This is a genomic window from Halospina sp. K52047b (genome assembly GCF_008709855.1).
Taxonomy (GTDB): domain Bacteria; phylum Pseudomonadota; class Gammaproteobacteria; order Pseudomonadales; family Oleiphilaceae; genus Halospina; species Halospina utahensis_B.
The window spans coordinates 57,275-113,651 of the sequence record NZ_VYJH01000002.1 but is presented as its reverse complement, the minus strand read 5'-3'; the positions used below and the strand labels follow the sequence as shown (position 1 = coordinate 113,651).

55 protein-coding genes and 2 tRNA genes (2 of these 57 cut by a window edge) are annotated in these 56,377 nt (G+C 63.1%); 26 read left to right on the top strand and 31 right to left on the bottom strand.

Features of this window, described 5'->3' with window-relative positions:
* Together F3089_RS02980 and F3089_RS02975 are read left to right on the top strand one after the other, a co-directional pair.
* Positions 1-223, top strand: partial view of a response regulator gene (locus F3089_RS02980; protein ID WP_151439377.1) — the final stretch only. Its footprint begins 863 nt before the window's first position; only the last 223 of its 1,086 coding nucleotides appear in the window; its start codon lies off the left edge, out of view; its stop codon occupies positions 221-223.
* Between the two features lie 68 nt (positions 224-291).
* Positions 292-1,143 carry a 6-carboxytetrahydropterin synthase gene (locus F3089_RS02975; RefSeq protein ID WP_151439376.1) on the top strand — a complete coding sequence of 284 codons (852 nt, stop codon included), beginning with the start codon at positions 292-294 and terminating at the stop codon, positions 1,141-1,143.
* A 52-nt stretch (positions 1,144-1,195) separates the two neighbouring features.
* On the opposite strand, the gene F3089_RS02970 is transcribed toward F3089_RS02975, so the two are convergent.
* The 3 genes from F3089_RS02970 to gltX all read right to left on the bottom strand — a co-directional run bounded on the left by F3089_RS02970 (position 1,196) and on the right by gltX (position 2,908).
* Positions 1,196-1,271 (bottom strand) — tRNA-Glu (locus F3089_RS02970).
* Positions 1,272-1,279: 8 nt separating this feature from the next.
* Positions 1,280-1,355 (bottom strand) — tRNA-Ala (locus tag F3089_RS02965).
* Between the two features lie 65 nt (positions 1,356-1,420).
* Positions 1,421-2,908, bottom strand: coding sequence for a glutamate--tRNA ligase (gene gltX / locus F3089_RS02960; protein ID WP_151439375.1), 1,488 nt, complete (start codon positions 2,906-2,908; stop codon positions 1,421-1,423).
* 163 nt (positions 2,909-3,071) lie between these two features.
* On the opposite strand from gltX, the gene F3089_RS02955 reads away from it, so the two are divergent.
* The 5 genes from F3089_RS02955 (at position 3,072) to F3089_RS02935 (ending at position 8,006) form a co-directional block, all read left to right on the top strand.
* Positions 3,072-3,977, top strand: coding sequence for a metal ABC transporter substrate-binding protein (locus F3089_RS02955; RefSeq protein ID WP_151439374.1), 906 nt, complete (start codon positions 3,072-3,074; stop codon positions 3,975-3,977).
* A gap of 6 nt (positions 3,978-3,983) precedes the next feature.
* Entirely contained in the window at positions 3,984-4,976 is a 993-nt protein-coding gene (gene dusA / locus F3089_RS02950) for a tRNA dihydrouridine(20/20a) synthase DusA (protein WP_151439373.1), read from the top strand.
* A 104-nt stretch (positions 4,977-5,080) separates the two neighbouring features.
* A complete protein-coding gene (gene tal / locus F3089_RS02945) occupies positions 5,081-6,046 on the top strand; it encodes a transaldolase (protein ID WP_151439372.1) in 966 nt (321 codons plus the stop codon).
* 26 nt (positions 6,047-6,072) lie between these two features.
* Positions 6,073-7,185: a 3-deoxy-7-phosphoheptulonate synthase gene (locus tag F3089_RS02940; protein ID WP_151439371.1), complete on the top strand. Its 1,113-nt coding sequence runs from the start codon at positions 6,073-6,075 to the stop codon at positions 7,183-7,185.
* Positions 7,182-8,006, top strand: coding sequence for a glycerophosphodiester phosphodiesterase (locus F3089_RS02935; RefSeq protein WP_225741654.1), 825 nt, complete (start codon positions 7,182-7,184; stop codon positions 8,004-8,006). The genes F3089_RS02940 and F3089_RS02935 overlap by 4 nt, the downstream gene beginning before the upstream one ends.
* Here F3089_RS02935 and sthA read toward each other — a convergent pair.
* From sthA to F3089_RS02890, 9 genes are all read right to left on the bottom strand, one after another.
* Entirely contained in the window at positions 7,990-9,384 is a 1,395-nt protein-coding gene (gene sthA, locus F3089_RS02930) for a Si-specific NAD(P)(+) transhydrogenase (protein ID WP_095617050.1), read from the bottom strand. The genes F3089_RS02935 and sthA overlap by 17 nt on opposite strands.
* Before the next feature lie 47 nt (positions 9,385-9,431).
* Positions 9,432-9,680, bottom strand: a complete 249-nt coding sequence (nqrM, locus tag F3089_RS02925) for a (Na+)-NQR maturation NqrM (protein WP_095617051.1) — start codon at positions 9,678-9,680, stop codon at positions 9,432-9,434.
* A gap of 98 nt (positions 9,681-9,778) precedes the next feature.
* A complete protein-coding gene (nqrF, locus tag F3089_RS02920; protein ID WP_151439370.1) occupies positions 9,779-11,005 on the bottom strand; it encodes an NADH:ubiquinone reductase (Na(+)-transporting) subunit F in 1,227 nt (408 codons plus the stop codon).
* Positions 11,006-11,041: 36 nt separating this feature from the next.
* Positions 11,042-11,650 (bottom strand): NADH:ubiquinone reductase (Na(+)-transporting) subunit E, encoded by a 609-nt coding sequence (gene nqrE, locus F3089_RS02915; protein WP_151439369.1) that lies wholly within the window; start codon positions 11,648-11,650, stop codon positions 11,042-11,044.
* Positions 11,650-12,315 carry an NADH:ubiquinone reductase (Na(+)-transporting) subunit D gene (locus tag F3089_RS02910; RefSeq protein ID WP_151439368.1) on the bottom strand — a complete coding sequence of 222 codons (666 nt, stop codon included), beginning with the start codon at positions 12,313-12,315 and terminating at the stop codon, positions 11,650-11,652. Before F3089_RS02910 ends, nqrE begins: the two co-directional genes overlap by 1 nt.
* Before the next feature lie 3 nt (positions 12,316-12,318).
* Complete coding sequence (locus F3089_RS02905; protein WP_151439367.1) at positions 12,319-13,119, bottom strand: Na(+)-translocating NADH-quinone reductase subunit C; 801 nt, start codon at positions 13,117-13,119, stop codon at positions 12,319-12,321.
* A complete protein-coding gene (locus tag F3089_RS02900) occupies positions 13,106-14,314 on the bottom strand; it encodes an NADH:ubiquinone reductase (Na(+)-transporting) subunit B (RefSeq protein ID WP_151439366.1) in 1,209 nt (402 codons plus the stop codon). Before F3089_RS02900 ends, F3089_RS02905 begins: the two co-directional genes overlap by 14 nt.
* A gap of 3 nt (positions 14,315-14,317) precedes the next feature.
* Complete coding sequence (locus F3089_RS02895) at positions 14,318-15,673, bottom strand: Na(+)-translocating NADH-quinone reductase subunit A (protein WP_151439365.1); 1,356 nt, start codon at positions 15,671-15,673, stop codon at positions 14,318-14,320.
* Positions 15,674-15,817: 144 nt separating this feature from the next.
* Positions 15,818-17,236: a glyceraldehyde-3-phosphate dehydrogenase gene (locus tag F3089_RS02890; protein ID WP_237416553.1), complete on the bottom strand. Its 1,419-nt coding sequence runs from the start codon at positions 17,234-17,236 to the stop codon at positions 15,818-15,820.
* Between the two features lie 239 nt (positions 17,237-17,475).
* On the opposite strand from F3089_RS02890, the gene mfd reads away from it, so the two are divergent.
* On the top strand, positions 17,476-20,973 hold the full coding sequence (mfd, locus tag F3089_RS02885; RefSeq protein ID WP_151439363.1) for a transcription-repair coupling factor: 3,498 nt from the start codon (positions 17,476-17,478) through the stop codon (positions 20,971-20,973).
* 11 nt (positions 20,974-20,984) lie between these two features.
* A complete protein-coding gene (locus tag F3089_RS02880; protein WP_151439362.1) occupies positions 20,985-21,746 on the top strand; it encodes a CsiV family protein in 762 nt (253 codons plus the stop codon).
* Positions 21,747-21,763: 17 nt separating this feature from the next.
* Here the strand turns inward: F3089_RS02880 and F3089_RS02875 are convergent, their stop codons facing one another.
* The 6 genes from F3089_RS02875 to F3089_RS02850 form a co-directional block, all read right to left on the bottom strand.
* The gene (locus F3089_RS02875) at positions 21,764-22,516 is read right to left on the bottom strand and encodes an S-methyl-5'-thioinosine phosphorylase (RefSeq protein WP_151439361.1); all 753 of its coding nucleotides are present in this window, start codon (positions 22,514-22,516) and stop codon (positions 21,764-21,766) included.
* Complete coding sequence (locus F3089_RS02870) at positions 22,503-23,666, bottom strand: mechanosensitive ion channel family protein (RefSeq protein ID WP_151439360.1); 1,164 nt, start codon at positions 23,664-23,666, stop codon at positions 22,503-22,505. The genes F3089_RS02875 and F3089_RS02870 overlap by 14 nt, the downstream gene beginning before the upstream one ends.
* The gene (nagZ, locus tag F3089_RS02865) at positions 23,663-24,688 is read right to left on the bottom strand and encodes a beta-N-acetylhexosaminidase (RefSeq protein WP_225741653.1); all 1,026 of its coding nucleotides are present in this window, start codon (positions 24,686-24,688) and stop codon (positions 23,663-23,665) included. The genes F3089_RS02870 and nagZ overlap by 4 nt, the downstream gene beginning before the upstream one ends.
* 40 nt (positions 24,689-24,728) lie before the next feature.
* Entirely contained in the window at positions 24,729-25,253 is a 525-nt protein-coding gene (locus F3089_RS02860; protein WP_151439359.1) for a L,D-transpeptidase, read from the bottom strand.
* Positions 25,219-25,893 (bottom strand): TetR/AcrR family transcriptional regulator, encoded by a 675-nt coding sequence (locus F3089_RS02855; RefSeq protein WP_151439358.1) that lies wholly within the window; start codon positions 25,891-25,893, stop codon positions 25,219-25,221. The genes F3089_RS02860 and F3089_RS02855 overlap by 35 nt, the downstream gene beginning before the upstream one ends.
* 63 nt (positions 25,894-25,956) lie before the next feature.
* Positions 25,957-26,913 (bottom strand): hypothetical protein, encoded by a 957-nt coding sequence (locus F3089_RS02850; protein WP_151439357.1) that lies wholly within the window; start codon positions 26,911-26,913, stop codon positions 25,957-25,959.
* Between the two features lie 153 nt (positions 26,914-27,066).
* Here F3089_RS02850 and F3089_RS02845 point away from each other — a divergent pair, with 153 nt between their 5' ends.
* Positions 27,067-27,489, top strand: a complete 423-nt coding sequence (locus F3089_RS02845; protein ID WP_151439356.1) for a CBS domain-containing protein — start codon at positions 27,067-27,069, stop codon at positions 27,487-27,489.
* An 11-nt stretch (positions 27,490-27,500) separates the two neighbouring features.
* The gene (locus F3089_RS02840; protein ID WP_151439355.1) at positions 27,501-28,124 is read left to right on the top strand and encodes a riboflavin synthase subunit alpha; all 624 of its coding nucleotides are present in this window, start codon (positions 27,501-27,503) and stop codon (positions 28,122-28,124) included.
* 28 nt (positions 28,125-28,152) lie between these two features.
* Here F3089_RS02840 and gcvT read toward each other — a convergent pair whose 3' ends face one another.
* The gene (gene gcvT, locus F3089_RS02835; protein ID WP_151439354.1) at positions 28,153-29,277 is read right to left on the bottom strand and encodes a glycine cleavage system aminomethyltransferase GcvT; all 1,125 of its coding nucleotides are present in this window, start codon (positions 29,275-29,277) and stop codon (positions 28,153-28,155) included.
* Between the two features lie 107 nt (positions 29,278-29,384).
* On the bottom strand, positions 29,385-30,020 hold the full coding sequence (locus F3089_RS02830; protein WP_151439353.1) for a helix-turn-helix domain-containing protein: 636 nt from the start codon (positions 30,018-30,020) through the stop codon (positions 29,385-29,387).
* Between the two features lie 109 nt (positions 30,021-30,129).
* On the opposite strand from F3089_RS02830, the gene gcvH reads away from it, so the two are divergent.
* The 3 genes from gcvH (at position 30,130) to F3089_RS02815 (ending at position 33,945) form a co-directional block, all read left to right on the top strand.
* Positions 30,130-30,522, top strand: coding sequence for a glycine cleavage system protein GcvH (gene gcvH, locus F3089_RS02825; RefSeq protein WP_095617070.1), 393 nt, complete (start codon positions 30,130-30,132; stop codon positions 30,520-30,522).
* Between the two features lie 15 nt (positions 30,523-30,537).
* Positions 30,538-33,414: an aminomethyl-transferring glycine dehydrogenase gene (gcvP, locus tag F3089_RS02820; RefSeq protein WP_151439352.1), complete on the top strand. Its 2,877-nt coding sequence runs from the start codon at positions 30,538-30,540 to the stop codon at positions 33,412-33,414.
* 120 nt (positions 33,415-33,534) lie between these two features.
* On the top strand, positions 33,535-33,945 hold the full coding sequence (locus F3089_RS02815; RefSeq protein ID WP_151439351.1) for a hypothetical protein: 411 nt from the start codon (positions 33,535-33,537) through the stop codon (positions 33,943-33,945).
* A gap of 59 nt (positions 33,946-34,004) precedes the next feature.
* Here the strand turns inward: F3089_RS02815 and msrA are convergent, their stop codons facing one another.
* The 4 genes from msrA to F3089_RS02795 form a co-directional block, all read right to left on the bottom strand.
* Entirely contained in the window at positions 34,005-34,643 is a 639-nt protein-coding gene (gene msrA, locus F3089_RS02810) for a peptide-methionine (S)-S-oxide reductase MsrA (protein ID WP_151439350.1), read from the bottom strand.
* A gap of 132 nt (positions 34,644-34,775) precedes the next feature.
* Positions 34,776-36,371 (bottom strand): isocitrate lyase, encoded by a 1,596-nt coding sequence (locus F3089_RS02805; protein ID WP_151439349.1) that lies wholly within the window; start codon positions 36,369-36,371, stop codon positions 34,776-34,778.
* A 123-nt stretch (positions 36,372-36,494) separates the two neighbouring features.
* On the bottom strand, positions 36,495-37,535 hold the full coding sequence (locus tag F3089_RS02800; RefSeq protein ID WP_151439348.1) for a class I SAM-dependent methyltransferase: 1,041 nt from the start codon (positions 37,533-37,535) through the stop codon (positions 36,495-36,497).
* A complete protein-coding gene (locus F3089_RS02795; RefSeq protein WP_151439347.1) occupies positions 37,525-38,517 on the bottom strand; it encodes a TonB family protein in 993 nt (330 codons plus the stop codon). Before F3089_RS02795 ends, F3089_RS02800 begins: the two co-directional genes overlap by 11 nt.
* Positions 38,518-38,727: 210 nt before the next feature.
* Here F3089_RS02795 and F3089_RS02790 point away from each other — a divergent pair, with 210 nt between their 5' ends.
* On the top strand, positions 38,728-39,519 hold the full coding sequence (locus tag F3089_RS02790) for a pseudouridine synthase (RefSeq protein ID WP_151439346.1): 792 nt from the start codon (positions 38,728-38,730) through the stop codon (positions 39,517-39,519).
* Here the strand turns inward: F3089_RS02790 and F3089_RS02785 are convergent.
* Genes F3089_RS02785 through F3089_RS02770 form a run of 4 tightly spaced genes read right to left on the bottom strand, consistent with a single transcriptional unit; the run spans position 39,502 to position 43,457 of the window.
* Positions 39,502-40,602 (bottom strand): tRNA-queuosine alpha-mannosyltransferase domain-containing protein, encoded by a 1,101-nt coding sequence (locus F3089_RS02785; protein ID WP_151439345.1) that lies wholly within the window; start codon positions 40,600-40,602, stop codon positions 39,502-39,504. The genes F3089_RS02790 and F3089_RS02785 overlap by 18 nt on opposite strands.
* Positions 40,592-41,845, bottom strand: a complete 1,254-nt coding sequence (locus tag F3089_RS02780; protein ID WP_151439344.1) for a D-amino acid dehydrogenase — start codon at positions 41,843-41,845, stop codon at positions 40,592-40,594. The genes F3089_RS02785 and F3089_RS02780 overlap by 11 nt, the downstream gene beginning before the upstream one ends.
* A 6-nt stretch (positions 41,846-41,851) precedes the next feature.
* The gene (locus F3089_RS02775) at positions 41,852-42,550 is read right to left on the bottom strand and encodes a hypothetical protein (RefSeq protein WP_151439343.1); all 699 of its coding nucleotides are present in this window, start codon (positions 42,548-42,550) and stop codon (positions 41,852-41,854) included.
* On the bottom strand, positions 42,540-43,457 hold the full coding sequence (locus F3089_RS02770; RefSeq protein WP_151439342.1) for a LysR family transcriptional regulator: 918 nt from the start codon (positions 43,455-43,457) through the stop codon (positions 42,540-42,542). The genes F3089_RS02775 and F3089_RS02770 overlap by 11 nt, the downstream gene beginning before the upstream one ends.
* A gap of 126 nt (positions 43,458-43,583) precedes the next feature.
* Between F3089_RS02770 and F3089_RS02765 the strand changes: the two genes are divergently transcribed.
* Positions 43,584-44,360 carry a ferredoxin--NADP reductase gene (locus F3089_RS02765; RefSeq protein ID WP_151439341.1) on the top strand — a complete coding sequence of 259 codons (777 nt, stop codon included), beginning with the start codon at positions 43,584-43,586 and terminating at the stop codon, positions 44,358-44,360.
* 72 nt (positions 44,361-44,432) lie between these two features.
* Complete coding sequence (locus F3089_RS02760) at positions 44,433-44,744, top strand: hypothetical protein (RefSeq protein ID WP_151439340.1); 312 nt, start codon at positions 44,433-44,435, stop codon at positions 44,742-44,744.
* On the opposite strand, the gene F3089_RS02755 is transcribed toward F3089_RS02760, so the two are convergent.
* Complete coding sequence (locus tag F3089_RS02755; protein ID WP_151439339.1) at positions 44,738-46,270, bottom strand: methyl-accepting chemotaxis protein; 1,533 nt, start codon at positions 46,268-46,270, stop codon at positions 44,738-44,740. The genes F3089_RS02760 and F3089_RS02755 overlap by 7 nt on opposite strands.
* Positions 46,271-46,563: 293 nt before the next feature.
* Between F3089_RS02755 and F3089_RS02750 the strand changes: the two genes are divergently transcribed.
* The 8 genes from F3089_RS02750 to F3089_RS02715 all read left to right on the top strand — a co-directional run bounded on the left by F3089_RS02750 (position 46,564) and on the right by F3089_RS02715 (position 54,820).
* The gene (locus tag F3089_RS02750; RefSeq protein ID WP_160898870.1) at positions 46,564-47,634 is read left to right on the top strand and encodes a DUF2156 domain-containing protein; all 1,071 of its coding nucleotides are present in this window, start codon (positions 46,564-46,566) and stop codon (positions 47,632-47,634) included.
* Between the two features lie 69 nt (positions 47,635-47,703).
* The gene (gene imuA / locus F3089_RS02745) at positions 47,704-48,351 is read left to right on the top strand and encodes a translesion DNA synthesis-associated protein ImuA (protein WP_151439337.1); all 648 of its coding nucleotides are present in this window, start codon (positions 47,704-47,706) and stop codon (positions 48,349-48,351) included.
* A gap of 4 nt (positions 48,352-48,355) precedes the next feature.
* Complete coding sequence (locus F3089_RS02740) at positions 48,356-49,759, top strand: Y-family DNA polymerase (protein WP_151439336.1); 1,404 nt, start codon at positions 48,356-48,358, stop codon at positions 49,757-49,759.
* A complete protein-coding gene (locus F3089_RS02735) occupies positions 49,756-52,833 on the top strand; it encodes an error-prone DNA polymerase (RefSeq protein ID WP_151439335.1) in 3,078 nt (1,025 codons plus the stop codon). Before F3089_RS02740 ends, F3089_RS02735 begins: the two co-directional genes overlap by 4 nt.
* 22 nt (positions 52,834-52,855) lie before the next feature.
* Positions 52,856-53,350, top strand: coding sequence for a DUF6231 family protein (locus F3089_RS02730; RefSeq protein ID WP_151439334.1), 495 nt, complete (start codon positions 52,856-52,858; stop codon positions 53,348-53,350).
* A 12-nt stretch (positions 53,351-53,362) separates the two neighbouring features.
* Positions 53,363-53,635, top strand: coding sequence for an acylphosphatase (gene yccX, locus F3089_RS02725; protein WP_151439333.1), 273 nt, complete (start codon positions 53,363-53,365; stop codon positions 53,633-53,635).
* 70 nt (positions 53,636-53,705) lie between these two features.
* Positions 53,706-54,314 (top strand): transcriptional repressor LexA, encoded by a 609-nt coding sequence (gene lexA / locus F3089_RS02720; protein WP_095617090.1) that lies wholly within the window; start codon positions 53,706-53,708, stop codon positions 54,312-54,314.
* 32 nt (positions 54,315-54,346) lie between these two features.
* Entirely contained in the window at positions 54,347-54,820 is a 474-nt protein-coding gene (locus F3089_RS02715) for a cell division inhibitor SulA (RefSeq protein ID WP_151439332.1), read from the top strand.
* On the opposite strand, the gene F3089_RS02710 is transcribed toward F3089_RS02715, so the two are convergent.
* Positions 54,814-55,077, bottom strand: coding sequence for a hypothetical protein (locus tag F3089_RS02710; protein WP_095617092.1), 264 nt, complete (start codon positions 55,075-55,077; stop codon positions 54,814-54,816). The genes F3089_RS02715 and F3089_RS02710 overlap by 7 nt on opposite strands.
* 12 nt (positions 55,078-55,089) lie before the next feature.
* Positions 55,090-55,575, bottom strand: coding sequence for a DUF6586 family protein (locus tag F3089_RS02705; protein ID WP_151439331.1), 486 nt, complete (start codon positions 55,573-55,575; stop codon positions 55,090-55,092).
* A 164-nt stretch (positions 55,576-55,739) separates the two neighbouring features.
* On the opposite strand from F3089_RS02705, the gene F3089_RS02700 reads away from it, so the two are divergent.
* On the top strand, positions 55,740-56,377 hold the 5' portion of the coding sequence (locus tag F3089_RS02700; protein WP_151439330.1) for a response regulator. 397 nt of this gene lie beyond the right edge of the window; only the first 638 of its 1,035 coding nucleotides appear in the window; its start codon is at positions 55,740-55,742; the stop codon falls past the right edge of the window.

The window sequence follows — 56,377 nt, the reverse complement described above, 5'->3', positions numbered from 1 at the left end:
ACAGACGGTGGATACGGAGTTCTGGCAGTCCCTGCAGTCGGAAGCGGTCCAGCAGGCCCATGACATCGCGCGGGACACTTCCGAGGAGGTCGCCCAGCGTACCCTGGACCTCTACCGGCGCGAGCAGAAAACCACGGCAGCGCGGATCTACACCATGGCACTGGCCGTCAGCCTGGGTATCTTCAGTCTCGGCATTGCCTGGCTCGGCGGGCTTATAGGTTGAGCCGCTGCCCGCCGCATGGCGTGATCTGCTACCATGCGGCCTTTCACAGCGCAGGCAGCCACCGGATCATGAACCGTCTTTTCGTTGATAACCTGACCGTCATTGACTTTGCCTACCTGGACCGTCACCGCGGCCTGGTCGGCGAAAGCTGGATTGTGGACATTGAACTCGCCGGCGAGCTGAACGATGCCGGTATGGTGTTCGACTTCGGCCATGTCAAAAGCACCATCAAGGCGCACATTGACGACCAGGTGGATCACCGGCTGCTGATCCCCGCGGATTACCCCCAACTGCAATGGCTGGACCCGGACTCCCCCGGGCATTTCCGCTGGCACCTGGAGGACGGTACCTGGATCGAGCACCGCTCGCCGGAACAGGCCGTTACCACCGTCCCCGGAGAAGCCGTTGAGCGCCAGGCCATAGCCACCCGGCTGTCAGAAAGCCTTCAGCGGGTCCTCCCGGACAATGTCCACGACGTACGCATCAATCTGCGCCTGGAGCAGATCGACGGTGCCTGGTACCACTACGCCCACGGGCTCAAGAAACACGACGGCAACTGCCAGCGCATCGCCCACGGCCACCGCTCCCGCATCCAGATCCTGCGCAACGGTGAGCGGGCCCCGGACCTGGAGCACTACTGGGGCGGGCGCTGGCGTGATATCTACCTGGCAACAGCGGACGACCGGAGCGCAACCTTCGAGGACGCGGGCATCTCCTATCACCGGTTCAGCTACGAGTCGGACCAGGGCCATTTCGAAATCACCCTGCCAGCGGCCCGTACGGAGATCATGGGGCCGGATACCACAGTGGAATGGATTGCCTGCTACCTGCGGGATGAAACCCGGAAGCTGGAACCGGAAAGCCGGATTGAAGTTTATGCCTTTGAAGGGGTGAACAAGGGAGCCATCGCGGAGGGCTGAACCGGAATCCGGACATAAAAAAAGCCGGCCAAGTGGCCGGCTTTTCTGCATCTGGCGTCCCGTAGGGGACTCGAACCCCTGTTACTGCCGTGAAAGGGCAGTGTCCTAGGCCTCTAGACGAACGGGACTGAAAAAGTGGTGGAGCCAGGGAGGCTCGAACTCCCGACCTCGGCGCTGCCAGCGCCGCGCTCTCCCAGCTGAGCTATGGCCCCACTGCGTCCAACGGGTGCGTATATTAGTGGCGACCCAGGGGCGCGTCAACCCCTGATTGCCGCCTTTATTCGCCGGTCTCCAGTGCCGCGTATTCCTTCTCGACCTTCTTAGCCTGTTTCTTCGAAAAACCGCCCAGCACATTCAGCGCGTGGCGCAGGCGCGCCCGACTCACGTCCGGGCCCAGAAGCCCCATGGAGTCCACCACTGACCAGGAGTTGGGTGTCCCTGCCACAGCCACGAAAATCGGGAACATGAATTCCCCCAGCTTCAGACCCATGGCACCCGCAAGCGCCTTGAGATCGGCAAAGACCGTATCCCGGCTCCAGTGGCGTTCCGCCTCTAGCCGCCACAGGGCGAACTGGAGAATCCGCCGCACGGTCTCCTCCTCCAGCTTGCGGTGCTGGAAATCCTCGGGGCGCACATCCAGCATCCCGGAGAACATGAACGACGCCATCGGTGCAATATCCGAAAAGGTCTCAACACGGCTCTTGAGGTGCGGCACCAGTGGCGCCAGCTGGTCACGGCTGAACCACCAGTCCCCCACCCGGTCCATGAAGGCCTCGTCGGTCAGTGTCTCGCGGATCCACAGGCCGTTGAGCCAGCGCAGCTTGGCCTGGTCGAACACGGGCCCACCAAGCGAGACCCGATGGATATCGAATTCCGCCTGCATCTCATCAAGCGTGAACCGCTCCCGCTCATCCGGCATGGACCAGCCCATGCGCCCCAGGAAGTTCAGCACCGCCTCAGGCATGAAACCGAGCCGCTCATACAGGTCGATGCTGGTGGGGTTCTTGCGCTTGCTGAGCTTGGTTCCGTCCTCATTGCGCAGCAGCGGCATGTGGCACAGCGTCGGCATGTCCCAGCCGAAGTAGTCATAGAGCAGCCTGTGCTTGGGCGCGGAGTTGATCCACTCCTCGCCCCGGATCACATGGGTAATGCCCATCCGGTGGTCGTCGACGACGTTCGCAAGGTGATACGTGGGCATGCCATCGGACTTGAGCAGGATCTGACAGTCGATCTGGGTCCAGTCGATGGTGACCGTGCCCCGCAGCATGTCCTCAATCTCGCACACGCCCTCTTCCGGCACCTTCATCCGGATCACGTAGGGCTCACCGGCGTCCATACGACGCCTCACCTCATCCGCCGGCAGCTCCAGATCCCCCTTGATGCCCGGGTTGAGGCCCTGCTCCCGGCGGGCATCACGGATGGCATCCAGCTCCTCGGGACTGCGGAAGCAGTAGAACGCATGACCGCTCTCGACCAGCTGTTCGGCATAGGCACGATACTCGTCGCGCCGCTCGGACTGACGGTAGGGACCGTATTCGCCGCCCACATCCGGCCCCTCGTCCCATTCCAGCCCCAGCCAGCGCAGGGAATCCAGGATCGCCTGCTCGGATTCCGGGGTGCTTCTGGCCTGGTCGGTATCCTCAATCCTCAGGATGAACTGCCCGCCGTGCTGGCGTGCAAAACACTGGTTGAACAGCGCGATATAGGCCGTACCCACATGCGGGTCGCCGGTGGGCGAAGGGGCGATTCGGGTTCTGACGGTCATGTCGGTTCCTGGCTCCTCGAATAGGTCGGCATCGGCTCGATGAAAGCGCGTATTATAACGCCTCCATCGGGCCGGGTCGTCCTTCCGTATCCTCCCCTATGGTCGATCCCGCCATGATTGGATAGAATAGCTCCTCCACCAACATGTTATGTTATAACGATCTATGATAAGACGACGCCTGCTGTGCCTGTTGCTACTCCTTCTGGGCTTCACTTCGTCCGCGGCCTGGGCGGAACGCCCGCTCATTGTCACCAGCACCCACCCCCTGGCACTGATCGTCAAGGAAGTGGCTGGCGAGCAGGCGGATGTCCGGGCGCTGGTGCCCGCGGATGTCAGCCCCCATCACTACAGCATGCGGCCCTCCGAACGCCGCAGCCTCGCGGAGGCGGACCGCATCTACTGGCTGGGGGCCGGGCTGGAACCCTACCTGCAGGGGACCATGAGTGACAGCACCCTGGTCGGCAAGACCCGGACGCTGGTCGGGGCGCCACAGAATCCCCCGGAAAATGATGATCATGGGCACCACCACGCCACCGGCGAGGATCCCCATGTCTGGCTGTCCCCTGAGAGGGCCCTTGCCATGGCCCGGCGTGCCCGGGAAACCCTGGGCGCACTGGACGGGGTGGACGACCAGGCCATTGAACGCAATTACCAAGGTTTTGAGCAGAGGCTTGTTGAAACCACCGAGCGCATCCGTGCACAGCTTGAGCCTCTGCAGGTGATTACGCTGTTCACCTATCACGATGCGTTCCACTATTTCGCGGATCACTTCGGGCTGACCATCGCCGGGACGCTCACGAACAACCCGGAGCGCAGCCCCAGCGCACGGCATATCGCCGGCCTCCAGCAGTCCCTTGAAGCGGCACGATTCCCCTGTATCATGACGGAGACCCAACTCGGCGGTGACTGGTGGCGAGGTCTGGATGTACCCCAACCCCTCGCCGTGAGCCGCTGGGACCCAGTCGGGGGTGACATCCCTATCAGCGTGGGCGGCTACACAGCGTTCCTGGAGTCCCTTGCGGACGCGGTGAGCCGCTGTCGCCCCGAACAACAGCCCGAGGAAAAGTAGACCGGCATGCAACGCCCCGAACCGGATCGCCAATTCAGCATCGCACCAATGATGGACTACACCACCCGGGACTACCGCTGGTTCGTCCGGGGCCTGACCCGTCATGCCCTGCTCTACACCGAAATGGTAACCACTGGCGCCCTCATCCATGGCGACCGGGCACGCTTCCTGGACTATGACGCGGAGGAGCATCCCGTTGCGCTGCAGCTGGGGGGCGCAGACCCTGCGGAACTCGCCCAGTGCGCGGCCATGGCCGAGGCCTGGGGCTATGATGAGGTCAACCTGAACGTGGGGTGCCCCAGCGACCGGGTCCAGAACAACCGTATCGGCGCCTGCCTGATGGCGGAGCCGGACACTGTTGCCCGCGCGGTGGCCGCCATGAAGGCGAGCACTGCCCTGCCCGTCACCGTCAAACACCGCATCGGCATCGACGGCCACGAGCAGTGGGAGGACCTGGTCCACTTCATCGAGCGGGTCGCGGAGGCCGGATGCCGCACCTTCATCGTACACGCGCGCATCGCCATCCTTCAGGGGCTCAGCCCCAAGGAGAACCGGGAAGTGCCGCCACTGAAGTACGACTGGGTCCATGCCCTGCGGGAACGGTTCCCCCAGCTGGAAATCATCATCAATGGCGGCTTCTGGCAGATGGACGCCATTCGCGAACAGCTCCGGCACGTGGACGGCGTCATGATCGGCCGCGCCGCCTACCAGCAGCCCTGGCTGCTGAGCCGCGTGGACCCGGAGATCCACGGCACACCAGAGCCCTGCATCACGCGTACAGAGGCCATTGAGCGGTTCATTCCCTATCTGGAACAGCGCCTGGCCGAGGGCGTCCCCCTGCAGGCGATGAGCCGCCACATCATGAACCTTTTCCACGGCTGTGCGGGCGGCCGCCAGTTCCGCCGCCATCTCAGCGAGAACGCCCATCGCGCCGGGGCCGGCACCGGGGTTGTCCGGGATGCGCTGGCGCTGGTCCAGGAAAAGGCCGATGCCGCCTGACAGGCGGATTCCGCGCTTGTGACACCGGCGACAGCGCGCTATCGTGACTCGGGTTACCCTTCAGGGTTCCAGACACCCGGATGCACAATGGACGCAACCAGCCGATGACTTCCAAACTTGATCAGCTCCGCCAAATGACCACTGTGGTCGCCGACACCGGTGACCTGGACGCCATCCGTCAGTGGCAGCCGAGGGACGCCACAACCAACCCGTCGCTGCTGCTCAAGGCCGTGTCCTCCGACGCCTATCGCAACCTGGTGGAACAGGCACTGGCCTGGGCCCGGGAACAGGACCGGAGCGCCTCTCCGGACCCGGTTCTGGCCGGGGACTGCCTGGCCGTACTGGCGGGAGAACAGATCCTCGAGAGCGTGCCCGGCATGGTCTCCACGGAGGTCGATGCGCGCCTGTCGTTCGACCGTGATGCCACCATTGCCCGTGCCCGCGAGCTTACACAACTCTACCGCCAACGGGGCGTGGACACCGACAGGGTCATGATCAAGATCGCCGCCACCTGGGAAGGCATCCAGGCAGCCCGGGTTCTGGAGCGTGAAGGCATTGCGTGCAACCTGACACTGCTGTTCTCATTCACCCAGGCGATGGCCTGCGCCGATGCCGGCGCCACACTGATTTCGCCATTTGTGGGGCGTATCCTCGACTGGCATCTGGCGCAGGCGGGCCTGGATGCCATTGATCCGGCTGAGGATCCCGGTGTGCGCTCGGTACAGCGCATCTACGACTATTACAAGGCACACAACTACCGCACCATCATCATGGGGGCGAGTTTCCGCAACCAGGGCGAGATCGAGCACCTGGCCGGCTGCGACCGGCTGACAATCAGCCCGCAGCTGCTGGAATCGCTGTCACAGGATACCGGCACTCTGGAACGTTGCCTGGATCCCGGGAACGCCAGCCAAACGGAAACATACCCCCCGCTGGATGAGAGCGGCTTCCGCTGGCACCTCAATGAGGATGCCATGGCCACCGATAAGCTTGCTGATGGCATCCGGCGCTTTGCCGCCGACCAGCGTCAGCTGGAGAAGAATCTGGGAGACTGGATCCAGGCCGCCTGAACGCCATACAGAGACCCGGAGGGCCCATGCTACTGATACTTCACCCGGATACGGCTCGCGACAGCGAAGCGTACCGCGAGACCATGAACTTCCTCGATCAGCTCAGCAATGTCGAGGTTCGTGTCCATGACGTGCTCGGGAGCCAGCAGACACTGACCGAGGTCTACCTGATCGGCGATACCAAGGCCCTCGACGCCGGAGAGATTGAAGCACTGCCCGCCGTCGAGCGGGTCATCCGCATTTCCGACGATTTCCGTGTTCTGGGCAGGCACAGTGACGCCGAACGCCAGACCGGCTTCGACTACAACGGCATCCACTTTGACCAGGACAACCTCAATGTCTTTGCCGGCCTGTGCGCGGTGGACAACCCCACTCACGTGGAGGAGATGCTCCGCGCCCTGAAGGACAATGGCCAGCAGTGCACCCGCATGGGCGCCTACAAGCCCCGCACCAACCCCTACTCCTTCCAGGGCCATGGCGCCGACTGCCTGCCCTGGGTGTTCGAACTCGCGGGCCGGTACGACATCCGGGTAGTCGCCATGGAGGTGACCCATGAGAATCATGTGTGGGAGATCGAACAGGCCCTTGAGCAGACCGGGCATCCGACCGGCGTGATGCTCCAGGTCGGGACCCGTAACACCCAGAACTTCGAGCTGCTCAAGGCTCTGGGTCGCCAGAGCACCTTCCCGGTGCTGCTCAAGCGTGGATTCGGCATCACCCTGAACGAATCCCTCAACGCGGCCGAATACCTGGCCACCGAGGGCAACACCAATGTGATCTTCTGCCTTCGGGGCATGAAAACCGAGGCCGGCAACCCGCACCGCAACCTTGTTGATTTCGCCCATATTCCGGTGGTCAAGCGCCTGACCCGTATGCCGGTCTGCATTGACCCGTCACACTCGGTGGGTGTCCGTGACCGGGCACCGGATGGGATGTCCGATATCGTCCATGCCACAGCGCAGGGCGTGATCGCCGGGGCCAACATGATCCTGGCGGACTTCCATCCGAACCCTGAAAAAGCCCTGGTGGACGGCCCCCAGGCACTGCTGCCCCGGGATCTGCCCCGGTTCCTGAAAGACGTTGAACTCTGCCACGAAACGTACCGCAAACGGCGCGCGCTCTACGCCGATAACGGATGAAGGAGGCATCCGCGCCCATGCTGATCTACGGCCATCGCGGCGCCAAAGGCGAAGCGCCCGAGAACACCCTTGCCGGCTTCATGCACGCCTACCGCCATGGCATCCGCCGCTTTGAAATGGACATTATCCTGTCCCAGGACGGAGTCCCCGTGGTCATCCATGATCGCTCCCTGCTGCGGACCACGGGCAGTGACCGGGCTGTCAGCTCGGTGTCCGCCCTGGAGATGAGTACTCTGGACGCCCGCCAGAACACCGCGAGCTGGCACCACGCCACGGGTATTCCCAGTCTTGATGATGTGGTTCAGGCCTGCCCTGACTACAGGCATCTGCAGCTGGAAGTGAAGTCCGACGAGCGGGGCCGGCTCAACCGGCTCTGCAACCGCCTGGTCGAGTGGATCCAGCGGGAAAACCTCTACGAGCGGATCACCCTGACCTCAAGCAATACCGGTTTCCTGCGCTCGGCCCGCAGGCTCGATCGCCGGGTGAGCCTGGGCTATGTGGCGGAACGGCGCTTCCCTTCCCCGGTCCGGCAGGCCAAGAGTCTTGACTGCCAGTACCTGTGCTGCAACCACCGGATCTGCAGCGCGGGTCTGGTCAGCGACGCCCGCAACAAAGGCATGAGCGTGTCCACATGGACGGTTAACCGGATCCACGACATGCTGATGCTGGAGAAAATGGGTGTGGCGTCCGTGATCACGGACTACCCAACCAGCGCCCTGGTCTACTTCGAAAACCGGCGTCGGCTGGGGCATCAGGTAGAGAGCCTGCGCGGCCCGGAGACCGACACAGACCCGGAACCGTCTCTCAGAAAATCCGGTTGAGACCGTTGAGAGCCGCCACCCGATAGGCTTCCGCCATGGTGGGGTAGTTGAAGGTGGTGTTGATGAAGTAATCCAGCGTATTCGCCTCACCGGGCTGGTTCATGATCGCCTGCCCGATGTGGACGATCTCCGCCGCCTGGTCCCCGAAGCAGTGGATGCCCAGAAGCTCCTTGGTCTCTCTGTGGAACAGCAGCTTGAGCATGCCCACCGGATCCCCGGAAATCTGCGCCCGGGCGAGATCCTTGAAGAAGGCCTGCCCCACTTCATAGGGCACCTTGGCTTCCGTCAGCTCGCGCTCTGTCTTACCCACGGAGCTGATCTCCGGAATGGTATAGATGCCAGTGGGTACGTCATCCACATAACGGAAGTACCGGTCCGCCATGATGTCCGACGAGGCCGAGCGGCCCTGATCGTACGCGGCACTGGCAAGGCCCGGCCAGCCGATCACATCGCCTACGGCATAGATGTTCGGGACCTGGGTCCGATAGTGATCGTCCACGGCAAGCTGGCCACGGTAGTTGGTCTCAAGCCCCACGTTCTCAAGGCCCAGGGAGCCGGTGTTGCCGCTTCGGCCATTGCACCAGAGGAAGGCGTCGGAGCGCACTTTCTTGCCGGACTCAAGGTTCAGCACCACCCCGTGGTCATCCCCCTCCACCGACTCGTATTTCTCGTTGTGACGGACCAGCACGCCGTTGTTCCGCAGGTGGTAGCTGAGGGCGTCCGAAATCTCATCATCCAGGAAGGACAGAAGACGGCTGCCAGGGTTGATCAGATCCACTTTCACGCCCAGGCCGCAGAAGATGGACGCGTATTCACAGCCGATCACGCCCGCACCATAGATGGTGATGGTGCGCGGCGTGTGGGAAAGCGTCAGGATCGAGTCGCTGTTGTAGATCCGGTCGTGGGAGAAATCCACATCCGGGGGCAGATACGGCGATGACCCCGTGGCGATCACGAAGCTGTCCGCCGTGATCCGCTGCCCACCTGTCTCCTCGTCATGCAGTTCCAGCTGGTTCTGGTCCAGGAAACGCGCGCGGCTGTGGAAGCGCTGTACCCGATTGCGGGCATAGAACCCGGTTCGAAGTTTAACCTGCTTGTTGCGCACGCGTTCGGCGTTCTGAAGGACCCGGGGAAAGGAGAACCAGCGTGGCTCGCCGATATCGCGGAACATCGGATTGGTGTTGAAGTTGATGATCTGCTTGACCGAGTAACGCAGCGCCTTGGACGGAATGGTTGCCCAGTGGGTGCAGTTGCCGCCAACCGTCTGCTTGTCATCCACAATGGCAACCCGCCGACCGTGCTTTGCCGCGTTCATGGCGGCCCCTTCGCCTGCAGGCCCGGCACCAATTACCACAACATCAAAATGCTGATCCGACATCCGCTCACTCACTCCTCTATCTACCTGAATTCCGTAACCGGTGCCGCTTAAGCCCGCCGGTCGCTGTCTGCATTGTAGGTCAGGTTATCCGCTTCTCCAGCGTCCGGCGCCTCGTCATCGTCGGAGCAGCTTCCCGAGGACCGCCCGCAGACGGAGCAGCCGCTGCCACCGCCTACCTGATTGCCCACGCCCCCGCACGAGCCGCTGATGGGCTTGCGCCCAAAGATGACCCCGATCGACATGCCGGCAATCAGCACCATCACAAGCACTACTGCCAGAACAAATGTCTCAAACATGATTACCTCCATACACGGACCCACCTATTGCCATGGTGACGCCCGGGCGCCAGTGGATTCAACCAAAAACACCCGACCTTGGTCGGGTGTTCGCGGGATCAGCCCCCGAAATCATCCAGGGCTATGTTCTCATCCTCGACGCCCAGATCCTTGAGCATCTTGATGGTCACCGCATTCATGATGGGTGGCCCGCACATGTAGTACTCAATGTCCTCGGGCGCCTCATGGTGCTTCAGATAGTTCTCATAGAGGACATTATGGATGAACCCGACGTCCCCTTCCCATTCGTCCTCGGGCAGTGGATCGGACAGCGCCACATGCCAATTGAAGTTGTCAAAGTCCTCCTGGAGCTGGTTGAAGTCCTCCACATAGAACATCTCACGCCTGCTGCGCGCGCCATACCAGAAGGTGATCTTCCTGTTGGTGTTGATGCGCTTGAGCTGGTCGAAGATATGCGCCCGCATCGGAGCCATACCGGCACCACCACCAATGAAGCACATCTCCGCATCGGTATCCTTGGCAAAGAACTCGCCGAAGGGACCCATCACCGTCATCTTGTCACCCGGTTTCAGGGAGAAGACGTAAGAGGACATCTGCCCCGGCGGATGGTTGGTCCCCGGCGGTGGCGTCGCGATCCGGATATTGAAGCGCAGCTCGCCCTTCTCTTCCGGATAGTTGGCCATGGAGTAGGCCCGTACGATATCTTCCTTCACCACCGACTTGATGTCCCAGAGACCGTGCTTGTCCCAGTCCTCGTGGTACTCCTCCTCGACGTCGAAGTCCTTGAAGTGCACCTCGTGCGCAGGCGCCTCGAACTGCACATAGCCGCCGGCACGGAAGTCCACTTCCTCACCTTCCGGCAGGTTGAGGATGGTTTCCTTGATGAAGGTGGCCACGTTGTGGTTCGACTGGACCGTGCACTCCCACTTGCGCACACCGAAGAACTCCTCCGGTACCTCAACCTTCATGTCCTGCTTAACGGGCACCTGGCAGGAGAGGCGCCAGCCTTCACGCTGCTCCCGCGGCGTGAAGTGGTTCTTCTCCGTTGGCAGAACGGAGCCGCCACCCTCGTGAACCTTGCAAACGCACTGGCCACAGCTTCCGCCACCGCCACAGGCGGACGACAGGAAGATGCCCTGCTCGGCGAGCTTACCCAGGAGCTTACCGCCGCCCTGTGTCGTGAAGCTGTGTTCCGGGTCACCATTGACCTCGATCTCAATGTCACCGGAACTGACCAGTCGTGCCCGCGCACCAAGGATGACCGCGACCAGCGACAGGACGATCACGGTGAACATCACCACGCCCAGTATGATTTCTGTAACCATGACTCCGCCTTCTGCCTTGTATCCGAATACGCCGTATTACAGCGATATGCCCGAGAAGGACATGAAACCGAGCGACATCAGCCCCACGGTAATGAATGTGATGCCGAGTCCACGCAGTCCCGGCGGAACATCACTGTACTTGAGCTTCTCGCGGATGCCCGCCAGGGCCACGATGGCCAGGGCCCAGCCAACGCCGGCACCGAACCCATAGGCCACGCTCTCACCGAACGCATAGTCACGCTCGACCATGAACAGTGACGCGCCCAGGATCGCACAGTTCACCGTGATCAGCGGCAGGAAAACCCCCAGCGCGCTGTACAGTGCCGGCACATAGCGGTCCAGGAACATCTCCAGAATCTGGACCAGAGCCGCGATCACACCAATATAGGTCAGAAGCCCGAGAAAGCTCAGGTTCATGTTGGGCAGCCCTGCCCAGGACAGGGCGCCATCACGCAGGACATAGTTGTAGATGAGGTTGTTCACCGGGACCGAGATGGTGAGCACCACCACCACGGCAATCCCCAGTCCCATAGCGGCTTCTACCTTCTTGGAGATGGCCAGGAAGGTACACATCCCCAGGAAGAAGGCCAGCGCCAGGTTTTCGACAAAAACGGCCTGGAGGATGAGGCTGATATAGTGTTCCATCAGAACGCCTCCCGTACTTTATGGGGCTGCATCTCGAACTCCTCCTCCTCGATCTGGTCCGGATCCCAGATCCGAACGGCCCAGATGAAGAAGCCGATCAGGAAGAAGGCGCTCGGCGGGAGCAGCATCAGGCCGTTCGGGACATAGAAGCCGCCCTCACTGGCCAGTGGCAGTACCGTAAAGCCCATCCAGGTACCCGCACCCAGAATCTCCCGGAACGTGGCCACCACAATCAGGATCAGGCTGTAGCCCAGGCCGTTACCAAGACCGTCCACAAAGCTCAGCCAGGGCCCGTTCTGCATCGCGAACCCTTCGGCCCGGCCGAGGATGATGCAGTTGGTGATGATCAGGCCCACGAACACCGAGAGCTGCTTACTGATCTCGTAGGCGAACGCCTTGAGGAACTGGTCCACGACAATGACCAGGGAGGCGATGATGGTCATCTGGACAATGATCCGGATACTGCTCGGAATCTGTTTGCGGATCAGCGATACCGCAAAGTTTGAGGCACAGGTCACCGCGATCACGGAGGCACACATCACCAGACTCACCTTGACGCTGGACGTAACGGCCAGAGCCGAACAGATGCCCAGAATCTGAAGTGCGATCGGGTTATTGTGCAGTATGGGTCCAAACAGGACGTCTTTGGTTTTCAGTTCCGCCATGGCTCAGATCTCCCCGTTGCGCACCTTGGCGAGGAAGGGCGCATAGCCCCGCTCGCCAAGCCAGAAATTGATCGTACTTTCAACACCCCGGGATGTCAGCGTCGCCCCGGAAAGCGCATCAACCTTATGCTCGCGGCCCTCGGTGTTCTCGCCCACACCACCCTTGATCAGGCGGAAGTTGGGGGTCTGCCAGTTGCCCGGCTCGTAGATTTTCTTACCCTTCCACTTGGCAACCCAGTCCGGGCTCTGGATCTTCGCCCCCAGCCCCGGAGTCTCACCGTGCTCGTAGAAGCGCAGGCCGGCTACAGTGTTCGCATCCCCTTCAAGGGCAAGGAAACCGTACATGGTGGACCAGAGTCCATAGCCGTGAATCGGTAGAACCACCCGCTCCACCGAGCCATTGTCCTTCAGAACGAAGGCCTTGCGGTACATTGCCTGGCGGTTGATGCCGGCCGGATCATTCTCAAGCCCCCGGGAGATATCCGGATCGCGGGAAGCCCGGCGCTGGTCATAGGATTCCACGGATTTCGCCTTGGCTTGTTCAGGCGAAACCGTCTCACCGGTTCCCATTTCCACCAGCAGCACATCAAACCGGTCAAACGTTTCCGCGACCCTGTCATTGGATGCATCCGCCTCAATGATTCCGGCTGCGGCAAGCATGTTGGAACGGGTGCTCAGAGCCTCATTCCGCTCCTGAGCCGGCCGCAGCGTGACCGCCGCGCCGGAGACAATCACGGAGAAGACGATGCTGAGCGTTACGGCGACGATCAGGATCTTGCTGACGGTATCGTTAGACTGCGACACGGGCCTGCCTCCGCTTGATATTCGCCTGAATGACGAGGTGGTCGATGAAGGGTGCGAACAGGTTCGCGAACAGGATTGCGAGCATCACCCCTTCCGGGAATGCCGGATTCACAACCCGGATCAGTACCGTCATCACGCCGATGAAGATGCCGAACACCCAACGCCCGGTGTTGGTCATGGACGCGGACACCGGATCCGTCGCCATGAACATCATGGCAAACGCGAAACCTCCGATCACAAAGTGCCAGTGAGGCGGAATCTCAAACATCGGATTACTGTCGGAGCCCACCGCATTGAACAGCAGCGCCGTGCCGATCAGACCTATCAGCGTACCAAACACGATGCGATAACTGGCGATCTTCATCAACAGCAGCACAGCACCACCGATCAGGATCGCCAGTGTTGACGTCTCACCGACGGACCCCTGCATGAACCCGAAGAAGGCATCAAACCAGGTCAGATGATTACTCAACCCCTCCATGCCACTGGAAGCAGCGACACTCAGTGCGGTCGCACCGCTGAAACCGTCCACGGCGGTCCAGACCTCGTTGCCCGAGATCTGGGCGGGATACGCGAAGTACAGGAAGGCCCGCCCGGTCAGTGCCGGGTTCAGGAAGTTCTTGCCGGTACCCCCGAAGATCTCCTTGGCGACAACCACACCGAAGGTGATGCCCAGCGCCACCTGCCACAGGGGAATAGTGGGCGGCAGTATGAGCGCGAACAGAATGGAGGTGACAAAGAACCCTTCATTGACCTCATGCTTGCGCACGGTCGCGAAGAGGACTTCCCAGAAGCCGCCAACCACGAAGGTCACGAAGTAGATGGGAACGAAATAGGCGGCACCGAAGATGATGTTATCCCAGATGCTGCCGGGGTCATTGCCCGCCAGTGCGGAGATGAAGGCGGCACGCAGCCCCTCGTCCGCCATGGCCATGCCCTGCTCGGCCAGATAGGTGTTGGCCTGGTAACCCGCGTTCCACATACCGAAGAACATGGCCGGGAAGACACAGAACCACACGGTGATCATGATCCGCTTGAGATCAATGCCATCACGCACATGGGCGTTGGTCCGGGTCACCGATGGCGGTGTATAGAAAATGGTGTCCACCGCTTCGTACAGGGGATACCAGCGCTCAAAACGCCCCCCTTTCTCGAAGTGCGGCTCAATCCGGTCGAATATCTGTCTCAGCCCCATGAATCAGCCCTCGATCTCAATGCGCGTCAGATTCTGTCGGAGAATCGGCCCGAACTCATACTTGCCGGGACACACGAAGGTGCACAGAGCAAGGTCTTCCTCGTCGAGTTCCAGTGCCCCGAGTTGCTGGGCCTGTTCGGTGTCCTGAACGATCAGCGAACGCAGCAGCTGGGTGGGCAGAATGTCGAGGGGCATCACCTCCTCGTAGACTCCGATCGGAACCATGGCCCGCTCTGAGCCATTGGTGGTGGTTGTGAAGTTGAACCGCTTACCCGGCATCAGCTTGGAAAGGTAGATATTGAGGCGGGAGAACCGGTTGGACCCGGGCGAGAGCCATCCCATGAAGTGCCGGCGATAGCCTTCTTCAAGGGCGGTGACCTGGGTGGCCGTGCGTGCCAGATAGCTTACCGGCCCACGTGCGGCGCGGCCGCCCAGCACGGAGCCGTTCACCAGCCGGATATCCATATCGCCCTGCTCCAGCTCACCTTCGAGCAGTTCCTCGAGGCTGGCACCGATACGGGTGCGGAGCAGACGCGGCTTGGCGGCACAGGGACCGGTAATGGCCACGATCTGTTCCGTGGGCAGCATGCCGGTGGTGAAAAGGCGGCCGATGTCCATCACATTCTGGTAGCCCACCGTCCAGACCACTTTCTCACCGCCCACGGGGTCAATGAAGTGGATATGGGTGCCGACATTGCCGGCGGGATGGGGGCCATCAAACGTATGCTGCTGGAACTGGTCGCCCGAGGGCATCGGTATCCGGGCATCCGGGCCACTGCCCAGGTGGACGGCGCCACTGGTCAGCCGTGAGAGTACGCGCAGACCGTTCTCGAACGCCTCGGGATCCTCATTGATGATGGTCTGGGGATCCGGCGCCAGCGGATGAGTATCCATCGCGGAGACGAAAATCGCGTGAGGCTCCGGCGCATCAATCGCCGGCACCTTGCTGTAGGGACGGGTTCTGATCATCGTCCACATGCCGGAATTGACAAGGTTATCCACCACGTCCTGACGGGCAAGCCCGTCAATCTCGGAAGCGCTGTAACGGCTGAAGGTTTCCGCCTCCTCATTCTCATCCACTTCGATGACGAGAGACTGGAAAACACGCCGTTCCCCGCGGTTGATTTCCCGGACGGTGCCACCGGCCGGAGCGGTGTAGACAACGCCTTCGTTCTTCTTGTCCGTGAAAAGGAGCTGCCCCCGCTTAACCTGGTCGCCCTCCCGAACCTTCAGAGTCGGCTTCATGCCGATGTAGTCAAAACCGGTCAGGGCCACATGCCGTACAGGCCGTCCCTGCTCGATGGTCGGTTCGGGCGCGCCAGTTATCGGAAGATCGAGGCCTTTCTTGATCTTGATCATTCGCTTTGCCCAATCAGAACTGGATGGAGTGAAAAACCGGCCCAATTATAGAGATACCAGGCACAGGATTCCACACAGAACCGGCCCTGAGCGCCTACCCCATAAGTGGGAGGCGCGCCGCGGGCCGGTCATGCAGGGATGCAGTCAGTGGTCCGCAGCGGTGCCGCGCTCCGGGAAAATAGGGAAGGACATACCGGCCATCTCGCTCACCAGCCGGATGACCTGAGCGCTGTAGCCCGCCTCGTTGTCATACCAGACATAGAGCACAACACGATTTCCATTGGCGATCGTGGCCTGGCCATCCACAACCCCTGCATGGCGGGAGCCCACAAAGTCGGAGGACACCACCTCGGGGGAACTCACGTAATCAACCTGCTTCTGTAGATCCGAGTGCAGCGCCACGTCCCGCAGGAACTCGTTCATTTCATCACGCGCTGCCGCCTTCTCAAGGTTCAGATTGAGAATGGCCATGGACACGTTGGGCGTGGGCACCCGGATGGCGTTGCCGGTGAGCTTGCCGTCCAGGTCCGGCAGGGCCTTGGCAACCGCCTTGGCCGCCCCGGTCTCGGTCAGGACCATGTTCAGCGGCGCGCTGCGCCCCCGGCGCTCACCCTTGTGGTAGTTGTCGATCAGGTTCTGGTCGTTGGTGTAGGCATGGACCGTCTCCATGTGCCCATCAACAATACCGAACTGCTCCTTCACCGCCTTGAGAACGGGGGTGATGGCATTGGTGGTACAGGACGCCACGGAGAGAATCCGATCCTCGTCCGTGTACAGATCATTGTTGATGCCCGGAACAATGTTCTTGATGTTGCCCTTACCGGGCGCTGTCAGGACGACACGGCTGGCCCCCTTGGACTTGAGGTGCAGGCCCAGACCTTCGTCATCACGCCACTTACCGGTATTGTCGATGATGATGGCGTTGTCGATGCCGTACTGGGTGTAATCCACCTGATCCGGGCCATCGGAGTAGATGACCTTGATGTAGTTGCCATTGGCGATGATGGCCTCGTTTTCCTCGTCCACCGTAATGGTGCCGCGGAAGGAGCCATGCACGGAGTCACGGCGCAGCAGGCTGGCGCGCTTTTCCAGGTCGTTCTCGGCTCCGCCCTTGCGCACGACGATGGCACGCAGGCGCAGGTTGTTGCCGCCGCCGGCCTTCTCCACCAGGATCCGGGCGAGGTAGCGCCCGATCCGACCGAAACCGTAAAGGACAATGTCCTTGGTCTCGCTCTCGCTGGCGGCTTTGGCCTCCTCGTCGTACCGGTCAACGACCGGATTGACCGCTTCACGCAGGAAGTCCTCCAGGCTCTGTTCGTCACGCACCTGGTTGTACTGGTTCGCCAGCTTGCCGACGTCGATGTGCGCCTGACCCAGGTTCAGCCGGTCCAGTGTCTCGAGGACCGGGTAGGTGTCGTGGACATCCAGCTCTTCCGCCTCAATCTGGCGCACGAATCGGTGTGCCTTGAGGATGTTGATGACCGACTGGTTGATCAGCGCGCGGCCGTACATGGACGTCACCACATTGTTGCGGCGGTACAGACGGCCGATCAGCGGAATCATGGCTTCAGCGATGGCTTCGCGCTCGGTCCAGTCGGAAAAGTAGCGGTTGAGTTGCTCCTGGCTCACGATCAGGGTCCTCTGAAACAGGGTGTATGTCGGGTCATGGCCTCTGGCCCTTGCGGGCTGGCGTATTATCCAGTTTAAAGCGCTCCGGCGCAATCGACTCCGCCGCGCCGGGGTGGCAGGCACGGCGCCTCAGGCTTAGAATGGCGCCTCCGCACACCAACCATGCAGCGTTGATGAACCAGACCAGCACCCAGTCCCCGCTCCTGCCCGCCGATCCACCCACCCGCGGCGGCGATCACCGACACTGGGGATCGCTCCCCGGCAGCGCCCGCTCCCTGGCCATACTTGAAGCCAGCCGGCGCTTCCCAGGGCTTACTCTGGTGATCACTGGCAGCACTGACGAAGCCCAGGCGCTTGAGCAGGAACTGGCGTTCTACCGTGATGATGAACAGGATGATGCCCTGCTCTCTCTGCCGGACTGGGAGACACTCCCTTACGATATGTTCTCGCCCCATGAGGCGATCATTTCCCAGCGCATACGGACCCTGCACCAGCTGCCGCGAATGCAGCGCGGCCTCCTGGTACTGCCGGCCAGGACCCTGATGCACCGGCTGCCGCCACCCTCGTTCACCGAGGGCAACACACTTCTGCTGGCGACAGGGGATCCGCTGCCGATTGACGACTGGCGCCAGCGGCTCGAGGCCGTGGGCTACCGCCATGCCGATAACGTCCAGGAACACGGCGAATACGCCGTACGCGGCTCAATCCTCGACATCTACCCGATGGGAGCCGACCTCCCCTACCGGATCGAACTCTTCGATGATGAAGTGGAAACACTCCGCACCTTCGATCCGGAGACCCAGCGCTCCATTGACCAGGTGGAACGCATTGAACTGCTCCCCGCCCATGAATTCCCCTGGGACGAGCGCTCGCGCCAGCGCTTCCGCAACCGCTGGAACGAGGCATTCCCGGAGGCACCGCGCGAGGCCCCGGTGTATCAGGACGTGGCCGCCGGCATCCGGCCTCCGGGGATCGAGTATTTCCTGCCGCTTTTCTTTGACGAAACCGCCACCCTGTTCGACTACCTCCCGCAGCAGTCACTGGTCCTGACGGATCCCGACCTCCAGGGGGCGCTGGATCACTTCCAGGCGGAGGTTGATGAGCGCTACGAGGAACGCCGGTACGACCGTTACCGACCGATACTGTCCCCGAAGGAGGTGTTCCTGCGGACCGAGGAATGCTTCCGGCACATCCGCCGCCTGCCCCGGGTCACCTGGTTTGCCGGGGAACAGCCCGAGGGTGCCGGTGTGCTCAACATGCCCTGTGCACCGCTGCCCGACATAGCACTGGACGCCCGCGCGGAGGATCCGGCAGCGAAGCTGCGGAGCTTCATGGACCAGTATTCACCCCGCGTGCTGTTTGCAGCCGACTCCGCCGGCCGCCGCGAAGCGCTTCTGGAGCAGCTGAAGCAGTATGGCTGGGACCCAAGGGAAGTTGATCACTGGCAGCAATTCCAGACCGGCAGCGACACCGTGGGCCTTTGCACGGGCCCTCTGGAACACGGCGCCTGGCTCGACGAATCCGGGGTCTGCGTCATCGCGGAGGCGGAACTCTACGGCCAGCGGGTGATGCAGCGCCGGCGGCGCCAGCGTGCCACCGACTCGGACACCGAAGGCAGCATCCGGGATCTTTCCGAGCTGCGCGTCGGCGCTCCTGTGGTGCACATTGACCACGGCATCGGCCGCTACCAGGGGCTGCAGACCATCGAGGTGGACGGCCAGCCCACAGAGTTCCTGACCCTGCAGTACGCCAATGGCGCCAACCTCTATGTGCCGGTCTCCAACCTGCACCTGATCTCACGCTACAGCGGCGTGGATGATGCCACCGCGCCCCTGCACAGGCTTGGTTCCGAGAAATGGAACCAGGCCAAACAGAAAGCACTGGAGAAGGTCCGGGACACCGCCGCCGAACTGCTGGACGTGTACGCCCGGCGCGAAGCCAGCCAGGGTTACGCCTTCCCGCAGCCGGATGACGCCTACCGCTCCTTCTGCGCCGAGTTTCCGTTCGAGGAAACACCGGACCAGATGGCGGCCATTGAAGCCGTCGAAAACGACATGGCCAGTAAGCAGCCCATGGACCGGCTGATCTGCGGCGATGTGGGCTTCGGCAAGACGGAAGTGGCCATGCGTGCCGCTTTCCTGGCGACCCACGCCGGCAAACAGGTGGTGGTGCTGGTGCCCACCACCCTGCTCGCCCAGCAGCATTACGACTCCTTCCGCGACCGTTTTGCCGAGACCGGCGTGCGCGTGGAACTGCTCAGCCGCTTCCGCAGCCAGAAACAGCAGCAGGCGACCATGGCGCGCGCTGCCGAGGGCGAGGCGGACATCATCATCGGCACCCATAAGCTGCTCCAGGGGGACCTTAACTTCCCCGACCTGGGACTGGCGATCATCGACGAGGAACACCGCTTCGGCGTCAACCAGAAAGAAAAGCTCAAGCAGCTGCGCGCCCAGGTGGACGTGCTCACCCTCACCGCAACGCCCATCCCGCGGACCCTGAACATGGCCATGGGCAACCTGCGGGACCTGTCCATCATCGCCACGCCGCCCGCCCGGCGGCTTTCCGTCAAGACCTTCGTGCGCCGGCGCGAGGATGCCCTTGTGAAGGAGGCGATACTCCGGGAAATCCTGCGTGGCGGCCAGGTCTACTACCTGCACAATGATGTGGAATCCATTGAGCGCCTGGCCGAAGAGGTCCGGACCCTGGTTCCCGAGGCCCGGGTGGGTGTGGCCCACGGGCAGATGCGCGAGCGCGAACTCGAGCAGATCATGTCCGACTTCTACCACAAGCGCTTCAATGTGCTGGTCTGCACCACCATCATCGAAACCGGCATCGACATCCCGAGTGCCAACACCATCCTCATTGAGCGCGCGGACCGCTTCGGACTGGCCCAGCTGCACCAGCTCCGGGGCCGGGTGGGCCGCTCCCATCACCAGGCCTACGCCTATCTCCTGACACCGGAAGGCAAGAAGATCACCGGCGATGCGGAGAAGCGCCTGGATGCCATTGCCGCCGCCCAGGACCTGGGTGCGGGCTTCATGCTCGCCACCCACGACCTGGAGATCCGCGGCGCCGGCGAACTGCTGGGCGACGACCAGAGCGGCCAGATCCAGGGCGTGGGCCTGACCCTCTACATGGAACTGCTGGACGAAGCCGTGAAGGCCATCCGTGAAGGGCGCACGCCCAATGCGGACCTGCCCATCCGCCACGGTACCGAGATCAACCTGCGCATCCCGGCACTGATCCCCGAGGACTACCTGCCGGACGTCCACCAGCGCCTGATCCTCTACAAGCGCCTGGCCAGCACCCAGAGCCAGGAACAGCTGAAGGAGCTTCAGGTGGAAATCATCGATCGCTTCGGCCTGCTGCCCGAGCCACTCAAGAACCTGGTACGCCAGACCGGGCTGCGCATCCGGGCTGAAGCGCTCGGGATCAGCAAGGTGGATGCAGCAGGCTCCTCCGCCACCATGGCATTCAGCGCCGATACCCGGGTGGATCCACTGGTGCTGGTGGAACTGGTCCAGAGCTCGCCCGCGGACTACGCGCTGGAAAGTGGTGACCAGCTGAAGTTCCGGCTGAACGGGGAAACCGCGGATGATAGACTCAATGATCTTGATCGCTTCCTGACGCTTCTGGAAGAACGCGCCACGGAGAGCAAAGGAACCCAATAGAGGAGACTGCCGTGCCGAGTCGCGGAACCCGCCGCATTCTGGTCAGCATGCTGCTGCTCTGTGCCACTGCCATGCCGGCAACGGGGGCGGAACTGTACCGGGTAGAGCTGCTGCTGTTCGAACGCCTGCAGGCAGAGCCCGAGCTGCTTTCGGACCCCTACGCCCCGGTTTCCCTTCCGGAAAGAGGCGTTCCGCTATGGGTGGACAGCCAGTGGACGCCGGAGCCCCGGGACACTGGCGATATCGACACGGAATCCGAGACTCCAGGGGAACAGGTCCCGGAGATCCTGGCTCTTCCGCGGGAAGAACTCCGGCTCAACAACATCGCCCGGGCGCTGGAGAACGCTTCCGGTTACCGCCTTGTGGCCTTCACCGGATGGCAGAACCCGTTCCCGGATGGCTACCGTACCGTTCCCCTGGTCGTGGATGTCGCGGCGGATGAGGCGGGCGAGCAACGGATCCAGGGCAGCCTGCAGATCGAACGCCGGCGTTACCTCCATGTGCAGGCCTCGCTGCATGACACGCACCTGAAGGTACCCGCACTGGATGTAGCACCGATTCCCCGCTTCCCGGTGGCATCAGGGTTGATTCTGCCCCTTCCCCGCTACCTGGCTCCCGAAAGTCCGGCCTTCAGGGAGACAGCAACCCGGCTCACCGAGAACCGGCGTATGCGCAGCGAGGAGGTGCATTACCTCGACGCGCCCACCTTTGGTCTGGTGGTCTATTTCCACCCCATTACCAAAGAGAACGGGGACGAGGAGGAAGAGGGCTGACCGGCGCCGGGCGTCGCTCAATCCGCCCGGAGACAGGCTTCCAGAACCTGCAGCACCCGCCCGATGCCCGCATCCAGGTTCGAACGGATGTCATCCATGGTGATGACCTCGCTGGTTCTGCCCGCCGCCCAGTTCACCACCAGGGCGAGACAGGCATAATCCAGCTCCGCCTCCCGTGCCAGAACCGCCTCGGGCATGGCCGTCATCCCCACGATATCCGAACCGTCCTGTTCCAGGCGCCGAATTTCCGCGGCTGTCTCCAGCCTCGGCCCCTGGGTACAGGCGTAGACACCGCCGTCATGGAACGCCACATCCACCTCCGCCGCTGCCGCCCGCAGGGCATCGCGGATCGACTCTGAATACGGCCAGGTGAAGTCCACGTGCACCGCGTGTTCCAGGTTCTCCTCATGGAAGCTGGGCGCACGCCCCCAGGTGTAGTCAATGATCTGATCCGGCAGAACCAGGCTGGACGGGGTCATCGCCGGGTGGATGGATCCAACCGCATTGACCGCGATGATCCGGTCAACGCCGGCCTGCCTGAGCGCCTCAATATTGGCCCGATAGTTGACCCGGTGGGGCGGAATCCGGTGTGGATCGCCATGGCGGGCCAGGAAGACCACCTTCCGCCCACCCAGTCGACCGATCCGCAGGGGCGCGGAGGGCGCCCCCCACACGGTTTCGGTTTCAAGGGTTTCATCAACCTCCAGTGAATCAATGGCGGTCAGCCCTGTACCGCCAATAATGCCCCACACTGGCTCACTGCTGCCCATTGGCTCCTCCGCCTGTCGTTGCGGGCTGCTCGCCCTCCGCCGCCATGCCTTCGCCCAGCACAGCCTGGGGCCCTTCGCCCGCAATGTGCAGGGTGCGCGTCGGGAAGGCCACTTCTGCCCCGTGTTCACGGATGATGCTGCTGATACGGAGCATCACGTCCTGTTTGACCGTCTGGTATTCAACCCACTGGCGCGTATGGGTAAAGGCATAGACCATGATGTCCAGAGAGGAGGCATTGAAGGTGGTGAAGTTGACGATCAGGAACTGGTTGGCATCGATGTCTTCATGCTCCTCCAGCATGCCGCGGATGTCGGCCACAATCGGAGCGACCATGTCCACATCGCTGTAGCGCACCCCGACCATTTCATAGATCCGCCGGTTCATCATCCGGGACGGATTCTCCACGGAAATGGTGGTGAAAATGGCATTGGGAACATAGAGCGGGCGCAGCTCAAAGGTCCTGATCCGGGTCACCCGCCACCCGATGTGTTCCACCACCCCTTCAATGCTTGCGTCAGGAGAGCGGATCCACTCCCCCACCTTGAAAGGTTTGTCCATGTAGACAACGGCACCGCCGAAGAAATTCGCCAACATGTCCTTGGCCGCGAAGCCGACGGCGATACCACCCACGCCGCCGAAGGCCAACACCCCGGAAATGCTGTAACCCAGATTCTGGATGATGACCAGGGCGGCGATGACGAACACTGAAACACGCGACAGCTTGCCGATGGCGGAAACCGTGGTGTAATCCATGGGCTCGGAGACACGGCTCGAAACCAGCAGCTCCTCGGTGCCCTGTATGAACCGCAGCAGCGCCCAGACCAGCAGCAGTATGAAACCGAACCTGAGGCCCAGCCCATTGAGGTTGAGCAGATCGATCTCGTAGAAGCGGGCGCTCGCTTCCGAGGCGAAATACAGACCCAGAAGCCAGATGTACCAGTACAGCGGGCGCCGTATGGCATGGATCAGAACGTCATCCCAGAGATTGCGGTTATTCCGCAGCTTGTTCTCAACCGCCCGGATCACCCACCAGACGACAAAAGCCACCACGAAGGTGGTCACCAGGATCGAACCGGCCCAGAGCAGCCCGCGGAATTCCGGGGCAATCCCCAGACCGGAGAGGACACCATCGAGGCCGGAAAGCGTCATGCGGGCGCCTCATCCAGCATGCGAAGCAGTGCTGCACGGGTATCCCGATACCGGGCCGTACTGCGGAAAGCACCACGTGGCCCGGGCAACGGCTTGCCCCGCAGCGACACCAACCCGGCCGACGCGCGCGCGCCGGCCTCGCTCAGGCTTGCGGCCACAGCATCAGCAGCTTCGGGATCGTTACACACAAGCAGCAGGTCACAGCCCGCATCAAGTGCAGCCTGTGCCCGTTCCGGCGGTTCGCCGGCCACAGCCGCGCCGGCCATGGTGAGATCATCGCTGATCACAACGCCACGGAACCCGACCTCGCGGGAAAGCACGTTCTTCAGCCAGAACGGAGAGAAGCCGGCCGGCTGCTCATCCACGCCCGGGTAGACCACATGGGCGGGCATGACAGCATCCAGAGTCTCCGCCAGCTCCCGGAAAGGCACCGCGTCGTGCTCCAGGATCTGCTCCAGGGTGCGCCCGTCGCTGGGCAGTTCGTGATGGGAGTCCGCAGCAATGGCCCCATGGCCGGGGAAGTGTTTGCCCACTGCTGCCATACCGCCCTCATGCATGCCATCAATCCAGGCGCCGGCGAGTTCGGCCACCACCTGAGGGTCCGAGTGGAAGCTGCGATCACCGATCACACTGGAAACCCCGTGATCCAGGTCCAGCACCGGTGCAAAACTGAAATCCACATCCATGTCCCGCAGCTCGGAAGCCATCAGCCAGCCCGCGGCATGGGCAATGGCACGGGCATTCGCGGGATCCCGCTCCCAGGCCAGACCGAAGCTGCGCATCGGTGGCAGCCGTGTGAGCCCGGACTGGAAACGCTGTACCCGGCCACCCTCCTGGTCCACGCCAATCAGGATGCGCGGCCGGATCTGGCGGATGGACTGCACCAGGGACCGGAGCTGGGCCGGTGACTCGTAATTACGGGTAAACAGGATCACTCCGCCCACCGCCTCATGGGCCAGTCGTTCACGCTCGGAGGCGCTGAGACGTGGCCCCTCGAGATCGATCATCAATGGTCCGCTCACCGGGCCTCCCTAAACGACACAAGAACGGCCCGGGACCGCCTCACTGAACAAAGACAGGCGTGCCCGGGCGCACCCATTCCCAGAGCTGAAGAATGTCATCATTGCGCATCCGGATACAACCGTGGGACAGCGGCTGCCCCATGGGTTCCGTATCCGGAGTGCCATGGATGTAGATGAACCGACGCATGGTATCAACAGCGCCTCCGCGGTTATACCCGGGCTCTTCGCCACAGAGCCAGAGAATCCGCGTCAGTATCCAGTCACGCCCGGGATACTCACGGTGCAGCTGCGGGCTCCAGACCTCGCCGGTGGGGCGCCGACCGCGGAACACCGCCCCCCGGGGCTGGCCGGCCCCGATGCAGGAACGGACCCGATGCCGCCCCAGCGGCGTCCCACCGGAACCGTCCTGCTGACCGGCGCCGGTGGCGGCCGTGGAAATGCGGTAACACAACCATGGGCCTGCGCGCCCATGCAGAGTCATGATCTGACGGGCCAGCTCCACCTCGATCCGCTCGATCGGATCACCGCCGTCAGGCACCGCTGTCGGAATTCCCTCTGTTGCCATGGGCAACAGTATGCGCCTGCATTCCTGGGGCAAGAAAGGGCACGAGGTGATCCACGATCTCCTCGTTGGGGGTCTCGACCCCCAGTTTGTTCCAGAGGATCTCCGTGAGCGCATCACTGCTGGAGAGGGTGAAAGCCGTGGCGCCAAGCATGAACTGGTTGCGCCAGTAGCGCTCCACGGCGGACAGCTCCGGGGTGGCGTTCTTGAGAAGCCGCATGAAGCGATCGAAGGTGTGGCTGTACTCGGCTTCCAGAAAGCGGCGCAGATGCCCCTGGGACTGGGTGTAGGCAAGCCCCTGCAGGCGCATGTAGATGGCGATGCTGCGGTCGTGCTGGCGTGGCATCTCCACCAGGGTACTGGTGAGCACCCGCAGCACTGACTCCAGGTCGGGCGGCTCCGGGGCCGCTTCCGCCTCAAGGCGGTCAAAGGCCGCCTCCAGCGCGATACAGAAGGGGGTAAGGAAGCGTGCGAATACCGCCTGAATCAGCGATTTTTTGGAACCGAAATGGTAATTGACCGCAGCCAGATTCACGCCGGCCTTACCGGTGATCATGCGGAGAGAGGTCTCGGAGAAGCCTCTTTCGGCGAACAGCTCCTCCGCCGCATCCAGAATCCTGTCCACTGTATCCGTCTGCGCCATGGAATCCCGCTCAAACATTTGACCAAACAATTGTTTGAAACATACGTTTGAGCCGGAAAGGTGTCAAGACGAACGGGCAGATGGGTTGCCTGTATGCGCTGGAGCGCCCTCACCCCCGGCTTCCGCGGATTCAGGTGGCACCGGATCGGACTCGGGCACCGGCACTACGCTGGGGTCGCTAGACTGGGCTGCCGCGTTCAGCGGCTCCCCATTCCCTTCATCCAGCATCTGCTCGTGGGTCCGCAGGTATTCCTCCCGCAGACGGTTATAGGCCTTTTCCGCTTCCAGAGCAAAAATGAGATAGAGCTGGGCCTGGGAGCGGTTGCGTATGCTGTCCACCAGCTGCCCTCTCTCGGAAAGGCTGTAGAGGCCGGTGTAACGGCTGCGACGCAGCGCCGGATTATACTCGGCCAGCGGGCGGCATGCAGCCGCCAGCCCGATCGGCCCTTCCAGGTGTTCAACGTGTTTGCGGGCACGGTGCAGCAGGCGCCGCCGTTTCAGCAGCAGCTCCATATGGGAGGCCTGATGGGTGAAGACGTGCCGCACGCCCGGCAGCCCCCAGAGCGCGGCCAGCGCCAGGGCACCAAAGGCCACCCCACCGATCAGTGCCGGCACCAGGTTGCCCATACCCGCGAGAACCAGGGCGGCAAGCCCGCTCAGCAGCAGCAGCCAGCTGTCGCGCCGGCGCCGCGCCAGATTCAGCTGGTGGTGATCCGGCCACCCGGGCATGGCCAGGGTATCGAAGTCCAGCAGAAGCAGACGCTCGCAGTCGTGCAGCAGCCTGCGCCGGCGCTGCTGGCGCTTACGCTCAGCCTCGCGCGCCGCCCGCAGGGCAGCTTCGGGGTCCGCATCCGCTGACGCCTCCTCATCTTCGACCGGATCACCGTCCAGCCCATTCACCGGGCTCCCGGAGTCCACCGACTGATCCCCTGCCTGGGTTTCCGGTCCGGGAACCGGTTCCAGTCGACCGCCGGGATGAACCCGCGGTTCCTCCGGCCGTTCAGGCTGATGCTGCGCCATCCCACTCTCCGCGTGCCTGTACCATCACTGGTTAACGGCTGATCCTTCCGGGTCTTGAGTGCCCGCTCCCATGCTCTGGCATGTATTGGCAGCGTAGCGTATTCTGATTCACCCTGACGGCTGTGGAACAAACTTTTACAGAGGCAAGGCTCCATGACGACCACTCCCAAGATCCTGGTACGCGACTACATGCGTTCACTGTCCCTCTGGTTCTCCCCTTCCGACCCGATCGAGAAGGTGGCGGCCACGCTGGTTAAGCAGGAAGAGCTGGGCGCACCGGTTCTGGACGAGCACAAACGTCTCATCGGCTTTGTGACCGAGCAGGACTGCATCAAGGAGATGCTCAATGACTCCTATTACGCCCAGGAGCACCAGCTGGTGAGCGACGTAATGTCCCGCAGGACCGTATCCGTGGGGCCGGACGAAGATGTGACTCACCTGGCGGAGGAAATGCTTGGCGCCAAGCCCAAGATCTATCCGGTGGTCGACAACAGCCGGGTTATCGGGGTCATCACCCGGGGTGATGTGCTGCGGGCCCTGAGCCGTGTTCGCAACAGTGGCCACGGCCACATCTGACGGGCGCTGGCGTGTTTACAGGAATCGTACAGGGCATCGCCCAGGTAGCCACCGTTGAGCGGCTGGCCGGGCTCCACCGGATCAGCCTGCGCTTTCCGGAAAACTTCATTGACGGCATTGCGATTGGCGCTTCGGTGTCCGTCAACGGGGCCTGCCTGACAGTTACCGAAGCCTGGCCGGAGAGCCACCTGGCGGCCTTTGATGTGATGATGGAAACCCTGAGGGTCACCACCCTGGGGGAGCTGCAGGAAGGGAGTCCGGTCAACGTCGAGCGCGCCGCCCGGATCGGCGATGAAATTGGTGGCCACCTGCTTTCAGGCCACGTCCACTGCATGGCCAGGGTCAGCTCGATTGAGGAGCCCGAGAACAACCGTCGGATTGCCTTTTCCGTTCCCCATGCGTGGCGCCCCTACCTGATCAGCAAGGGTTATATCGCGGTGGATGGAGCCAGCCTCACCATTGCCGAACTGACCAGCGACGGCTTTGCCGTCTACCTGATCCCCGAAACGCTCAGGGCCACGCGTTTCGGTGCGCTCGATGAAGGGGATCACGTGAACATTGAGATCGACCACCAGACCCAGACGATCATCGATACCCTTAACCGTCTGGACCTGGTACCCCGCGGGGCCGACTGACCCCGCGGTGGCCATTTCCAGCGCTGTTCTAGCGCTGGTAGCCAGGGCGCAGGAAGGGCATGGCGGAAACCGTCATGCTGCGGCGCTTGCCGCGCACATCCGCCTCAACGGTGGTGCCTTTCTCCGCCAGGTCCGCGCGCACATACCCCATGGCAATGGGCGCGCCGACACTGGCGGCAAAGTTGCCACTGGTCACTTCCCCAATGGGCTCATCACCACCTTCCGCATAGAGCACAGCGCCTTCGCGCACCGGCGCCTTGCCTTCAGCAACGAGCCCGACGCGCTTGCGCTCCGGCGCGCTGTCGCGCATCTGCTGCAGAACCCGCTGCGCCCCCGGGAAACCGCCCTCACGCTCACCACCGAGCCTGCGGGCCTTGCCGATGGCCCAGCCCAGGGAGGCCTCAACCGGCGTCGTCCGGGTGGTGATGTCATGACCATACAGGCAGAGCCCAGCCTCGAGGCGCAATGAATCCCGGGCACCAAGCCCTACCGGCTCCACATGGTCGTCCTCCAGCAGACGCCGGGCCAGGGTCTCCGCCACCTCAGCCGGCACCGAGATCTCGTACCCATCCTCGCCGGTGTAGCCACTGCGGGAAATGATCGCCGGACTGTCGAGCAGTGTCATGGGCCAGTTGTCCATGAACTTCATTTTCCGGACCTCCGGCTGGAGTTTCGCCAGAGCCTCCTCCGCCTTGGGCCCCTGGAGAGCGATCAGCGCCCTGTCGGTCATCTCGGTCAGTGTGACGGAAGCCGGCAGCCCGGCCCTCAGGTGCGCGATGTCCTCGGCCTTGCAGGCGGCGTTGACGACCAGATAGAAGCCATCCTCATGGCGGCTGATCATCAGATCGTCCAGTACCCCCCCGTCCTCGTTGGTGAACAGGCCATAACGCTGGCGGTGCATGCCCAGCCCGACCAGGTCAGAGGGCACCATGGCTTCCAGCGCTTCCGCAATGCCCTCGCCGCTGAGCCATACCTGGCCCATGTGCGAGACATCAAAAAGACCTGCGCCTTCCCGTGTATGAAGGTGCTCCTGCTTGATCCCCGCGGGGTATTGCACCGGCATGCTGTAGCCGGCAAACGGGACCATGCGCGCACCAAGTTCCTCGTGGAGGGCGGTCAGCGGGGTTGTAAGCATTGCCTGATCGTTCGCCATGAGCCTGTCTCTCCTGTTGCTGTTTCGGAGCCACCTGTACCTGCGGCTCCCGCTGAACTGGGTTGCCCCTATGATGCCGTATTTCCGATTGGAAACAAAGTTTCCTGTCAGGCCGTCACCCAGAGAACTTCCGCATCCTCCTCGCTCACGGAAACCAGCATATGCCCCATGGTGCAGTCGTAATAGGCACTGTCCCCGGCTTCCAGGCGCACGGGCTCATAGAACTCCGTATAGAACAGGATGGCCCCGCTCAGCACATACAGGAATTCCTCCCCATCGTGCCGGATCCACTCCGGGAAATCCCCGAACGCACGCGCGCGCACACGCGTTGTGAAGGGCACCATCTTCTTGTGGCTGAGATCCGTCGCCAGCAGCTCGTGCTCATAGGTGGCCGTGGGGTGAGGCTTGCCCTCCCCGCGACGCGTGATGTCGCGCCGCCCCGACGGCTGGGCGCTGTTGCTGGGTTCTGAGAACAGCTGCGGCAGGTCGATACCCAGCCCGTTGACCAGCTTGTGCACCACCGAAAAGGTGGGTGAAATCTGCTCGTTCTCAATCTTCGACAGCGTGGAGCGCGCAAGTCCCGTCAGTTTGCTGGCCTCCTCCAGGGTCAGCCCCTGGCCCAGCCGCAGGGACCGGACGCGCTCTCCCAGCCGCAGGGGCTGCAGTGAGGCTTCGGTTTCACCGCGCTGGACCTGCAGGGTCTCGTGGAGCGGCTCCCGCATGTTCTCGCTGTCCTCAGACATGATTCGCGTGTTTCCTATAGGAAATTTACGTTGTTTGTGGGAAAATCCGTTGTTAATCTAACACAGACAACACCACAACCACATGACCCTGCAGCAGGAGGACGGAGCGATGACAGCGACGCCCGAGGAACTTCTCTACACCCCCAGCCACGAATGGATCCGTGACAACGGCGACGGCACCGTAACCATGGGCATCACCGACCACGCCCAGGACCAGCTCGGCGACGTTGTCTTCGTGGAGCTTCCCGAAGCCGACCAGAGCTTTGCCAAGGGCGATGAGCTGGCGGTTGTGGAATCCGTGAAGTCCGCCTCCGACATCTATTCCCCGATCAGTGGCACCGTCCAGAGCGTGAATGAGGCACTCGAGGACGCCCCCGAGACCGTGAACGAGCACTGCTACGGGGACGGCTGGATGGTACGCATCAAGCTGGACAACCCGGACGAACTCTCTGAACTCCTGTCGGCTGAGCGCTATCAGGAGCTCGTTGCCGACGAAGCCTGACCCAGGAGGTAGCCCATGAATGCGAAGTCTTCCCTGGCCAATGCGACACTGGCCCAGATGAACGACCGGCCCTTCAGCGACCGGCACATCGGCCCCAACGCCGATGATCAGTCGGCCATGCTGGCCACCCTGGGGCTGTCATCCGTGATTGAGCTGGTGGACCAGATCATTCCGGGATCCATCCGTATGCCAGGGGAACTGGCCCTGGACCCCGGCCGCGCGGAACACGAAGCGCTGGCCGAACTGCGCGGCATGGCCCAGCGCAACCAGGTGTTCCGTTCCTACATCGGTCAGGGCTATTACCCGACTCGCATTCCCTCGGTCATCAAGCGCAACGTACTGGAGAATCCAGCCTGGTATACAGCCTACACGCCCTACCAGCCGGAAATCTCCCAGGGTCGCATGGAGTCCCTGGTCAACTTCCAGCAGATGGTGATGGACCTCACTGGCCTGGATCTGGCCAATGCCTCGCTGCTCGACGAAGCCACCGCCGCAGCGGAAGCCATGGCGCTGTGCCGGCGAGCCAACCGCAAGAGCAAGAGTAACGTGTTCTTTGCGGCAGAGGAGCTCCATCCGCAGACCCTGGATGTGCTGCGCACGCGGGCTGACTACATGGGCATTGACCTGGTGATCGCCCCCGCGGAATCGGTCGGTGACCATGAAGCCTTCGGGGCGGCATTCCAGTACCCCGCCACTGACGGCAGCATCCCGGACCTTGAGAAGCTGGTCAAAGCCGCCGGGGATCAGGGCGCCATGACCGCCGTGGCCTCGGACCTGCTGGCACTGATGATGCTGCGCTCCCCCGGTGAGCTGGGCGCCGACATGGTCTTCGGCTCCGCCCAGCGCTTTGGCGTACCCATGGGCTACGGCGGCCCGCACGCGGCCTTCTTTGCCACCCGTGACAACCTCAAGCGCCAGGTTCCGGGCCGCATCATCGGAGTCTCGAAGGACAACCGTGACCAGCCGGCTTTCCGCATGGCCATGCAGACCCGCGAGCAGCACATCCGCCGCGAGAAGGCAACCTCCAACATCTGTACCGCCCAGGCACTGCTTGCGAACCTGGCAGCCTTTTACGCCGTCTACCACGGGCCGGAAGGCCTGCGGAACCAGGCTGAGCGTGTGCACCGCCTCACCGCCATCCTTGCGGAAGGCCTGCGCGCCGGCGGCGTGGAGGCCCAGGAGCGCTACTTCGACACCCTGAGCTTCCATGCCGATGAGGGCGTTCACAACCGGGCCCATGCCGAGGGCTGCAATCTGCGGGCCCTGAGCGATGGTCGCACCGGCATCAGCCTGGACGAGACCACCACTGAAGAGGATGTGGAGCGTCTGCTGCGTATCGTGCTGGGTGACAGTCACGGCCAGTCGGTCGCGGCCTTGGATGAGGCCATTACCCAGGGTGGCGAAACCGGCATCACCGATGCCATGCGCCGGCGTGATGCCGTCCTTACCCACCCGGTATTCAACCGGTATCACAGCGAGACCGAACTGCTGCGCTACATCCGGCGCCTTGAGAACCGGGATTTCTCCCTGGTGCACGGCATGATCCCGCTGGGCTCCTGTACCATGAAGCTCAACGCGGCCGCGCAGATGGAGCCGATCAGCTGGCCCGAATTCGCGGAGATCCATCCGTTCGCCCCGCGGGAACAGACCCAGGGCTACCAGCAGCTCCTGAAAGAGCTGGATGAGCAGCTGCGGGAAATCACCGGCTACGACGCCTTCTCCCTGCAGCCCAACTCCGGGGCCCAGGGCGAGTACGCTGGCCTTCTGGCCATCCGCCGCTACCAGGAAGCAAAGGGTGAAACGCACCGTAATGTCTGCCTGATTCCGGCCTCGGCGCACGGTACCAACCCGGCCTCCGCCGCCATGATGGGCATGAAGGTGGTCATCGTGGACTGCGACGATGAAGGCAACGTGGATCTGGAGGACCTGCGCGCGAAGGCGGAGAAGGCCGGAGACCATCTCTCCGCCTGCATGATCACCTATCCCTCCACCCACGGGGTGTACGAGGAAGGCGCGCCGGAGATCTGCCGCATCGTGCACGAGCATGGCGGCCAGGTTTACATGGACGGCGCCAACCTCAACGCCCAGGTGGGCCTGGTGCAGCCGACGCTGGTGGGCTCCGACGTATCCCACCTGAACCTGCACAAGACCTTCGCCATCCCGCACGGCGGTGGTGGCCCGGGCATGGGGCCCATTGGTGTCCGCGAACACCTGGCGCCCTACCTGCCCGGCCATAATGAAAGCGGCGTCGCTGAAGGCGCGGTAGCGTCCACACCCTTTGGCTCGGCGGGCATCCTGCCGATCACCTGGATGTACAACCGCCTGCTTGGCCGCGATGGCCTGCGCCACAGCACGGAAGTCGCCATCCTGGGCGCCAACTACATCGCCAACAGCCTCAAGAACGACTACGACGTGCTCTACAAGGGGCGTCATGACCGCGTGGCGCATGAGTGCATCCTGGACCTGCGCCCGCTCAAGGAATGGTCCGGTATCACCGAGGAAGACGTGGCCAAGCGCCTGATGGACTACGGCTTCCACGCCCCGACCATGTCCTTCCCCGTTCCGGGAACGCTCATGATCGAGCCAACGGAATCCGAATCCATCGAGGAGCTGGACCGGTTCATCGAGGCGATGAAGGGCATCCGCAAGGAGATTGACCGGGTAGCCAATGGCGAATGGCCGGCGGACAACAACCCACTGGTCAAGGCCCCCCACACACAGAGCGATCTGGTGGATGAGTGGGACCGCCCCTACAGCCGTGATCTGGCGGTATTCCCGTCCCAGGCGGTGCGTGACGGCAAGTTCTGGCCGACGGTTAACCGCGTGGATAACGTCTACGGTGACCGGAACCTGATCTGCAGCTGCCCCAGCCCGGAGGCCTATCGGGACTAGAGTTTTTACTCGGATTAGGGTGATTATTCTAATTTTTCACCCTAATCTGGGGTCAGAACTCAAGGGCAGCAATGGAGGTAACCCATGGCTGAGAAGTCCGCAGACAGGCAGAGTAAAACCATGAGCGATCTGACACGCAGGATTCAGGAACAGGCCAGCCAGCAATGGCAGAAGGCTAACGAGGAACTGCAGCGTGTGCTCAGGGATCTCGGAGCGCGGGATTCAGAAAATGAGTCCTTCCAGGAAATGGTGCGGGATATCCGTGAGAAAAACCCTTCCTTCCGGGACTTCATGTTCAGCCTGGACGCCGCCACCTACGACACACGCAAGCGCCTGTCGTGGAACGCGCATATGACGTCCGCCTACCTCATGAACCGGGTGGAAGTCTCCTACACCCATGATCTCAAGCCCCTGGTGGCCAACTACCGCCAGCAGGCGGGCGAGCGGCTCACGGCCCTGAAGCAGCAGCTGCGCAGCATGCGCGAGCGCTTCCAGTCTGCGGCTTCTGACAGCGCTGCCACGCAGAAGTAACCCCCTGCCTGACACACACAGGCATACCCCTCCTCCCCGTGCCCTGGCGCACGGGGTTTTTATGCGTAACGCACGCCCGTGCCCGCGAGCCCGCAGTAACCACCAGGGTTCTTGTGCAGATACTGCTGGTGCCAGTCCTCCGCGTAATAGAAGGTCACGCCCTGCGCCAGTTCGGTGGTGATACGCCCCTGTCTGGCGGCATCCAGCGCCTTCTGATAAGCCTCCATGGAGGCCTGCCCAATCCCAAGGCTCTGCTCATCCGGAAGATAGAGCGCGGAACGGTACTGTGTTCCCACATCATTGCCCTGGCGCATCCCCTGGGTGGGATCATGGGACTCCCAGAACACCTGCAGGAGCCCCTCCAGCGACACCACCTCCGGGTCATAGATAACGCGGACCGCCTCCGTATGGCCCGTGCGCGCCGTACACACCTCCTCATAGGTGGGGTTGGGGGTGTAACCGCCAGCATAGCCCACCGCCGTTGTATACACGCCCTCCAGCTGCCAGAAGCACTGCTCCGCGCCCCAGAAACAGCCCATGCCCACAACCAGTTCCCGGCAGTGATCCGGGAATGGCGGGATCAGGGGAGTTCCCAGCACCGCGTGGCGGTTGCTGACCGGCATTTCCGAGGAGCGCCCCGGCAGCGCCTCTTCCGGCGTTACCATCCGCATCTTTTCCCTGCTGAACAGGTGCCACATCTCCGGACCTCCCAGAATTCAGTAATACCCCAAGAATAACGGACAGCTGCCCACAAAAAACCCCCTGCCGGAATCCGACAGGGGGTTCTGTATCGGCGCGGCCCTGTGGGGCCGCAAACACCGGAACCGGTTTTAGAACTGGTTCATGGTGTTGTCTTTACCACCGGCCTTCAGGGCTGCTTCGCCCGCGAAGTATTCCTTGTGGTCGTCACCGATGTTGGAGCCGGCCATGTCCTGGTGCTTGACGCACGCCAGACCCTTGCGGATCTCCTGGCGCTGGACGTCGCGCACGTAAGCCAGCATGCCTTCCTCACCGAAGTAGCCCTTGGCCAGGTTGTCCGTGGACAGGGCCGCGGTGTGGTAGGTCGGCAGTGTGATGAGGTGATGGAAGATGCCGGCGTGCTTGGAACCATCCTTCTGGAAGTTCTGGGTCCAGCGGTCGGCTTCCGCAGCAAGTTCGGAATCGTCGTACTTGCTGTTCATCAGGTCGGAGCGGTCGTACTGGGACACGTCCTTGCCTTCTTCCTTCCAGGCGTCGAACACCTGCTGACGGAAGTTCAGGGTCCAGTTGAAGGACGGGCTGTTGTTGTAGACCAGCTTGGCGTCCGGAACCTCTTCCTTGATGCGGTTGACCATGCCCGCGATCTGGCCGACGTGCGGCTTCTCGGTCTCGATCCACAGCAGGTCCGCGCCGTTCTTCAGGCTGGTGATGCAGTCCAGAACCACGCGGTCCTCGCCAGTGCCTTCCTGGAATTCGTACAGGCCGTTGGGCAGACGCATCGGCTTGTGCAGCTCGCCCTTCTTCTTGATGACCATGTCGCCTTCCTGAACATCCTCGGCGGACTTGACCGGCTCGGTCTTCAGGAAACCGGTGTAGGTAGCCGCCAGATCACCCGGCTCCTGGGAGACCGGAATCTTGTGGGTCAGGCCAGCGCCCAGGGAGTCGGTACGCGCAACGATGACACCGTCTTCAACACCCAGCTCGAGGAACGCATAGCGAACCGCGTTGATCTTGGCGATGAAGTCCTCGTGGGGGCAGGTTACCTTGCCGGCCTGGTGACCGCACTGCTTTGCGTCGGAGACCTGGTTCTCGATCTGGATGGCGCAGGCGCCTGCCTCGATCATCTTCTTGGACAGCAGGTAGGTCGCTTCCTCGTTACCGAAACCGGCGTCGATGTCGGCGATGATCGGCACAACGTGGGTCTCGAAGTTGTCGATCCTGTCGATCAGCTCCTGGACCTTCTTGTCATCACCGGCTTCACGGGCTTCATCAAGCTCGTGGAACAGATGGTTGAGTTCGCGCGCGTCCGCCTGCTTGAGGAAGGTGTAGAGCTCTTCGATCAGGCTCGGTACCGCAGTTTTCTCATGCATGGACTGGTCCGGCAGCGGGCCGAACTCGGAACGCATGGCGGCGACCATCCAGCCTGAGAGATACAGGTAGCTGCGCTTGGTGGTGCCATGGTGGCGCTTGACGGCCATCATCTTCTGCTGGCCGATGAACCCGTGCCAGCAACCCAGGGACTGGGTGTACTTGCTGTGGTCCTTGTCGTACTCGGCCATGTCCTCACGCATGATCCGTGCGGTGTAGCGCGCGATGTCCAGGCCGGTCTGGAACCGGTTCTGGGCGCGCATGCGGGCCACATACTCAGGCGTAATGTGGTCCCATTTGCCGCCCTGCGACTTGCGCAGTGCAGCTGCTTCTTCAATGTCCTTCATGTAGTTCGACATGATTCACCTATGCTTCGGGAGTGGAACAACACGATTGGTCGGCGCCTCCCCTGTGGCGAGGAGTCGTGCCTCGAGCGCTGGCGTATTCTATCCGGATTCATACCATAATTAAAATCAATGCAATCAATTCCCGACATTCTTTCCATGAATGTTACGCCGTGCTGAATAGACCCGGTACCGGCCATCGTCTGACAGGCTCCGAACCGGGCCTATGGAGCGGATCATCGGCTCCTGGTAGGGCAGAAAGGCATTGGCAACCAGCCTGAGTTCAGCGCCCGGCTGCAGGAAATCCGGCAATGCCCGGAACCATTGGTTGATCGGATCCAGGTTCTTCTTCTGACCCTGATGGAAGGGCGGATTGCTGAAAACGCTGGCATAACGGCCTGTGACGCCAGCGAAACCGTCAGACGCGACAATCGTCACTCCCTGCGCTCCCTCGAAGAACGCACGGGCACAGTTCAGGGCCTGCCAGTGCACGTCGGCCAGTGTGACCGCGAGCTCCGGCCACTGGTGGCGCAGCCAGGCGGCAATCACGCCGTTGCCGCAGGCCAGATCCAGCACCGGCTCGGCTGGTTTCTCCGTTACCGTTGCCAGCAGCTGGCGGGTGCCCTCATCCAGCCGCCCCTCACTGAACAGACCGGGAAGGCTGTAGAGTTCAAGATCGGCGCCCGGGGCCACCACGGTGACCGGTTCCAGCCAGTCCCAGACACGGAAAGGCGCTGCCGGGGTCTCCAGCGTCGCACACCAGAGCTGGCAGTGCCGGGCACTGTCGATCCGGAAGGCACCGGGGAAACGCTCCCGGAACTGACGGCTGCCACGTGCAATGCCTTCACGTTTCGCCCCCACCAGCCACAGCTCGCCACCAGCGGCCAGCCGGGCGGCCGCCCAGGCCATGCGCATCTCCAGCTCCGAGCGCGCCTTGGGCATCAGGATCACGATGGTGTCAAACGCATCCGGTGTCTCCGGATCGTCATAGCCGAAGAGCCTGCCTCCGTCAGCCCCGCCACCGTGCCCGTGAACACCGTAATGGGTGGTCAGCGCGTGCAGCCGGCATCCCTGCCAGTAGGGCATGGGGCCATCATGGCCGACAAGGCAGACCCGCTCCCCCAGCCGGTCCAGTGAGCGTTCCAGAATGCTGAGCGCCGGGCTGGCTTCAGTCATCATTGTTCAAGGGTTCTCCCGAATAGGTGAATCGCAGGTTCTGGTAATAGCGGCGCACAATGGCGGGCGAATCCGGCACACGATACCGCCCCACGGACCGCACCGCACGCAGTGCGCTCTCATCCAGGCCGCTATGGCCGCTGGGCAGATGGACGCGGGAGGTCTCAAGATAGCCCTGGGCGTCCACGGAGAAACGGATCTCACCCCGGTGACGCGCATCCGCGCCTTCGGGCTGTTCCCACCGGGCCATGATCTGGCGCTTCATCCGGGCCAGATACTCATTGGCCATACGGATGCGGCGCTCCTCAATCTCGCTGACCATAGACTCGCCGCGGATGGCGTCCATCTCTCCCTCATCCAGTGCTTCCATGCCGGTATCGGTGCCGATTTCCGGCCCCTTCCCGGACTCCGGCGCTGTCTCCGGTTCCTCTGTTTCCCGCCCCAGGGACATGCTGGCACTGTCCGGATCCGGCTCGTTCCGGGCTTCCCCCTGGGTGGCCGCATCCGGGCTGGGCGCCCCACTCTCCGGCTCCGGCTGCTCGCCCTCCCCCTCCTGGCTGTCTTCCGTGGATTCCGGACGGCTGGGCGTCTCGGAGGTTTCGGGGCTGGGCGCATCCCCTGCCGCCCGGGGATCTTCCGGCGCGGCGGCCGGTTCCTCCTCGGCCTCGGGCGCATCCATACTGGTGCCATCCAGGTCCGTCACCTCATCCGTATCCCGGGGCATATGCTGTTCGTCCGGTTCCGGCTCTTTTTCAGGCTCCGGTTCCGGCTCAGGCGGTTCCGGGGGCTCGGATTCCTCCGGCTCCTGCTCTGGCTCGGGCTCCGGTTGTGGAAAGGCAACGCGTATATCCCGCTGCAGGGGGTCCACCTCCGGCATGCGGGGCAGAATGGGAGGGAGAAGGCTGACAACCAGCAGGTGCAGTGCCAGGCTGAGCCCGAGAACAAGCCACCAGAGCCGGCGGGGCATGGACGTCCTGTTTCCCATGGTACCCCCGTTCAGCAGGCGGCGGTGGCGACGGATCCCCAGCCGGGGTAAGGACCCGGGTTCCGGCCGGCACACCCGCCTGTGGTATCCTCTCCGCCCTTCAGAAGCCGGCCCGGGTTCGCAGCGCGATGGCTGGCTCCACCCGTGGCGGGGCCCACAAGCTGCGGTACGGGCCGATTGATGTCAGTGATTGTGCGGGAGCCCTGATCCATGGCAACGATGATAACCGGAGAGCATCAGGAGCGCGAACCACTCCGCATCCTTTACCAGGATGAACATCTGGTGGCGATGCACAAACCCTCCGGCATGCTGGTGCATCCCACAAAGGTGGATCGCCACGAACAGCGCATCGCCCTGCCCCTGCTGCGCGATCAGATCGGCCAGTATCTCTACCCGGTCCACCGGCTGGACAAACCCACCTCGGGGGTTCTGGTGTTCGCGCTGGACCCGGACACAGCCCGCGAACTGGCCAATACGTTCCAGGCCCACCGGGTCCGCAAGGACTACCTGGCGGTCGTGCGCGGCTGGCCACCGCTCGGCGGCATCATCGACCAGCCCCTGGCCCCGCGCGACCCGGACAGCCGCAAGCGCAAACGCCGCAAGGCCCCACAGTCGGCCATGACCCTGTACCACCGCCTGTCCTGCACTTCGATCCCGATCTCCGTGGACGGACGCTATACCCATACCCGCTACAGTCTGGTACGCCTGCGCCCGGTCACCGGGCGTCGGCACCAGCTCCGGCGTCACCTCAAGAGCCGCAACCACCCCCTGATCGGGGACGTGAACTACGGCAAGGGCATACATAACCGCTTTTTCCGGGAGCAGTACGGACTCAACCGCCTTATGCTGTGCGCGGTGAGCCTGTCCTTCGAGCATCCGGTGACAGGCGAACCGCTTCAGATCCAGACCGCGCCGGATGGGGATTTCACGGGCGTGGCTGAGGCCGTGGGCCTATCCCTGGGAGAATGGACCGGGGCAGGCGCCTCACCCTCCAAGCAGTGACTCGAACAGCTGCCGGTATTCCGGGATGACACGGGTCCGGCGGTAGCGTTCCGGCATCAGGGTCTCCGGCCCGGGCCGCGGTTCCGCCAGGACAGCCATAAGCCGCTCCGCCGCCGCCTGCCCTTCCAGTTCGGGTGCCTCCCTGGAAGGGTAACGGAAATCCGCCGGCACATACTCCGGATAGGCAAGACGGTCCGGGACAATGGGCACGCAGCCGGCCGCCATGGCTTCCTGCACCGCCAGCCCCTGGAAGTCATGCAGCGCGGTGGAAAGCACCATGTCCGCCTCCTCCAGAAGCCGATCGTAGGCCTCCCGGCTTTCCATGTAGCCCAGGTTGACCAGTTCCCCGGCGAATTCCTCCCGGATGTGCGCGAACGCCTCCGGCGCCTGACGGAACCCTTCACCCACCAGGCTCAGACGAAAGGGTTGTCCACGCCCTCGCAGGGCCCGCAGCAACGCGAGGAGCCGTTCCGGGCCCTTGTCGTATTCCCAGCGGTGATTCCAAAGGAGATGGGGGACCGCGGACCAGTCCCGCTGCAGTGCCGTGAACCGCTCATCGGGGATCGGCACAGGCACCACCCGCGAACGCGCCTCGATGGTGGCCACGGCGGTTTCCGGCTTGCGGTCCGGCATGCGCCTGAGCAGCTCCCGAGCCCCTTCCAGAAAACTCCTCCGGTTCCATTCGCTGTTGAACAGTACCTGGTCGGCCGCAAGAGCCGTGTACAGATTCACCACCTTCGGCTCGTTACTGGCCACCCGCTCATGTTGCTCCGGGTAGGCAAACTGGTTCTCGTGGAAATAAACCACGGTGGGCGCGGCTGCAATACCCCGGTTAAGGCCGCGGACCACGGCCAGGTCCACCATGCTGGTCGCGAGCACCAGATCCGGTGCCTGCTGCAATTCCGGCGCGTCGTACCAACTCAGGGGGTTACCCCGGATCCGCCACCGGAAATGACGCGCCGGCAGCGCGAGGGCCTGCCAGTGGTAGTCCGGCAACCCCCGCCCCAGCCGTTCCCGCCAGAGCCGATGACTGGCCGCCTCATAGGCGGAGAGGCACAGCACCCGGGAGCGTTCAGCGCCCATGGTAATCCAGATCCAACGGGCCCATTTCTCCGGCAATCCGTTCGCTCAGAAGCGCTGCCGACCCACAGGCGTTGGTCCACCCCAGTGTTCCATGGCCGGTATTCAGGTAGAGCCCCGGCCAGGGGGTTGCACCCACAAAAGGCACACTCGAAGGCGTCGCAGGCCGCAACCCCGCCCAGAAACGGGCCTGATCCCAGTGCCCTGCCTTGGGAAAGCAGTGCGCCAACCGGTCCAGGATCTGGCGGCAGCGTGCCGGATCAATGTCCTGGCGCCAGCCGTCAATCTCCGCCATGCCCGCCACGCGCAGCTCATCCCCCAGACGGGAATAGACCAGCTTGTATTCATCATCGATCAGGCTGACGGTGTAGGCCTGTTCCGGATCCCGCACCGGTACCGTCACGGAATAGCCACGCGCCGGATATACCGGCAGGTTGATGCCCTGGGGCCGCAGCAGGGGCGCCGAGAAGCTGCCCAAAGCGACCACCACGGCATCCGCCTCCAGGTGGGTAAAGGCCCCGGCCTGATTCAGCCGGACCCGCCGCACCGCCCCACCCTCGGTTTCAAGCCCCATCACCCGGCTGTTGAACAGGAATCGCACGCCTGCCGCACCTGCCATCCCAGCCAGCTGGCGGGTGAAAACATGGGCATCACCGGATTCATCACCGGGCGTCCAGGTGGCACCTCTCAGCTCCGGCTGCAGCGTGCCGAGGGCGGGCTCCCTCGCCACTGCGTCAGCAACGTCAATCACATCGCGCTCGCAACCCAGGGCCCGCATACGGGCGGCAGGGCCATGGGCGGCCGCATAGACGTCCGGGTCGGTGTAGAAATGAAGGATGCCTTCCCGGCGCTGGTGGTACTCGATCCCGGTGCGTTCGCGCAGTTCCGAAAGGCATTGCCGGCTGTACAGGCCGAGCCGCACGACGGTCTCGAGATTCCGTGCATAGCGGCGACTGCGGCATTCGCTGAGAAAACGCAGCCCCCAGGCCCACTGGTGGGGATCCAGACGCGGCCGGAAGCGCAGGGGCGCATCAGAGCGGAACAGCCAGCGCAGGAGCTGGGCAGGGGCGCCCGGGCTGGCCCAGGGCTCGGCGTGGGACACCGAGACCTGGCCGCCGTTAGCGAAGCTCGTCTCTTCGCCCGGGCCACCCCGGCGTTCCACCACGGTCACATCATACCCGGCCTCACGCAGGTACCAGGCTGTGGTGGTGCCGATCACACCGGCACCCAGGACCGCCACATGCATCCGCCGCTACTCCAGATTGAGGGTGCGCGGCAGTGTAACCGCCAGGCCTGCCCGCCACCAGAGCACGGCCACACCAATGCCGTGGATGTTGAGCAGCACAATCAGGATCCAGTCAAAGGCATACTTGATGCTGTCGTAATCAACCGCCGGAATGGACTGAAGGATCAGCGTCAGGATCGCGATGCCCAGAGTAACGCCACTCAGCGCCAGCAACCGGGCGCCGCCACGCTGCAGCAACGGATAGCGCGAACGCCACAGTACACTGCCCAGCAGGATCTGGACGATGCCCGTCACGCCCACGTAGCCCGCTGTGCCGATGCGCCGTGCCAGCGCGAAAGCATCTCCGGCATGGCCCAGGCTCAGCACATAGGGCAACAGGAAGGCCGCTGCCAGCGCTCCGAGCCAGCCCACGGCCTTACCACGCGGGTACCCCAGCGCCTGCAGCCAGCGGTGATTGATGGCCCAGAACAGGACCTGGAGCGTAATCGCCGGAATCATGACGCCCTTGAAAATGAAATAGGCCAGGCCGTTGCGCCCGGTGGCGCTGATGGAAGTACAGGCATCCCAGTACGGAACACACCAGGGCACATAGCCATTCCACGCGGACAGCAGATAGGTGGTGTGGAACGTCAGTATCGGCAGCAATGCGGTGACGAATCCCAGCCAGGCGAGCCGGATTTCCCGGTTCTTCAGTTCATGCGCCATCGGCCGCCTCCATGGTGCCATTGAGTCCGGTGGTTTCACGGCACAGTTTCAGCCACTGATCCACGCCGGCGCTGCGATACTTCTGGCGATGCAGGATGAAATAGAACGAGCGGGCCAGATCCCGGTGAGGCACGGGAAGCGGGATCAGGTCTCCACGGTCGAAGGCATCCCTCAGGGCCACCTCGGACAGGCAGCCCACGCCCATACCGGTACCCACGGCGCGCTTGATGGCCTCGGTGTGCTGCAGTTCCAGCAGCACGTTGAGATCCGGCAGCAGCCCGTGCATGGCCCGATCAAAGGTCTGGCGCGTTCCGGAGCCGCCCTCGCGCAGGATCCAGGTGGCTGCCAGAAGGTCTTCGTCGGTCAGCGCCTCACACCCGGCCATCGGGTGGTCCGGGGCGCAGAACACCGTCAGCCGATCGCCACGCCAGGGGATTACCTCCAGCTCCGGAGAATGGATTTCTCCCTCAATAAGGCCCACATCCAGTTCAAAATCGGCCACCTTGCGCCCGATGGTGCGGGTGTTGGCGATCTCCAGCGAGACATTCGCGCCCTCGTTTTCGCTCATGAATCGTGCCATAATCGGCACCGCCATATAGTTGCCGATGGTCAGTGTGGCACCCACCTTGACGTGCCCCACCTCGGCATGACGCGCCAGCGCATGTTCCAGCTCGTGGGCTTCATCAAGCAGCGCGGCGACTCTCGGGCGCACCAGCCGGCCCAGCTCATTGAGCTGCAGGCGCTTGCCCATGCGGTCGAAAAGCTGAACGCTGAACTGGTTCTCGAGATCACGCAGCGCACCGCTGGCAGCGGACTGGGACATGGCCAGCTCATCGGCCGCGCGGGTTATGTTTTCATTACGGGCCGTGGCAAGGAACACCTCAAGCTGGCGCAGCGTGTACTTCATAATCGATTGTTCCGATAGAACATAGCCTGATAATCCATTCAACCAATACATACGTTAAACACTGGGTATCGTCCAGGCAACTGCCTGCGCCCACTCACCCGGTGAGCCATCAGCGAGGTAGCATTCATGGGCAAACACAATGTGGAGAAAGTACTGGACGTTCACCACTGGACGGACGAACTCTTCAGCTTCCGCACAACCCGTGATCCGGCATTCCGGTTCAAGAACGGCCAGTTCACCATGATCGGCCTGCAGCTGGAGGACGGCAAGCCGCTGATGCGGGCCTACAGCATGGCCAGCGCCAACCATGAGGACACCCTTGAGTTCTTCAGCATCAAGGTCCAGGACGGCCCCCTGACCTCACGCCTGCAGCACCTGGAGGTGGGCGATGAGGTGCTGGTCGGCCAGAAGCCCACGGGCACTCTCATCGGCGGCAACCTCCTGCCCGGGCGCAACCTCTACCTGATCGGCACCGGCACTGGCCTGGCACCCTTCCTGAGCATCATCAAGGACCCGGAGATCTACGAGCAGTTCCAGAACGTCATCCTGGTCCACGGGGTGCGTTACGTGGATGAGCTCGCCTACCACGAAGCCATCACCAGCGAACTGCCGCAGCATGAGTACCTGGGCGACATGATCCGGGACCAGCTGACCTACTACCCCACGGTCACGCGTGAAAATTTCGAGAACCAGGGCCGCGTTACGGACCTGATCGAAAGCGGCGAGCTGACGAAGAACCTGGGCATGCCCGACCTGAGCCTGGAAGAGGACCGCTTCATGATCTGCGGTAGCCCGGGCCTGCTCAAGGACATGGTGCGCATCCTCACCGAGCGCGGCTTCCAGGAGGCCAAGCAGGGCCACCAGGGCCATTTCGTGATTGAACGCGCCTTCGTGGAACAGTGATGCGATAATGATGGCAGCGCCGGCGGTTGTCGTTACACTGGTACTGACGGTGAGCGGCAGCCGGAGGCGCCCATGAACCCCGAAGAGTTCCTCAGAAAATACGGCATCGAGTCCTCGGACCAGGAGCGGGAGCATTCACTCCGCGAGAATTCCTGGGAACGGGCGGTGCGTCTCCATCAGCCGAACGCCGGTACGCCGCACGACTGGGAAGAGTGGGAACACGCCAGCGAACGCTATGGCGTGGAGGTGGAAACCGGCGAAGATGAAAGCGACCCCACCCGCCCCCATCACGAGGAAGCGGAGATGATCGATGACCGGCCCACTGTCATGGACTGGCTGATTACCCGCTGGCGTCGCCTGCGCAAGCGGGTACTGGGTCACTGAGTGCGGAAACGCCCCATGGTGGTACGCAGCTGATTCATCTGCGCCTGTATGGCGCGGGCCGCCTCAACCGTCTGACCCGCATCCGTGTCCGTCTGTTCGGCCACCTCTGAAACGGCCTCCATCCGCCGGCTGATGTCGTCCGACACCTGACTCTGCTGTTCCACGGCAGCCGCGATCTGATCGTTCATGCCCTGAATCTGGCTGATCGCTTCCATGACCCGGTGGATGGCCTCGGACGTTTGATTGACCGAGGCGACGCTCTCCCGGCTGGCACGGGCACTGGCCTCACTCTCGCTGACCAGGGTCTGGACCTGCTGCTGGAGCCGCTCAATGGTTTCCTGCACCTGGTTGGTGGAATCCTGGGTCCGCTGCGCCAGGTTGCGGACCTCATCCGCCACCACGGCGAAACCGCGGCCCGATTCACCGGCCCGAGCGGCCTCAATGGCCGCGTTCAACGCCAGCAGGTTGGTCTGATCGGCTATCTCCCGGATCATTCCGAGCACCTTACTCACATCCTGGGCGTCCTGCTCCAGGCTCTCCATGGTGCGTGCCGTCTCCGCGAACCGGGTATCCAGATGATCGATGCGCTGGCGCGCCTCGCGTGCCACGCTGTCCCCCTCGTTCGCGGAATCCGCCGCTTCATGGGCGTGGCTGGCCGCGCTCTGGGCATTACCGGAGACGTCCTGAATGGATGAAGCCATCTGATTGACTGCGGTCGCCGCCTCGCTGACATCTCGGCTCTGGCGGTCCGCCCCCTCGTGGGTCTTGGCCGTGACGTCCAGCACCTGCTGCAGGCTGTTTTCCGCCGTGGCCGTAGCCGCATCGATCTGGCGCAGCAGGTCGCCCACATGGGCAACCATCAGATTGTAGGCCTCCAGCATCTCACCCACTTCATTCTCGCGGATCTCGATGCTGAGAGTCTCCGAGAAATCCCCGTCAGCCACCTGGCGAAGTTTCTGTCGCAGCCGCTCCACCTGTTCCATGAAATGGAAATTGCCATAGATGCGACCGATCGCCAGCATGCCGACCATCATCACCAGCAGCGCCATGCCTGCCATGGCCGCCTGGCGACGAGCGCTCTGATCAGCCTTCCTGAGTGCCGTCACGCCCTCCACGAGCGCATTCCGCACCCTGTCCGAAGCCTGCAGGAGAGCTTGTGCTTCCGGAGCGGAGCCACCACCAGCCTGCTCGACCAGGCGTCGGTAATCCTGCCATGGGGCACCCAGCGCACTGAATGCCGCCCGGTCCCCGGTCAGTGACCCCAGGGTGCGTTCCAGCTCATCCAACTGATCCCCGGCGCCAGCACCATCGGAAACCCGTTCGTTAACCGCAGCAAGCTGCTTCTGCGCCGTCACTGCAGTGGCAATGGCATCGGGCTCCGGAACAAGATTGCGCCAGAGACTCGCCGCCAGCCCCGCCAGCAGCACAAAAATCAGGATGAAGGAAACAAGAAACTGGGCGTTAAAGGTTCTCAGACCGACAAGGGCCATCATCCGGAAAACCAGGTTGGCGACCCACTCCCGCATAGACTGCTCCACGAATACCGTCTGAATGGAACCGGTTCCGGGATCCTCAATGGAGGACCGGAAAAATCAAAAAAGAAACCTCTACCGAATATTGTAGAACAATCAAATGTCCTTCAATTTCAGCTTCTTAGAGGCATTTTGTGAGACCGGTCATGGATCCCGACTCCAGCTTAAGGCCTGGATCACAATTTGATCATCAGCCCCTTCTTAACCCTCACGATAGCCGCTCATGATGAGTCTGGACAGACTGTTCTTTATACCGCAACCAGGGATCAGTGGCGATGACAATTCTCATGAAACAGCAATTCCTGGGCGACTGGCGTGAAGGGTTGAGCGCCGCGCAGTGTCGCCCGCTGATCCAGCACTACGGGCGGCAGTCCAGCGCCTACTTCAACCTCCAGTCCGACGTGCGCCGCTTCGGGGACCCACGACTCGGGTTTGTCGCCTATGCGCCCGTCAACACCCTGCTCGGGCGCGTCAACATCGTTTTTGCCAACCCCGTCTGCGCGCCTTCCATTCAGTCCCTGCTTCTTAGGCAGTGCCTGGAACAGGTGCCGGGCCAGTTTCTGTTCAGCGGCATCGACGACAGTGTGACCGGCGACCTCCAGGCACTGGGGTTCACCATCAATGCCATGGGTACGGAATTCCGGGTACGCATCCCGGCGTTCGACACAGTGGGGCGCGACAAGAAGCAGCTCCGCCACGCCGGCAATCTGGGCAGGCGCTGTCAGCTGCGCGTGCGGGAACAGCAGGCCCGCGAGGTGGACACCCGGCAGATGGAACGCATCTCCCGGCACTGGCGCCAGCACAAGCGGGTGCGCAGCCACGAGCTCCGGCTGCTCACGCGGCCGCCGGTATTCAGTGACGAATGGGGGGTACGCCGTTTCTACGCCTACGACAGGGACGACCGGCTGCTTGGTTACGTCTTCTTTGATCCCTTCTTTGAGAACGGTAGCGTCGTTGGATACACCGCCAACATCCTGCGCCAGGACATGGAGCAGAGCCCCAGCGGCCTTCTCGATTTCATCATCCTGGAGGCCATGGAATGCTTCCACCGGGAAGGTATCGAATACCTGTCCCTTGGGATATCCCCCCTGCACAACATCGAGGCCATCCCCGGTGACAATCCCCTGATACGGCATGTGGCCCAGTTTCTATACCGCCACGGCAACCGCCTCTATGCCTTCCGGTCGCTGGCCTACCACAAGACCCGGTATCGCGGTGAGGAGACCCGTTGGTACCTGGCCAGCCGCGAGACCAGCACCCCCAAGGTGGCCTGGAGCCTGCTGCGCGGCACCGGGATCCTGGGAAGCCCGGATTACGTCCAGCCCTCAGGGGATTCATCGGTTCCTGTCCCGGGCTGATCCACACCACCCATTGCCGGGCATCGCCACAGCCCCTATACTGTATATATAAACAGTTCTGAGGTGGCGATGTCCGTTCATCCCCGCACACAGCTTGAACAGGATCCCCGCCTGTGGCGGGCCAGCCAGCAGAAATCCGGCCACTCCCGGGGGGTTGCCAGCGGTTTTGAAGCCCTCGACCAGCTGCTGGCCACCAGCGGCTGGCCACAGGGAGCTCTGATCGAATGCCACAGCGCCCTCAACGGCATTGGCGAGCTGCAGCTGTTTGCCCATGCCATGCGCCAGTGTGTCCGCAACGAAACAGCCCTGTTCTGGGTGGACCCACCCCATGCGCCCTACCCGCCGGCTCTGGAAGGCATGGGGCTGCCCCCGGAGCACTGCTTCCTGGTGCGCACTGGCAGCCGTTCGGATCACCTCTGGGCCCTGGAGCAGCTCCTGGGCAACAATGCGGTGGGTATGGTGATGGGGTGGAGCCGGCGGCGTGATCCTGCCGCACTCCGACGACTGCAGCTGGCTCTGGAAGAACGCCGCACCCTGGGCGTCCTGATCACTCCGGAAACAGGCGCCAGCCAGGCCTCGCCCGCCCCCATGCGCCTGAGCCTTGAAGCGGTGCCCGGGGCAAACCAGCTGCGGGTGACACTGCTGCGCCAGCGCGGCGGTCAGGCAGGAAGCCGAACCCTGACACTGCCTCCCGTCATCCCCCGTCAGACGGTGTGACCCAGTGCTGTGGCTGTATCTCCATCTGCCCTCGCTGTTGCTGGATCACCACCAGAGCCACGATGCGCCGGTGGCACTGAGCACAGGCTCGCCCCCGGTGATCCAGCAGCCGGACGAACAGGCCCGGCAGACGGGTGTCCGGGCAGGCCAGTCCATGGCCACAGCCCGTGCTCTGTGCCCGCAACTCGCCCTGGTCCCCTTCAGCGACGCCCGCCAGGCGGAACTGCTGGAGCAGCTGGCAACGGCACTCTACCAGCTGGCCTCCCCACTGGCCCTGTGGCCTCCGGATGGCCTTCTGATCCGTGCCGACCGGCTGCGCCACCTCTACCCGCAACCCGAGGATCTGGCGACAGTACTTACGCAGTACCTGTCACAGCATGGACTGAACGGCCACATGGCCACCGGCACCAGTCCGCGCATGGCCCGGCTTCTGGCTCGCCACGGCAGCGCTGTATGCACGGATGATCCGGAAACCATGCACCATGCCCTGCGTCGCCTGCCGGTCACGGCCACGGACTGGCCTGCCAGGGTCCGCCAGCGACTGACCCGAATGGGCCTGCAGCACCTGGAGGATCTGCTCGCGTGCTGCCCCGCGGAGCTGACCACCCGCCTGGGACCGGAACTGTACGACGACCTGCAGCGGATACTCGGGCGATCCGGCGATCCCGTTCAGGAGTTCCACCCCCGGGCAGCGTTCCATCAGAGCCTGACGCTGACCCGGGAAACCCGGAGCACCGACCATCTGAAAGCCCCTCTGTCGCATCTTCTGGAAGCCCTCGAGACCTTTCTGCGCCAGCGCCAGTGCCGCTGTGACCGGGTCAGCCTCACCCTTCACCATCCCGACCGGGCACCCACCTCCCTGGCACTGGAAACCAGCCAGGGAGAGACCAGGGCAGAGGCCTTCCTGGAGCTGGCCCTGCTGCGACTGGCCGCGACCTGCCTGCCCGACGACGTAAACGCCCTGTCACTGGCAACAGAACGCACGGTTGCCCTTGATGCCACCGAAAGCCACGACCTGTTCGACAGCGGTGAAAGCCGGCAGCAAGCCCGTGAAACCCTGCTGTACCGGCTGCGGGCCCGGCTGGGGCGGGACAGCATCCAGTCCCCTGGCCGGACCCCGGACCCGCGTCCGGAGCGCTGTGCCCACTGGCAGCCCGCCCGGCAACGGGGCACCAGCACACCCCCGCGTTCAGGGCCGGCACGCCCCTTCTGGCTCCAGCAGCCACCACAGCCGCTGCAGCGCCCCCCGATCCGCTGGCTCAACGGCCCCGAGCGCATCCAGGGCGGCTGGTGGGATGGCGACTATGTACGCCGCGACTACTACATCGCCCTGCTGGACAACGGCCAGCGCGCCTGGCTGTTCCGCAACCGACAGGATCAGTGGTTTATTCACGGATGGTTCGGATGACAGAGGATTACGCCGAACTCCACTGCCTCAGCAATTTCAGCTTCCTGCGCGGCGCCTCGCATCCGGAGGAGCTGGTCGAGGAGGCCGACCGTCTGGGGTATCAGGCCCTGGCGCTGACCGATGAATGCTCCCTGGCTGGCGTCGTTCGGGCCCATGCCAGGGCACGCTCGCTGGAACTGACCCTCCTGGTCGGCAGTACGTTCAGGCTTCAGGACCTGCCCGGCACCCTGGTTCTGATCGCCCCGGACCGCCAGGGCTACGCCGCGCTCAGTCAACTCATCACCCGGGGGCGCCGGCGCAGCGACAAGGGCCATTACCAGCTCTGGTCCGAGGATCTGGCGCTGTGCCAGAAGCAGTGCCTGGCTCTGTGGCGCCCCGGTTTCAGCCAGTCGGATGCGGAGCACGGCCAACAGCTCATGGCGATGTTCCCCGGCCTGCGGCTGATGGCCGAACGGCCTCTGGCCCAGAACGACCGTCAGCGCCTGCGCTGGCTGAAACAGCTCTCGGCCCGCCTCGGGTGTGCAGTGGTGGCCACAGGCCATGTCCTGATGCACCGGCGAGGGCGCAAGCCCCTACAGGACCTGGTCACCGCCATCCGCCTGGGCCGCCCCCTGACGGAGGCCGCCGACCAGCTCCAGGGCAATGCCGAAGCCTACCTGCGCCCACGCGAGCGACTGGCGCGCCTGTTCCCCCCTGCCTGGATCCGTGAAACCCTGAATCTGGTTCAGGAGTGTCGTTTCGGTCTGGACGAACTGCGCTACGAATACCCCGGCGAGCTCGTTCCCGAGGGCCATACGCCCACCACCTGGCTGCGGGAACTGGTTGAACAGGGCCGTCACTGGCGCTTCCCGGACGGCGTTCCGGATACCATTGACCGCCAGCTCAGCCATGAGCTTGAGCTGATCGAGTCACTGGCCTACGAGCCTTTCTTCCTGACCATCCATGACATCGTCCGGTTCGCCCGCGAGCGCGGCATTCTCTGCCAGGGGCGGGGCTCGGCCGCCAACTCTGTGGTCTGCTACTGCCTGGGCATCACCGAGGTGGACCCCCGGCAGATCAACCTGCTGCTGGAGCGCTTCATCTCGAAGGAGCGCGGCGAGCCCCCGGACATTGACGTGGACTTCGAGCACGAGCGCCGCGAGGAGGTCATCCAGTACATCTACCGCAAGTACGGGCGCGAACGCGCCGCCCTGGCCGCTACCGTCATCTGCTACCGCCCGCGCAGCGCCCTGCGCGATGCCGGCAAGGCCCTGGGGCTGGACCCGGTGCACATCGAACAGCTGGTCCAGGGCATCGACTGGCGCGACGGCGAGGATGACTGGGAGCAGCAGCTGCGCCGCAAGGGCCTGCTGGACGACCAGGGCCCGGCCCGTCACCTGCTGCCGCTGGCACGCGAACTCATCGGCTTCCCGCGCCACCTCTCCCAGCATGTGGGGGGATTCGTTATCGCCTCGGAACGGGTCGCCGATCTGGTCCCGGTGGAGAACGCCGCCATGGCCGGGCGCACCGTCATCCAATGGGACAAGGACGACCTGGAAGCCCTGGGCCTGCTCAAGGTGGACGTATTGTCCCTGGGCATGCTCACGGTTATCCGCAAGGCCCTGGCGATGGTGGGCGAGCGTGGCGGCCCGGCCAGCCTGGCCGACGTCCCGCCGGAATGCCCGGCGGTCTACCGCATGCTCCAGAGAGGGCACAGCATGGGTGTATTCCAGGTGGAATCCCGGGCCCAGATGAGTATGCTGCCGCGCCTGAAACCGGATAAGTATTACGACCTGGTGGTCGAGGTGGCCATTGTGCGCCCCGGCCCCATACAGGGGAACATGGTGCACCCCTACCTGCAGCGCCGGAATGCGCCGGACGACGTGCCCTACGCGGACGACCGCATCCGCGAGGTGCTCGAGCCCACTCTGGGGGTGCCCATCTTTCAGGAACAGGTCATCCGGCTCGCCATGGTGGCGGCCGGCTTCAGCGCCGGTGAGGCTGACCAGCTGCGCCGGGCCATGGCCGCCTGGAAGCGCCACGGCGATCTCTCCCGGTTCCGGGAAAAGCTCATAGATGGCATGAACAGTAACGGTTACAGCACTGAATTCGCAGAAAATCTATACCTCCAGATGAAAGGCTTCGGCGGTTATGGCTTCCCGGAATCCCACGCCGCCAGCTTCGCCCTGCTGGTCTATGTCAGCGCCTGGCTCAAGTGCCATCACCCGGCAGCTTTTCTATGCGCCCTGCTCAACAGCCAGCCCATGGGGTTCTACTCGCCGTCACAGCTGGTCCAGAACGCCCGGCGGGAAGGCGTCGAGGTGCGGCCCGTGGACATCAACCAGAGCCATGAGGCACACCGCCTGGAGGACGACGGCGACACCCCCGCCGTGCGTCTGGGCCTGAGGCTGATCGACAGCCTCGGGCGGGATGCCGCCCTGCATGTGGTTGAATGCCGCCCCTGTGGCGGTTACGCCAGCCTGCAGGACCTGCGGCGGCGTACGGGGCTCGCCAGCCCCGATCTGGAAGCCCTGGCCGCCAGCGGTGCCCTGCAGCCACTGAGCGACAACCGCCACCAGGCCCGCTGGGACCTGCTGGAACCGGATCATTCCCTGCCACTGGCGGGGGATGGAGGGCAGCCGCCGCGGGATTCCCGCTCCCGCATGCCTGCCCCCGATGAGGCCCAGCGGACGCTCGAGGACTGCACCAGTCTCGGGCTCACACTGGAACGCCATCCACTGGCCCAGCTGCGGGACCGGGGCCGACTCCGTCACTGCCTGCGGGCCGTGGATCTGGAGAACGCCGAAAGCAGCCGGCCCGTGGCTGTATCAGGACTTGTCACCGGCCGACAGCGCCCCGGTTCCGCCGCCGGCGTTACCTTCGTGACCCTTGAGGACGAGACCGGCAATATCAATGTGATCGTCTGGCGGGACACCGCCCGCTGTCAGCGCCGCCCCCTGCTCAACGCCCGGCTGTTGCAGGTCCGTGGCACCCTGGAGCGTCAGGAAGGGGTTATCCACGTGATCGCCGGGCGCCTGGATGACCTCAGCCATCTCATTGACAGGCTCAACGTCAGAAGCCGAGACTTCCAGTAATTCCCGACTCCGCGAGGCGCCCATGGCCACCGACGCCAACGGCTACAATCCCGAACAGGACCTGACCATGATCCTGGCGCATTACCAGCCCACGTCCGTCGTACACAGCGCCGGTCTGGCCGAACAGTGCCTGCAGGAATGGCCGGAGCGACCGGCAGAGGCCGAGTGCCTGCGTCTTCCCGCCGAAGACCCCAACAGTGCCTTTCCGCTACCAAGGCTGTTCGACCTGGCCCTGATCACCGACACACTGGAGGAACTGCCACAGCAGCAGGGCCAGAAGCTGCTCGGCCAGCTCCGGAACATGGGCGCTACCCGGATCGCTGTCTATGTCCGCGACGGCAGCCCCTGGCGATTCCAGGATTTCATCGGCATGGGGTTCACCCGCCTCTACCACTACACCGATCCCGTGAATGCCACACTGTTCGCCTATGATCTGGATACCTACAATTACGTGCGCGAGTGGAACAATCCGGAGAACTGGGCCAATCCAGAGATGTGGGACAAGGCCCGCTGGTAGGAGGACAACGCTATGGCAGAGACCTGTATCCTGGCCCGGGTGGAGGGCCGCGTTCAGGGCGTAAGTTTCCGTGACAACACCCGCGCCCAGGCGCAGCGGCTGGGCGTCACCGGCTACGCCCGCAACCAGCCCGACGGCAGTGTGGAAGTACTTGCCTGCGGCGGTGAGAACGCCGTCAACCAGCTGGTGGACTGGCTTCACCATGGCCCACCCGCCGCCTCAGTAAGCCGTGTTGAAACCCAACCCAGTGACGCCCAACCCCCGGGCACTTTCTCCATCGGTTGATCCCCTTTGACAGGGCCACGAAGACTGTATACATTGACAGTACCTGTACGGAAAAACAGTGGCCCTGACTATGAACCTGACGCCAAGACAGCAACAGATTCTCGACCTGATCCGCGAGCACGTGCATTCCACGGGCTACCCGCCCACGCGGGCTGAAATCGCCAGCACCCTGGGTTTCAAATCCGCCAACGCGGCGGAGGAACACCTCCGGGCCCTGGCCCGCAAGGGCGCCATCGAAATGGTCAAGGGCGCCAGCCGCGGCATCCGGCTCCCGGAAGTCGAGGAAAGCCCCGGCATCCCCATCGTCGGTCAGGTTGCCGCCGGCAACCCCATCCTCGCCGAGGAGAACATCGAGGATCATTGCACTCTGGAGCCTGGATTCTTCACCCCGGCAGCAGACTATTTCCTGCGGGTGCGCGGGACCAGCATGGAGAATGTGGGCATCCTCGACGGCGACCTGCTGGCCGTTCACCGCACCACGGACGTCCACAACGGCCAGATCGTGGTGGCACGGCTGGAGGATGAGGTCACCGTCAAGCGCTTCCGCCGGGAGGGCAGTACCGTCTGGCTCATTGCCGAGAATGATGAGTTCGACCCCATCCAGGTGGATCTGACTGACACACCACTGGATATCGAAGGGCTGGGCGTGGGCGTCATCCGCCGCGGTGATCTGCACTGACCCACCCCACAGAAGCTGACAGGAGCCCCATCATGGAACAACTGGATCTCACCCCACAGGAACAGCGGAATCCCCCTGCCACCGAGACCGCCTCGGGAACCGGCGAAGGCGGCAGGAGTCACGCTCCGGAGGCGCCGGAGGCGAACGTGACGGAGATTATCCTGCCGGAGGAACAGATCGAGAACTTCCAGCTGCTGCTGCCGATGCTGACCCAGCTCAACCAGGAGGAACGCTGGCTGGCCTGGATCGACCCACCGGCAGGACTGGTTGGCAAGTGGCAGCAGCATCACGGCATCATCCAGCACCAGCTTCTGATCCTCCGCTCCTCGGCCCAGCACAGCGCCGAGACGCTGGCGGAAAAAGCGCTGTCAGCTGGTACCTGCCATGCTGTGGTGCTCTGGACCTCGGGACTGAGCCGCCACAGCTATGGCCGCCTGGAGAACGCCTCCGTACGCGGTCACAGCCATGGAGTCATACTGCGGCAGAGACAGACCCATTCTCAGTGAACGGTCTGGTTGTAGGCGGGGGGCATGGTGTCTTCTTCTTCCATCTCCATGTCACCGATGTCATCGGTGGTGGACCCCGCCGCCTCCAGGCCGGCGGTGATCATGGCCTTGGCCACGTTCAGGTCATTGTCCTGGAGCATCTCCTTGGCTTCATCTGAGAAACGGATCCGCACCAGGGGGGTACTTTCATCATCCGCCCGGCGCAGCGCGTACTCACCGGTGGGCAGTTGAATGATTTCCAGAAAGGATGTGGGCATAGACAACGCCTTTTACCATTGGTCATGACGTTCCACGAACGTCTCAAAATAATCCCTGAAGTCACTGATCAGTGATCGAAGGGCGTCGGGAGAACAGTCCGGCCCTGCCGCTGCAACGGCGATCAGCGCTTCGTCACGCGGTCGCGATGCACGCCTCCCGGGCTCCTGCTGACGCGTCAGCAGTACTTCCAGCCTCGACCACCAGCTGTTACCGTCCGCGGCAGCAGCTGACAACACCTGAACCTCACCGGGTTGGTCGCCAACCCTCGCGCGCAGGGTCGCCAGGGAATCGACATCACCCGCCTCATCACTGGCGCTTTCAGCCACCAGCTTCAGGAGGAGTGCTCTGGCCTCGGCAAGCAGAGCCACAGTGCCCTGAAGCAGTGCCTCGCCCGTTACCACTGTTTTCGGAGAACCAGAGTCCTCCGAGAGACGCACCAGCTGGCCCGCCAGGGTCAGTTTTTCCCGGATCAGTGAACACCTGTCGGCATCCGCCATCTGCGGTTCTCCCGCGCAGTCACGTAAGGCCATACTATCATGAACACGTCCTGCTGACTTCCCCGCCCCGATCCATGTGAAAAATCCAATGCACCTGCTACCTTTCTGGAATACGTTACTGGGACTGACCTGGTGCCTTTCTCCCCCAATTTTCCGGAGCATCGATGTCCACAGGCGTGATCATCTGCGACGACTCCTCCATGGCACGCAAACAGATGGCCCGGGCCCTGCCTGCGGACTGGGACACCACGCTGACCTTTGTGGAGGACGGCGATGCCTGCCTTGAGGCGATCCGTGACGGTAAGGGCTCTGTGGTCTTTCTCGATCTCAATATGCCGGGCTCCGACGGATACGTGGTGCTCGAGCATGTACATCGGGAAGAACTGCCCGCCCTTGTACTTGTCGTTTCCGGGGACATCCAACCCGAGGCTTACAGGCGGGTCCTACGGCTTGGTGCGCTCAATTTCATCCGTAAACCCATCGACCCTCAGGTTCTCGCGCAGACCCTGAAAGACTATGGACTTTACAGTCCCTCTGGGCATGGCACGGAGAATGTAACCGCACCGCCCACTCCAGGCTCGGATCCGGATGTGCCCTGGCAGGATGCGCTTCAGGAGATTGCCAATATTGCCATGGGTCAGGCAGGCGACCTTCTGGCACGGCTGCTGGATGTATTCATCAAACTTCCCGTGCCGCGCGTCAACATGCTGGCAGCCTCGGAGCTGCGAATGGCCCTGAACATCACGGATTCGACCTCCACCTGGTCAGGCGTGTGCCAGGGATTCAGTGGCGCCGGCATCAC

What these genes read in the sequence shown, in the direction of transcription:
- F3089_RS02975 (WP_151439376.1), top strand. Translation starts at nt 292, where the DNA reads ATGAACCGTCTTTTCGTTGATAACCTGACCGTCATTGACTTTGCCTAC.
- gltX (WP_151439375.1), bottom strand. Translation starts at nt 2,908, where the DNA reads ATGACCGTCAGAACCCGAATCGCCCCTTCGCCCACCGGCGACCCGCAT.
- F3089_RS02955 (WP_151439374.1), top strand. Translation starts at nt 3,072, where the DNA reads ATGATAAGACGACGCCTGCTGTGCCTGTTGCTACTCCTTCTGGGCTTC.
- dusA (WP_151439373.1), top strand. Translation starts at nt 3,984, where the DNA reads ATGCAACGCCCCGAACCGGATCGCCAATTCAGCATCGCACCAATGATG.
- tal (WP_151439372.1), top strand. Translation starts at nt 5,081, where the DNA reads ATGACTTCCAAACTTGATCAGCTCCGCCAAATGACCACTGTGGTCGCC.
- F3089_RS02940 (WP_151439371.1), top strand. Translation starts at nt 6,073, where the DNA reads ATGCTACTGATACTTCACCCGGATACGGCTCGCGACAGCGAAGCGTAC.
- F3089_RS02935 (WP_225741654.1), top strand. Translation starts at nt 7,182, where the DNA reads ATGAAGGAGGCATCCGCGCCCATGCTGATCTACGGCCATCGCGGCGCC.
- sthA (WP_095617050.1), bottom strand. Translation starts at nt 9,384, where the DNA reads ATGTCGGATCAGCATTTTGATGTTGTGGTAATTGGTGCCGGGCCTGCA.
- nqrM (WP_095617051.1), bottom strand. Translation starts at nt 9,680, where the DNA reads ATGTTTGAGACATTTGTTCTGGCAGTAGTGCTTGTGATGGTGCTGATT.
- nqrF (WP_151439370.1), bottom strand. Translation starts at nt 11,005, where the DNA reads ATGGTTACAGAAATCATACTGGGCGTGGTGATGTTCACCGTGATCGTC.
- nqrE (WP_151439369.1), bottom strand. Translation starts at nt 11,650, where the DNA reads ATGGAACACTATATCAGCCTCATCCTCCAGGCCGTTTTTGTCGAAAAC.
- F3089_RS02910 (WP_151439368.1), bottom strand. Translation starts at nt 12,315, where the DNA reads ATGGCGGAACTGAAAACCAAAGACGTCCTGTTTGGACCCATACTGCAC.
- F3089_RS02900 (WP_151439366.1), bottom strand. Translation starts at nt 14,314, where the DNA reads ATGGGGCTGAGACAGATATTCGACCGGATTGAGCCGCACTTCGAGAAA.
- F3089_RS02895 (WP_151439365.1), bottom strand. Translation starts at nt 15,673, where the DNA reads ATGATCAAGATCAAGAAAGGCCTCGATCTTCCGATAACTGGCGCGCCC.
- F3089_RS02890 (WP_237416553.1), bottom strand. Translation starts at nt 17,236, where the DNA reads ATGATTCCGCTGATCGGCCGTCTGTACCGCCGCAACAATGTGGTGACG.
- mfd (WP_151439363.1), top strand. Translation starts at nt 17,476, where the DNA reads ATGAACCAGACCAGCACCCAGTCCCCGCTCCTGCCCGCCGATCCACCC.
- F3089_RS02875 (WP_151439361.1), bottom strand. Translation starts at nt 22,516, where the DNA reads ATGGGCAGCAGTGAGCCAGTGTGGGGCATTATTGGCGGTACAGGGCTG.
- F3089_RS02870 (WP_151439360.1), bottom strand. Translation starts at nt 23,666, where the DNA reads ATGACGCTTTCCGGCCTCGATGGTGTCCTCTCCGGTCTGGGGATTGCC.
- F3089_RS02860 (WP_151439359.1), bottom strand. Translation starts at nt 25,253, where the DNA reads ATGGCAACAGAGGGAATTCCGACAGCGGTGCCTGACGGCGGTGATCCG.
- F3089_RS02855 (WP_151439358.1), bottom strand. Translation starts at nt 25,893, where the DNA reads ATGGCGCAGACGGATACAGTGGACAGGATTCTGGATGCGGCGGAGGAG.
- F3089_RS02850 (WP_151439357.1), bottom strand. Translation starts at nt 26,913, where the DNA reads ATGGCGCAGCATCAGCCTGAACGGCCGGAGGAACCGCGGGTTCATCCC.
- F3089_RS02845 (WP_151439356.1), top strand. Translation starts at nt 27,067, where the DNA reads ATGACGACCACTCCCAAGATCCTGGTACGCGACTACATGCGTTCACTG.
- gcvT (WP_151439354.1), bottom strand. Translation starts at nt 29,277, where the DNA reads ATGGCGAACGATCAGGCAATGCTTACAACCCCGCTGACCGCCCTCCAC.
- F3089_RS02830 (WP_151439353.1), bottom strand. Translation starts at nt 30,020, where the DNA reads ATGTCTGAGGACAGCGAGAACATGCGGGAGCCGCTCCACGAGACCCTG.
- gcvH (WP_095617070.1), top strand. Translation starts at nt 30,130, where the DNA reads ATGACAGCGACGCCCGAGGAACTTCTCTACACCCCCAGCCACGAATGG.
- gcvP (WP_151439352.1), top strand. Translation starts at nt 30,538, where the DNA reads ATGAATGCGAAGTCTTCCCTGGCCAATGCGACACTGGCCCAGATGAAC.
- F3089_RS02815 (WP_151439351.1), top strand. Translation starts at nt 33,535, where the DNA reads ATGAGCGATCTGACACGCAGGATTCAGGAACAGGCCAGCCAGCAATGG.
- msrA (WP_151439350.1), bottom strand. Translation starts at nt 34,643, where the DNA reads ATGTGGCACCTGTTCAGCAGGGAAAAGATGCGGATGGTAACGCCGGAA.
- F3089_RS02805 (WP_151439349.1), bottom strand. Translation starts at nt 36,371, where the DNA reads ATGTCGAACTACATGAAGGACATTGAAGAAGCAGCTGCACTGCGCAAG.
- F3089_RS02800 (WP_151439348.1), bottom strand. Translation starts at nt 37,535, where the DNA reads ATGATGACTGAAGCCAGCCCGGCGCTCAGCATTCTGGAACGCTCACTG.
- F3089_RS02795 (WP_151439347.1), bottom strand. Translation starts at nt 38,517, where the DNA reads ATGGGAAACAGGACGTCCATGCCCCGCCGGCTCTGGTGGCTTGTTCTC.
- F3089_RS02790 (WP_151439346.1), top strand. Translation starts at nt 38,728, where the DNA reads ATGGCAACGATGATAACCGGAGAGCATCAGGAGCGCGAACCACTCCGC.
- F3089_RS02785 (WP_151439345.1), bottom strand. Translation starts at nt 40,602, where the DNA reads ATGGGCGCTGAACGCTCCCGGGTGCTGTGCCTCTCCGCCTATGAGGCG.
- F3089_RS02780 (WP_151439344.1), bottom strand. Translation starts at nt 41,845, where the DNA reads ATGCATGTGGCGGTCCTGGGTGCCGGTGTGATCGGCACCACCACAGCC.
- F3089_RS02775 (WP_151439343.1), bottom strand. Translation starts at nt 42,550, where the DNA reads ATGGCGCATGAACTGAAGAACCGGGAAATCCGGCTCGCCTGGCTGGGA.
- F3089_RS02770 (WP_151439342.1), bottom strand. Translation starts at nt 43,457, where the DNA reads ATGAAGTACACGCTGCGCCAGCTTGAGGTGTTCCTTGCCACGGCCCGT.
- F3089_RS02765 (WP_151439341.1), top strand. Translation starts at nt 43,584, where the DNA reads ATGGGCAAACACAATGTGGAGAAAGTACTGGACGTTCACCACTGGACG.
- F3089_RS02760 (WP_151439340.1), top strand. Translation starts at nt 44,433, where the DNA reads ATGAACCCCGAAGAGTTCCTCAGAAAATACGGCATCGAGTCCTCGGAC.
- F3089_RS02755 (WP_151439339.1), bottom strand. Translation starts at nt 46,270, where the DNA reads ATGCGGGAGTGGGTCGCCAACCTGGTTTTCCGGATGATGGCCCTTGTC.
- F3089_RS02750 (WP_160898870.1), top strand. Translation starts at nt 46,564, where the DNA reads ATGAAACAGCAATTCCTGGGCGACTGGCGTGAAGGGTTGAGCGCCGCG.
- imuA (WP_151439337.1), top strand. Translation starts at nt 47,704, where the DNA reads ATGTCCGTTCATCCCCGCACACAGCTTGAACAGGATCCCCGCCTGTGG.
- F3089_RS02735 (WP_151439335.1), top strand. Translation starts at nt 49,756, where the DNA reads ATGACAGAGGATTACGCCGAACTCCACTGCCTCAGCAATTTCAGCTTC.
- F3089_RS02730 (WP_151439334.1), top strand. Translation starts at nt 52,856, where the DNA reads ATGGCCACCGACGCCAACGGCTACAATCCCGAACAGGACCTGACCATG.
- yccX (WP_151439333.1), top strand. Translation starts at nt 53,363, where the DNA reads ATGGCAGAGACCTGTATCCTGGCCCGGGTGGAGGGCCGCGTTCAGGGC.
- lexA (WP_095617090.1), top strand. Translation starts at nt 53,706, where the DNA reads ATGAACCTGACGCCAAGACAGCAACAGATTCTCGACCTGATCCGCGAG.
- F3089_RS02715 (WP_151439332.1), top strand. Translation starts at nt 54,347, where the DNA reads ATGGAACAACTGGATCTCACCCCACAGGAACAGCGGAATCCCCCTGCC.
- F3089_RS02710 (WP_095617092.1), bottom strand. Translation starts at nt 55,077, where the DNA reads ATGCCCACATCCTTTCTGGAAATCATTCAACTGCCCACCGGTGAGTAC.
- F3089_RS02705 (WP_151439331.1), bottom strand. Translation starts at nt 55,575, where the DNA reads ATGGCGGATGCCGACAGGTGTTCACTGATCCGGGAAAAACTGACCCTG.